This is a genomic window from Plantactinospora siamensis (assembly GCF_042434095.1).
In the GTDB taxonomy this organism is placed as follows: Bacteria; Actinomycetota; Actinomycetes; order Mycobacteriales; family Micromonosporaceae; genus KBS50.
The window spans coordinates 1-57,352 of the sequence record NZ_JBHLUE010000032.1 but is presented as its reverse complement, the minus strand read 5'-3'; the positions used below and the strand labels follow the sequence as shown (position 1 = coordinate 57,352).

General features: G+C 74.5%; 48 protein-coding genes (1 of these 48 cut by a window edge). 32 read left to right on the top strand and 16 right to left on the bottom strand.

The window, feature by feature from the left end; translation table 11 throughout:
• From ACFFHU_RS28750 to ACFFHU_RS28740, 3 genes are all read left to right on the top strand, one after another.
• On the top strand, positions 1-66 hold the 3' end of the coding sequence (locus ACFFHU_RS28750; RefSeq protein ID WP_377343574.1) for a TlpA family protein disulfide reductase. It extends 549 nt beyond the left edge of the window; 66 of the gene's 615 nt are visible here — the last part of the coding sequence; its start codon lies off the left edge, out of view; it ends in the stop codon at positions 64-66.
• Positions 63-773 carry an NUDIX hydrolase gene (locus ACFFHU_RS28745; RefSeq protein WP_377343573.1) on the top strand — a complete coding sequence of 237 codons (711 nt, stop codon included), beginning with the start codon at positions 63-65 and terminating at the stop codon, positions 771-773. The genes ACFFHU_RS28750 and ACFFHU_RS28745 overlap by 4 nt, the downstream gene beginning before the upstream one ends.
• Before the next feature lie 181 nt (positions 774-954).
• A complete protein-coding gene (locus tag ACFFHU_RS28740) occupies positions 955-2,133 on the top strand; it encodes a MarP family serine protease (RefSeq protein WP_377343572.1) in 1,179 nt (392 codons plus the stop codon).
• Between the two features lie 44 nt (positions 2,134-2,177).
• On the opposite strand, the gene mycP is transcribed toward ACFFHU_RS28740, so the two are convergent.
• Both mycP and eccCa read right to left on the bottom strand, forming a co-directional pair.
• Entirely contained in the window at positions 2,178-3,521 is a 1,344-nt protein-coding gene (gene mycP, locus ACFFHU_RS28735) for a type VII secretion-associated serine protease mycosin (protein WP_377343654.1), read from the bottom strand.
• A gap of 73 nt (positions 3,522-3,594) precedes the next feature.
• Positions 3,595-7,557, bottom strand: coding sequence for a type VII secretion protein EccCa (eccCa, locus tag ACFFHU_RS28730; protein WP_377343571.1), 3,963 nt, complete (start codon positions 7,555-7,557; stop codon positions 3,595-3,597).
• 144 nt (positions 7,558-7,701) lie between these two features.
• Between eccCa and eccD the strand changes: the two genes are divergently transcribed.
• Positions 7,702-9,159, top strand: coding sequence for a type VII secretion integral membrane protein EccD (gene eccD / locus ACFFHU_RS28725; RefSeq protein WP_377343570.1), 1,458 nt, complete (start codon positions 7,702-7,704; stop codon positions 9,157-9,159).
• 128 nt (positions 9,160-9,287) lie between these two features.
• Here eccD and ACFFHU_RS28720 read toward each other — a convergent pair whose 3' ends face one another.
• A complete protein-coding gene (locus tag ACFFHU_RS28720) occupies positions 9,288-9,812 on the bottom strand; it encodes an inorganic diphosphatase (RefSeq protein WP_377343569.1) in 525 nt (174 codons plus the stop codon).
• Positions 9,813-10,664: 852 nt separating this feature from the next.
• Here ACFFHU_RS28720 and dacB point away from each other — a divergent pair.
• The 7 genes from dacB (at position 10,665) to folE (ending at position 19,990) form a co-directional block, all read left to right on the top strand.
• Positions 10,665-12,245, top strand: a complete 1,581-nt coding sequence (gene dacB, locus ACFFHU_RS28715; RefSeq protein WP_377343653.1) for a D-alanyl-D-alanine carboxypeptidase/D-alanyl-D-alanine endopeptidase — start codon at positions 10,665-10,667, stop codon at positions 12,243-12,245.
• 131 nt (positions 12,246-12,376) lie between these two features.
• Complete coding sequence (locus ACFFHU_RS28710) at positions 12,377-13,441, top strand: Rv3626c family coenzyme F420 biosynthesis-associated protein (RefSeq protein ID WP_377343568.1); 1,065 nt, start codon at positions 12,377-12,379, stop codon at positions 13,439-13,441.
• A 14-nt stretch (positions 13,442-13,455) separates the two neighbouring features.
• Positions 13,456-14,457, top strand: a complete 1,002-nt coding sequence (gene tilS / locus ACFFHU_RS28705) for a tRNA lysidine(34) synthetase TilS (RefSeq protein WP_377343567.1) — start codon at positions 13,456-13,458, stop codon at positions 14,455-14,457.
• A gap of 54 nt (positions 14,458-14,511) precedes the next feature.
• Positions 14,512-16,152, top strand: coding sequence for a gamma-glutamyltransferase family protein (locus ACFFHU_RS28700; RefSeq protein ID WP_377343566.1), 1,641 nt, complete (start codon positions 14,512-14,514; stop codon positions 16,150-16,152).
• Positions 16,153-16,330: 178 nt separating this feature from the next.
• Positions 16,331-16,906 (top strand): hypoxanthine phosphoribosyltransferase, encoded by a 576-nt coding sequence (gene hpt, locus ACFFHU_RS28695; RefSeq protein ID WP_377343565.1) that lies wholly within the window; start codon positions 16,331-16,333, stop codon positions 16,904-16,906.
• Between the two features lie 361 nt (positions 16,907-17,267).
• Positions 17,268-19,283 carry an ATP-dependent zinc metalloprotease FtsH gene (gene ftsH / locus ACFFHU_RS28690; RefSeq protein ID WP_377343564.1) on the top strand — a complete coding sequence of 672 codons (2,016 nt, stop codon included), beginning with the start codon at positions 17,268-17,270 and terminating at the stop codon, positions 19,281-19,283.
• An 80-nt stretch (positions 19,284-19,363) separates the two neighbouring features.
• Positions 19,364-19,990: a GTP cyclohydrolase I FolE gene (gene folE, locus ACFFHU_RS28685; protein WP_377343562.1), complete on the top strand. Its 627-nt coding sequence runs from the start codon at positions 19,364-19,366 to the stop codon at positions 19,988-19,990.
• Between the two features lie 104 nt (positions 19,991-20,094).
• On the opposite strand, the gene ACFFHU_RS28680 is transcribed toward folE, so the two are convergent.
• Positions 20,095-20,544, bottom strand: coding sequence for a hypothetical protein (locus ACFFHU_RS28680; protein ID WP_377343561.1), 450 nt, complete (start codon positions 20,542-20,544; stop codon positions 20,095-20,097).
• Positions 20,541-23,723, bottom strand: coding sequence for an FtsK/SpoIIIE domain-containing protein (locus tag ACFFHU_RS28675; RefSeq protein ID WP_377343560.1), 3,183 nt, complete (start codon positions 23,721-23,723; stop codon positions 20,541-20,543). The genes ACFFHU_RS28680 and ACFFHU_RS28675 overlap by 4 nt, the downstream gene beginning before the upstream one ends.
• Positions 23,724-24,271: 548 nt before the next feature.
• On the opposite strand from ACFFHU_RS28675, the gene ACFFHU_RS28670 reads away from it, so the two are divergent.
• Complete coding sequence (locus ACFFHU_RS28670) at positions 24,272-25,186, top strand: hypothetical protein (RefSeq protein WP_377343558.1); 915 nt, start codon at positions 24,272-24,274, stop codon at positions 25,184-25,186.
• A 1-nt stretch (position 25,187) separates the two neighbouring features.
• Here the strand turns inward: ACFFHU_RS28670 and ACFFHU_RS28665 are convergent, their stop codons facing one another.
• From ACFFHU_RS28665 to ACFFHU_RS28635, 7 genes are all read right to left on the bottom strand, one after another.
• Positions 25,188-25,793: a hypothetical protein gene (locus ACFFHU_RS28665; protein ID WP_377343652.1), complete on the bottom strand. Its 606-nt coding sequence runs from the start codon at positions 25,791-25,793 to the stop codon at positions 25,188-25,190.
• Positions 25,794-25,809: 16 nt separating this feature from the next.
• Complete coding sequence (locus ACFFHU_RS28660) at positions 25,810-26,958, bottom strand: M23 family metallopeptidase (protein ID WP_446686808.1); 1,149 nt, start codon at positions 26,956-26,958, stop codon at positions 25,810-25,812.
• The gene (locus tag ACFFHU_RS28655) at positions 26,958-27,509 is read right to left on the bottom strand and encodes a hypothetical protein (RefSeq protein ID WP_377343555.1); all 552 of its coding nucleotides are present in this window, start codon (positions 27,507-27,509) and stop codon (positions 26,958-26,960) included. Before ACFFHU_RS28655 ends, ACFFHU_RS28660 begins: the two co-directional genes overlap by 1 nt.
• A gap of 6 nt (positions 27,510-27,515) precedes the next feature.
• A complete protein-coding gene (locus ACFFHU_RS28650) occupies positions 27,516-29,450 on the bottom strand; it encodes an MFS transporter (protein WP_377343554.1) in 1,935 nt (644 codons plus the stop codon).
• A gap of 1 nt (position 29,451) precedes the next feature.
• Complete coding sequence (locus tag ACFFHU_RS28645) at positions 29,452-32,907, bottom strand: ATP-binding protein (RefSeq protein WP_446686807.1); 3,456 nt, start codon at positions 32,905-32,907, stop codon at positions 29,452-29,454.
• A 130-nt stretch (positions 32,908-33,037) separates the two neighbouring features.
• Complete coding sequence (locus tag ACFFHU_RS28640; protein WP_377343552.1) at positions 33,038-33,400, bottom strand: hypothetical protein; 363 nt, start codon at positions 33,398-33,400, stop codon at positions 33,038-33,040.
• Between the two features lie 13 nt (positions 33,401-33,413).
• Positions 33,414-33,737 (bottom strand): hypothetical protein, encoded by a 324-nt coding sequence (locus ACFFHU_RS28635; RefSeq protein WP_377343551.1) that lies wholly within the window; start codon positions 33,735-33,737, stop codon positions 33,414-33,416.
• Between the two features lie 375 nt (positions 33,738-34,112).
• Between ACFFHU_RS28635 and folP the strand changes: the two genes are divergently transcribed.
• The 7 genes from folP to ACFFHU_RS28600 all read left to right on the top strand — a co-directional run bounded on the left by folP (position 34,113) and on the right by ACFFHU_RS28600 (position 38,753).
• Entirely contained in the window at positions 34,113-34,937 is an 825-nt protein-coding gene (gene folP, locus ACFFHU_RS28630; RefSeq protein WP_377343650.1) for a dihydropteroate synthase, read from the top strand.
• Positions 34,934-35,305: a dihydroneopterin aldolase gene (folB, locus tag ACFFHU_RS28625; RefSeq protein ID WP_377343550.1), complete on the top strand. Its 372-nt coding sequence runs from the start codon at positions 34,934-34,936 to the stop codon at positions 35,303-35,305. Before folP ends, folB begins: the two co-directional genes overlap by 4 nt.
• Positions 35,302-35,847, top strand: a complete 546-nt coding sequence (folK, locus tag ACFFHU_RS28620; protein ID WP_377343549.1) for a 2-amino-4-hydroxy-6-hydroxymethyldihydropteridine diphosphokinase — start codon at positions 35,302-35,304, stop codon at positions 35,845-35,847. The genes folB and folK overlap by 4 nt, the downstream gene beginning before the upstream one ends.
• A 112-nt stretch (positions 35,848-35,959) precedes the next feature.
• Complete coding sequence (locus tag ACFFHU_RS28615; RefSeq protein WP_377343548.1) at positions 35,960-36,472, top strand: DUF3180 domain-containing protein; 513 nt, start codon at positions 35,960-35,962, stop codon at positions 36,470-36,472.
• A 141-nt stretch (positions 36,473-36,613) separates the two neighbouring features.
• Entirely contained in the window at positions 36,614-37,840 is a 1,227-nt protein-coding gene (locus tag ACFFHU_RS28610; protein ID WP_377343547.1) for an ABC transporter permease, read from the top strand.
• 26 nt (positions 37,841-37,866) lie between these two features.
• Entirely contained in the window at positions 37,867-38,172 is a 306-nt protein-coding gene (locus tag ACFFHU_RS28605; RefSeq protein ID WP_377343546.1) for a hypothetical protein, read from the top strand.
• Between the two features lie 89 nt (positions 38,173-38,261).
• Positions 38,262-38,753 carry a hypothetical protein gene (locus ACFFHU_RS28600; protein WP_377343545.1) on the top strand — a complete coding sequence of 164 codons (492 nt, stop codon included), beginning with the start codon at positions 38,262-38,264 and terminating at the stop codon, positions 38,751-38,753.
• Positions 38,754-38,984: 231 nt separating this feature from the next.
• On the opposite strand, the gene ACFFHU_RS28595 is transcribed toward ACFFHU_RS28600, so the two are convergent.
• Complete coding sequence (locus tag ACFFHU_RS28595; protein WP_377343544.1) at positions 38,985-40,013, bottom strand: ABC transporter ATP-binding protein; 1,029 nt, start codon at positions 40,011-40,013, stop codon at positions 38,985-38,987.
• 2 nt (positions 40,014-40,015) lie between these two features.
• Between ACFFHU_RS28595 and ACFFHU_RS28590 the strand changes: the two genes are divergently transcribed.
• From ACFFHU_RS28590 to ACFFHU_RS28580, 3 genes are all read left to right on the top strand, one after another.
• Positions 40,016-40,705: an ABC transporter permease gene (locus ACFFHU_RS28590; protein ID WP_377343543.1), complete on the top strand. Its 690-nt coding sequence runs from the start codon at positions 40,016-40,018 to the stop codon at positions 40,703-40,705.
• Positions 40,678-41,430 carry an ABC transporter permease gene (locus ACFFHU_RS28585; protein WP_377343541.1) on the top strand — a complete coding sequence of 251 codons (753 nt, stop codon included), beginning with the start codon at positions 40,678-40,680 and terminating at the stop codon, positions 41,428-41,430. Before ACFFHU_RS28590 ends, ACFFHU_RS28585 begins: the two co-directional genes overlap by 28 nt.
• A 246-nt stretch (positions 41,431-41,676) precedes the next feature.
• Entirely contained in the window at positions 41,677-42,681 is a 1,005-nt protein-coding gene (locus ACFFHU_RS28580) for a glycine betaine ABC transporter substrate-binding protein (protein WP_377343539.1), read from the top strand.
• Positions 42,682-42,745: 64 nt separating this feature from the next.
• Here the strand turns inward: ACFFHU_RS28580 and ACFFHU_RS28575 are convergent, their stop codons facing one another.
• Positions 42,746-43,939 (bottom strand): NADH-quinone oxidoreductase subunit D, encoded by a 1,194-nt coding sequence (locus ACFFHU_RS28575; RefSeq protein ID WP_377343537.1) that lies wholly within the window; start codon positions 43,937-43,939, stop codon positions 42,746-42,748.
• A gap of 125 nt (positions 43,940-44,064) precedes the next feature.
• Positions 44,065-45,033, bottom strand: coding sequence for an SAM-dependent methyltransferase (locus ACFFHU_RS28570; protein WP_377343535.1), 969 nt, complete (start codon positions 45,031-45,033; stop codon positions 44,065-44,067).
• A gap of 201 nt (positions 45,034-45,234) precedes the next feature.
• Between ACFFHU_RS28570 and ACFFHU_RS28565 the strand changes: the two genes are divergently transcribed.
• From ACFFHU_RS28565 to ACFFHU_RS28535, 7 genes are all read left to right on the top strand, one after another.
• Positions 45,235-46,197, top strand: coding sequence for a Rossmann-like and DUF2520 domain-containing protein (locus ACFFHU_RS28565; RefSeq protein ID WP_377343534.1), 963 nt, complete (start codon positions 45,235-45,237; stop codon positions 46,195-46,197).
• Entirely contained in the window at positions 46,194-47,057 is an 864-nt protein-coding gene (panC, locus tag ACFFHU_RS28560; RefSeq protein ID WP_377343533.1) for a pantoate--beta-alanine ligase, read from the top strand. The genes ACFFHU_RS28565 and panC overlap by 4 nt, the downstream gene beginning before the upstream one ends.
• A gap of 17 nt (positions 47,058-47,074) precedes the next feature.
• Positions 47,075-47,506, top strand: a complete 432-nt coding sequence (panD, locus tag ACFFHU_RS28555; RefSeq protein ID WP_377343532.1) for an aspartate 1-decarboxylase — start codon at positions 47,075-47,077, stop codon at positions 47,504-47,506.
• 202 nt (positions 47,507-47,708) lie between these two features.
• Complete coding sequence (locus tag ACFFHU_RS28550; RefSeq protein WP_377343530.1) at positions 47,709-48,614, top strand: septum formation family protein; 906 nt, start codon at positions 47,709-47,711, stop codon at positions 48,612-48,614.
• A 69-nt stretch (positions 48,615-48,683) separates the two neighbouring features.
• A complete protein-coding gene (locus ACFFHU_RS28545) occupies positions 48,684-50,342 on the top strand; it encodes an L-aspartate oxidase (RefSeq protein ID WP_377343529.1) in 1,659 nt (552 codons plus the stop codon).
• 146 nt (positions 50,343-50,488) lie between these two features.
• Positions 50,489-51,397, top strand: coding sequence for a carboxylating nicotinate-nucleotide diphosphorylase (gene nadC, locus ACFFHU_RS28540; RefSeq protein WP_377343527.1), 909 nt, complete (start codon positions 50,489-50,491; stop codon positions 51,395-51,397).
• A 4-nt stretch (positions 51,398-51,401) separates the two neighbouring features.
• Positions 51,402-52,160 (top strand): type III pantothenate kinase, encoded by a 759-nt coding sequence (locus ACFFHU_RS28535; protein WP_377343525.1) that lies wholly within the window; start codon positions 51,402-51,404, stop codon positions 52,158-52,160.
• A gap of 59 nt (positions 52,161-52,219) precedes the next feature.
• Here the strand turns inward: ACFFHU_RS28535 and ACFFHU_RS28530 are convergent, their stop codons facing one another.
• The gene (locus ACFFHU_RS28530; protein WP_377343524.1) at positions 52,220-52,945 is read right to left on the bottom strand and encodes a class I SAM-dependent methyltransferase; all 726 of its coding nucleotides are present in this window, start codon (positions 52,943-52,945) and stop codon (positions 52,220-52,222) included.
• Between the two features lie 146 nt (positions 52,946-53,091).
• On the opposite strand from ACFFHU_RS28530, the gene lysS reads away from it, so the two are divergent.
• The 3 genes from lysS to ACFFHU_RS28515 form a co-directional block, all read left to right on the top strand.
• The gene (gene lysS, locus ACFFHU_RS28525; RefSeq protein WP_377343648.1) at positions 53,092-54,546 is read left to right on the top strand and encodes a lysine--tRNA ligase; all 1,455 of its coding nucleotides are present in this window, start codon (positions 53,092-53,094) and stop codon (positions 54,544-54,546) included.
• Positions 54,547-54,656: 110 nt separating this feature from the next.
• Positions 54,657-55,007 (top strand): histone-like nucleoid-structuring protein Lsr2, encoded by a 351-nt coding sequence (locus tag ACFFHU_RS28520; RefSeq protein WP_377343523.1) that lies wholly within the window; start codon positions 54,657-54,659, stop codon positions 55,005-55,007.
• A gap of 511 nt (positions 55,008-55,518) precedes the next feature.
• Positions 55,519-57,352 (top strand): ATP-dependent Clp protease ATP-binding subunit (locus ACFFHU_RS28515; RefSeq protein ID WP_377343647.1); only part of this gene is annotated, 1,834 nt, incomplete at its 3' end.

Here is a 57,352-nt window from a genome sequence, read left to right as displayed (position 1 = left end):
GCCCTCGACGACGCGACGCTGGCCGAGCTGGTGCGACAGCATCTGGGCGTCCGGGTGCCGTCGTGACCGGGTCTGCCGAGGCGTCCGTCCCGCAACCGCCGGACTGGGCCCGGGGCCTGGCCGAACGGGCCCGCGCGGCCCGCGCCGAGGACTTCACCCGGCTGCGTACGCCGAAGAAGGGCGGCCGGGAGAGCGCCGTGCTCGTGCTGTTCGGCGAGGCGCCCGGCGCGGGGCCGGACGTGCTCCTCATGCAGCGGGCCGCGACGCTGCGCAACCACGCGGGCCAGCCGGCGTTCCCGGGCGGCGCGGCCGACCCGGGCGACGCCGACCCGTCGGCGACGGCCCTGCGGGAGGCGCGCGAGGAGGTGGGGCTGGACCCGGCCACCGTGACCGTGCTGGCGCAGCTGCCCCGGCTCTGGATCCCGGTGAGCGACTTCGTGGTCACCCCGGTGCTCGCCTGGTGGCACCGGCCCCACCCGGTGCACCCGCGCGAGCCGGCCGAGGTGGCGCACGTCGCCCGGCTGCCGGTGGCCGAGCTGGTGGATCCGGACAACCGACTGCGGCTGCGACACCCCAGCGGTTGGATCGGGCCGGCCTTCCAGGTGCGCGGCATGCTGGTCTGGGGATTCACCGCGGGCGTGCTGGCCAGCCTGCTCGAGATGGGCGGCTGGGCCCGGCCGTGGCCGCTCGACCGGATCGGCGAGCTGCCGCCGCCGCCCGCGCCGGCCGCCGGCCCCCAGGCCGGAGAGGGCGTCGCCGGGCCGCTGCCCTGACCATCCGCCCGGACCAGCCGGGCCGGGCGCTGCACCCGGCCGGGCGCTCTGCCCGGTTGAACCCGGCCGGACGCTGCGCCCGGATCAACCCGGCCGGGCGCTGCGCCCGCTTCAACCGGGCCGGGCGCGTCGCTCGCGAGGGCCTGCGCCCGTCGCGGCGGCGCACCCGTACATTGGACGGGTGTCCGCGGTGGATGTGGTGCTGCTCGTGCTCATGCTGGCCTTCGCGATCAGCGGTTACCGGCAGGGATTCGTCATCGGCGTGCTCTCGTTCACCGGTTTCTTCCTCGGCGCGCTGATCGGGCTGCAGCTCGGGCCGATGCTGGCCCGGCAGTTCGAGAGCCCGTCCATGCGGGTGATCGTCTCGCTGGTGACCATCTTCGGCCTCGCGGTGATCGGCCAGGCGGGCGCCGGCTGGGTCGGCTCGCACCTGCGCCACGCCATCACCAACCGGGTGGCCCGCCGGGTCGACGACGTCGGTGGCGCCTTCGTGTCGATCTTCGCGGTGCTGCTGGTGGCCTGGCTGGTGGCCGTACCGCTGGGGTCGTCGTCGCTGCCCGGCCTGGCCAGCTCGGTCCGCAACAGCGCGCTGCTCGGCGTGGTGGACCGGGTGCTGCCGCAACAGGCGCAGGCCTTGTCGAACGCGTTGCGCGACACGGTCGACACCAACGGCTTTCCGGACGTGTTCAACGGGCTCACCCCCACCCGGGCCCGGGAGGTCGCCCCGCCCGACCCCACCCTGCGGAACTCCCGGGTGGTGGCCAGCAGCCAGCGGTCGGTGGTGAAGGTCCTCGGTACGGCGCCGAGCTGCTCGCGGCGGATCGAGGGCTCGGGCTTCGTGTACGCCACCAACCGGGTGATGACGAACGCCCACGTGGTGGCCGGCACCCGCAGCGTGTCGGTGGAGGTGGACGGGGAGCGCCACTCCGGGCGGGTGGTGGTCTACGACCCCGAGCGCGACCTCGCGGTGATCTACGCGCCGGGGATCGGGGCGCCGGTCCTGCGTTTCGCGCCCCGGCCGGCCAACACGAACGCCGACGCCATCGTGCTGGGCTACCCGCTGGACGGCCCGTACGACGCCCGCCCGGCCCGGGTCCGGGACGTCGGCCGGATCACCGGCCCGGACATCTACTCGACCGGGGACGTGACCCGGGAGATCTACACGATCCGCGCGCTGGTCCGGAGCGGCAACTCCGGCGGCCCCCTGGTGTCGGCGACCGGTCAGGTGCTCGGCGTGATCTTCGCGGCCGCCGCCGACGACCGCAACACCGGCTTCGCGGTCACCGCGGCCGAGGCGGCACCGGTGGCCACGGCGGGCGCCGACAACACCCGGGCCACCGGAACCGGCGACTGCACCTGAGTCCGGATGCAACCCGCCGGCACGGGCGGCCGGCGGCGCGGCGGTCAGCGGGTACGGCGGCGGCGGATCAGCTCCACGGTCCCCGCGCCCCCCAGCACCACGACCAGCAGCAACCAGCCCCAGCCCGGATGGGCGTCCTGCTCGGCCGGCTGACCCGCGGCCCGGGCCGCCCAGCGCGGCCGCTCGGACGGCCCGATCTCCAGCTGCCGGGCCGGCGGCTCGGTCGCCGGGATGGTGCCGGGCGCCGGACCGAAGCCGGCGGTGCCGGGCGACACGTGGTCGTCCAGGGGGTTCGAGGTCACCCGCGGCACCGGTGCGGTGAGCGCGGCGACCGGATCCACCCGGCCGAAGCCGAACTGGGGGTCCCGGCCCGGAGGGCCGAGGTCGCGGGCCGTCGAGATGAGCCGGTTGACCACGTCGGCGGCGGACATGGCCGGCCAGCGGGACCGCAGCAGGGCGGCCGTGGCCGAGACCATCGGCGCCGCGAAGCTGGTGCCCTGGACCGGCCAGTAGCCGCCGGGCCGCGCCCCGACCAGGCCGCTGGCCGGGGCGCTCAGCGCCGTCTCCGGCCCGTCGATCGACCCCGACCAGAGGCCGTTGGTGTCCCGCTCCAGGCCGGAGACCGCGAGCACGCCCGGCTCGCGGGCCGGATACCAGACCCGGTCCACCGGTGAGCTGGGCGCCAGGTTGCCGGTGCAGGCCACCACGACCACGTCCTTGGCGAAGGCGTAGTCGATCGCCGCGGCCAGCGCCGGGCTGTCGCCGTTGCCGCCGAGCGACATGTTGATCACCTTGGCGCCGTTGTCCACCGCCCAGCGCACGCCGCGGGCCACGATGAGCGCGTCGTCGTACCGGTTTTCCTCGTCGAGGACCCGGACCGGCAGGATCCGGGCGTCCGGCGCCAGCCCCACCACGCCCCGGTCGTCGTCCCGGCGGCCGGCGATCAGGCCGGCGACCGTGGTGCCGTGCCCGACCGGGTCGGTCTGGCCGTCGCCCGCGCCGCGCACCAGGTCGGTGCCGGGGAGCACCTGGCCGGTGAGGTCCGGGTGCCGTCCGTCCACACCGGAGTCGACGACCGCCACCGTGACGCCCTTGCCGGTGGACAGCTGCCACGCGCGCTGGGCGTTCATCTCCTTGAGCTGCCACTGGTCCTGCCGGACCGGGTCGCCGAGCAGCGGCAACGCCGGCTGCCGGCGACCCGCCGGCAGGGAACTCACCAGGGTGGTCGACGCACGCGCTCCGGAGGTCAGCGCAGCGGTCGGCGCGGGGGCCGCCCCGGCCGGTCCGGCGACGAGCGTGACCGCGGTCAGGGTCGGCAGCGCCGCGGCGGCCATCCGCCAGACGGCGTGCACTCGACCACGCCACCGCCCAGTCACATCGTTGCCAATCCATCCAACGGACACGTGCTGAGGGGAGGTTAGCGTGTTTCCGGCCGGGTGCGGGCCGAACCGCAGTACTTCCTCAGGGCGGGGGCAGATATGCCAGCTGAATGAGCCGTACCCCTGCCTTCCGGGTGACCAACCAACCACGGCCCGGCGGCAGCGTGGCCGGCCGGACCGGGCCGAGCAGCGGCCCCTCGTCCGGATCCCCGGACAGCACCACCCCGGGCGCGGAGAGTTCCCGCAACCGCTGGATGACCGGGTCGTACAGCGCTCGGGCGGCGCCGCCGGTGCGCCGGGTGAGCACCAGGTGCAGGCCGACGTCCCGGGCCTGCGGCAGGAACTCCTCGATCGTCCGCAACGGGTTGGTCGGCCCGGCGGCCACCAGGTCGTAGTCGTCCACCAGCACGAACAGCTCCGGGCCGGTCCACCAGGACCGGTCCCGCAGCTGCGGTGCCGTGACGTCCGCGCCGGGCAGCCGGCGTCGCAGGTATCCGGCCGCCGACTCGAGCAGCTCGGTGCTGGCCGCCGCGGCCGTGCCGTACCCGATGAGGTGCTCGGTCTCGACGGCGCCCAGCAGGCTGCGCCGGTAGTCCACCAGGATCAACCGGGCCTGCTCGGGGGCGAACCGGCGCACCACCGAGGCGGCCAGGGCGCGCAGGAACGAGGACTTGCCCGACTCGGCGTCCCCGAACAGCAGGAAGTGCGGTTCGGCGGCGAAGTCCAGGGCCACCGTCCGCAGGTCGGCCTCGGCCAGCCCGATCGGCAACCGCAGGCCGGTCGCGTCCGCCTGGTCGAGTTCGGCGTACGGCAGCACCGGCGGCAGCAGCCGGACCGGTGGCGCCGGCGGCCCCGCCCAGCTGGCCCGGACCGCCGAGACCAGCTCGGCCGGGTCGGCGCCGGCGGCCAGCGCGGGGAGCGCGCCGAGCAGGTGCAGCCCGTCCGGCGTGATGCCCCGGCCGGGCGACTTCTCCGGCACGTTCGCGGCGGCCTGCCGGGACACCAGCGAGTCGGTCGGGTCGCCGAGGCGCAGCTCCAGCCGGGCGCCGAACAGGTCGCGGATGGCCGGCCGGAAGTCCAGCCAGCGCGGCGCGCTGGCCACCACGTGCACGCCGTAGGAGAGGCCCCGGGTCGCGAGATCGGTGATCATCGGTTCCAGGTCGTCGTACTCGCCGCGCAGCGTCGGCCAGCCGTCCACCACCAGGAAGACGTCGCCGAACCGGTCACCGCCGACCGCCGGGTCCGCGGAAGCGTCCGGTCCGGTCGCGGTACGCCGGGCGCGGTACGCGGTCATCGACTCGATCCCGGCCGCCGCGAAGGACCGCTCCCGCTCGGCGAGCACGGCCGCCACCTCACCCACGGTACGGCGCACGGCGGGCGCCTCCAGCCGGCCGGCCACCCCGCCCACGTGCGGCAGGTCGCGCAGCCCGGCCAGCGAGCCGCCGCCGAAGTCCAGGCAGTAGACCTGCGCCTCGGCCGGCGTGTGGGTGAGCGCCAGCGCGCAGACGAGCGTGCGCAGCAGCTGGGACTTGCCGCTCTGCGGGCCGCCGACCACCGCCACGTGCCCGGCCGCGCCGTGCAGCGCCAGCCACAGCGGCTCGCGACGCTGCTCGTACGGCCTGTCTACCACCGCCACCGGCACCTCCAGCCGGCCCCGCAGCTCCGGGTTGGCCACGGTGAGCCCGCGGTCCGGCTCGGCGGTGACCCGCCCGAGCAGCTCACCCAGCGCGGGCGCGGCGGCGAGCGGCGGCAGCCAGACCCGGTGCGCCGGTGGCCCCTGCCCGGCCATCCGGGCCACCAGCAGCTCCAGCAGGCTTTCCCCGGGCTCGGCCGGCGGTTGCTCCGGCGCCGGCGCCGAGGGGGCCACGAAGTGGGTCGAGTAGCGCTGTATCCGCGGCGGGGCCGCCGGCCCGGCCAGCGGCCGGGGCCGGGGTCGGGGCCGGGGACCCGAGACGTACGCGGCGGTGAACCGCACCAGCGGCTCGGTGCCGTACCGCAGGAAGCCGTGGCCGGGCGCGCGGGGCAGTTCGTACGCGTCGGGCACGCCGAGCACGGCCCGCGAGTCCAGGGCCGAGAAGGTGCGCAGGCCGATCCGGTACGACAGGTGCGTTTCCAGGCCGCGCAGCCGGCCCTCCTCCAGCCGCTGCGAGGCGAGCAGCAGGTGCACCCCGAGCGACCGGCCCACCCGTCCGATCTGGACGAACAGCTCGATGAAGTCCGGCTTGGCGTCCAGCAGCTCTGAGAACTCGTCGCAGACGATCAGCAGGGTGGGCAGCGGGGCCAGCGCCGCGCCGCCGGCCCGGGCCCGGTCGTGGTCGCGCAGGCTGGCCAGGCCGGCCCGGCGCAGCACCTCCTGCCGGCGGACCAGCTCGCCGTTGATGGCGTCGACCATGCGGTCCACCAGGGGCAGCTCCTGGCGCAGGTTCGTGATCATCGCGGCCGTGTGCGGCAGGCGGTCCAGCGAGGCGAACGTGGCGCCGCCCTTGAAGTCGACCAGGACGAGGTTCAGCTCCTCCGACGAGTGCGTGACGGCCAGCCCCAGCACGATGGTGCGAAGCAGTTCCGACTTGCCGGACCCGGTGGCGCCGATGAGCAGGCCGTGCGGGCCCATGCCGTCCTGAGCGGACTCCTTGAGATCCAGCTCGACGGCGCCGCCGTCGGCGCCGATCCCGATCGGGACCCGCAGCCGGTCCCGCTCGGGACGGCGCGTCCAGGAGCGGGCCAGCGGGTACGACTCCGGGTCGCCGACGCCGAGCAGCTCGGCCAGGCCCGGGTCGGGGCGGGCCGGACCCGAGCGCCCGGGGGCGGCGGCCAGCCGCAGCGGGGCGAGCCGGCGGGCCACCGCCTCGGCCTCGACCACGCCGAGCCGGTCCGGCGTACCGACCTCCACGGGCCCGTCCGCGGTGAGCGTGCACAGCCGGTCGCCGCGCAGCTCCAGCGCGAGCGTGCCGGGATCCGGCCGCGGCGCCGGCGCGTCCAGGTCGAGCACGGTCACCGCGTCGATGCCGCCCTCGCCGGTCAGCGCGGTCGCTCCGGTCATGTCCGCGCCGTCCAGCAGGACCAGCAGCTGCGGGCCGTTGGTGGCCGGGCCGAGCGGGCTGAACCGGGAGCGGCTGCCGAGCACGTCCTCCAGCAGCCCCTCAAGCTCGGCCAGCGAGCTGGTGACCAGCCGGACCGGCCCGAGCGCGTCGACCCGGGTGGGGTGCAGGACGTGTGGCAGCCACTTCAGCCACTCCCAGGCGGCGCGCCGCTCGGGCCCGGCGCACAGCGCGATCATCAGCTCGTCCGGGGCGTGGAAGACCGCGAGCTGCACCAGCAGGGCCCGGACCAGCGACCGGCCGCCGGTGTCGGCCATCGCCCGGACGTCCGTCGCCGTGGCAGCGGCCGGATCCCGGACGACGATCCGGGCGAAGGCCCGGAGCGACACCGCCACCGGCAGGTCCGGCACCACCGAGTAGGTGTCGAGGAACCGGCGCAGCGCCCCGGCGGTGAGCGGCTCCAGCTCGTCCAGCGGCCGGGTGGCCGGGGGCAGCAGCGGGGTGGCGAGCGACTGCGGGCCGGTGGCGACGCGGACCACGCCGAAGTCCGGGTCGCCCGCGCGCCGCTCCCAGATCCGCTGGCTGGCCGCCGTCGACCAGAGCTGGCCCGGGTCCGGATGGCGGTAGAACAGGGCCGCGCGCTGCCGCTCGATGGTGTCCCGCGCCTGCCGGCGCAGCCCGGCCAGGTGTCGCAGGTAGTCCCGGCGCGCGGCGATGAGCTCGGCGCGCCGCGGGGCGCCGGCCGAGCTGCCCCACGAGGTGACCAGCATGGCCAGCGAGCTGACCCCGAACATGGCGCCCACCAGGTAGGAGTAGGCCCCGCCGCCGCGGCCGAACATCATGGCCATCGCCACCGAGCCGCCGACCATGGGCAGCACCATCATCGCCTGCTGCCACCGCCCGCCGGCCACCTCGGGAATCTCCGGCGGCGCCGCCACGGCCAGCTCCCCGGTGGGCAGCTCCGGACCGGGCTGGCGCGGCGGTCGGCGTACCACGATGGTGCTCACGCTGACGCGGACCTCCCGCACCGGTGGGCGGCGCGTCCACCGGGCGGCCCGGCGGACGTCCCGGCGTGTTCGCTGGGTAACCCGAACCCGACCGATAGTAGGTAAAGTGCGGGCGTCGCGCAGCCATCGGATGGAGGAATACCGATGAGTACGGGACTCGCCCGGGTCACCATCAACGCGCCGCGCCGGCGGTTGGACGTGGCGCTGCCGGATCAGCTGCCCGTGGCCGAGCTGCTGCCCGAGCTGTTGCGGCACGCCGGGATCGGGCTGGCCGACGCGGGCGAGCGGCACGGCGGCTGGGTGCTCCGGCGTACCGGCGGCGGCGCGCTGTCCGGCGGGCGGCCGCTGGCGCCGCAGGGCGTACGCGACGGGGACGTGCTGCACCTGGTCCCGGCCCGTACGGGCTGGCCCGAGCCCGAGTACGACGACGTGGCCGAGGCCATCGCGGACGGCGCCCGGCGCCGCGGGGGTGGCTGGGACGGCGCGGCCACCCGTACCGCCGCGCTGGCCGGTGCGGCGGCGCCGGCCTTGGTCGGCCTGCTCGCGGTCCTCGGCGGTGGCCCGGGTTGGTCGGCCGGCGCTCCGCTGGCGTTGGGCGCGGCCACCGGGCTGCTGGTGGCCGCGGTGGCCGCGGCCCGCGGGCTGGGCGCGGGGGCGGCCGGTACGACCCTGGCCGGCTACGCCCTGCCGTACGCCTTCGCCGGCGGTGCGCTCCTGGTGGCCACCGGCGACCGGGTCGGCCCGCTCGGCGCGGTCAGCTGGCTGGGCGCCCCGGAGCTGCTCGCCGGCTCGGCGGCGCTGCTGCTGGCGGCGGTGTTGGCCGCGGTCGGCGTGGCGGCCGGGCTGCGCGTGTTCGCGGCCGGCGCCACGACCGGGCTGCTCGGCTCGGCGGCCGCGGTGGCCGGGTTCGGGCTACCCACGGCCGGGGTGGCCGCGGTGCTGCTGGCGGCCCTGGTCTGTGGCGTCGGGGCCACGCCGCTGCTGGCCATCCGGCTGGGCCGGCTACCGCTGCCGCCGATCGTGCCGCCCGCCGGGCCGGCGGGCACGACGGCCGCCCCTCCGGAGCGGCCGGCACGGCCCCCGGGCGAGCCGGCCGGGCCGGCGGACCCGATCGTCGGGGCCGTGCCGCGCCGGGTCCGGGTCGCAGCGGCGGTGGCCCGGACCGAGGAGCTGCTGACCGGCATGTTGCTCGGGGTGGCCTCCGTCGCGTCGACCGCGATCGTGTTGCTGGTGCTGCGGGGCGGGCCGGCCGGTGAGTTGCTCGCCGCGATCGGCTCGGCCGTGTTGCTGCTGCGCAGCCGGCTGTTCGCGAGCCGGCGTCACCGGGTGCCCCTGCTGGCGGCCGGCATGGCCGGCGCGGTGGCCGTGGGTGCGGCCCTGGCCGGAGCCACCGCCGGCGCCGGCCGTCCGGTCCTGGTGGCCGGTGCGGCGCTGGGCACCCTGCTGGTGGTGGCGGCCGGCGCGACGTACGCCCGGCGGCCGCCCACGCCGTACCTGGCCCGGGCGGCCGACCTGACCGACACGGCGCTGGTGGTCTCGGTGGTGCCGGTGGCCTGCGCGGTGCTCGGGCTCTATGGCCGGGCCCGCGGGCTGCTCGGTTGACCGGCGGCTGCTTGATCGGCCGCCACGACCGGCAACGTGCCGCGCCGCCGGCCGGTGTCGGCCGGGATGGCAGCGTGCCGCGCCGCTGGCCGGCGTCGGCCGGCCGGCGTCGGCCGGCCGGGGTGGCGTCAGTGCGCCGCGTCGCTGCCGCCGGCGGTGCGCCGGGACGCCTCGGCGTCGGCGGCGCGCTGGTAGGACACCCGGATCTCGGCCTCGGCCTCCACCCGGCCCACCCAGGTGGCCCCCTCGACCGACTTGCCGGGCTCGAGGTCCTTGTAGACCTCGAAGAAGTGCTGGATCTCCAGCCGGTCGAACTCGCCGAGGTGGTGGATGTCGCGCAGGTGCTCCTGGCGAGGGTCCTCGAACGGGACGCAGAGGACCTTGTCGTCGCCGCCCTTCTCGTCCGTCATCCGGAACATGCCGATGGCGCGGCAGCGGATCAGGCACCCTGGAAACGTGGGTTCGGGCACCAGCACCAGCGCGTCCAGCGGGTCGCCGTCCTCGCCGAGGGTGCCCTCGATGAAGCCGTAGTCGGCGGGGTACTGGGTAGAAGTGAAGAGCGTTCGGTCCAGCCGGATCCGGCCGGTCTCGTGGTCCACCTCGTACTTGTTGCGGTGACCCTTCGGGATCTCAACCGTGACGTCGAAATCCATCTCACGCTCCTCGTCTGCCCACGCTGGCTTTCGGACCCTGCGGCGGCCGCGGCGCGGCAATCGCCGCAGCGGACCTGCTCCGGACACCGCAGCGGGTTCGGACGCAAGTAGTGTCACCCAAGCGGGTTCGGGGCGCGGGAGGAGGGGCCGGTGGGGAGGGAAGACTCACACCGACCGTCGGGCGGCGCTGAGCCGGCCGGCGGTGGAACGACGGAACCGGTCCGCCGGGATCCGCGAGCCGGCGGGCCGGGTGCGGGCCAATCATACCCTTCGTCCCAGATGTCCGGCGCGCGCGGCCGGGCCAGCGTACCCGGTCCGGAGCGTCCGCCGGGGGACACCGGCCGTACGCCGATCTCGTGGGCCGACCCGCCCGGTCCCGGCGGCTTCCGGCCCAGCATGCCCGGTCGACCCGGCTCGGGGCCGCCCGGCGAGTACGGCCGCGGCAGCGGCCCGGGCGGTTCCGCCGGGGATCCGGCGCGCCGGCCGGGCAACCCACCCGGCGCCCCGGCCGGCCGGGCGTCGGTGCCGCCCGGTCCGTCCGGTCCTTCCGGTCGGTCCGCTCCTTCCGCTCCTTCCGGTCCTTCCGGTCGGTCCGCTCCGGCCGCCGACCGCGGCCCGGCCGCCGACCGCGGCCCGGCCGCCGACCGCGGCCCGGCCGCCGACCGCGGCCCGGCCGCCGACCGCGGCCCGGCCGGCGGACCACCGGCGCGGAGCGCGCCGGACCGGCGCTCCGCCCCGCCCCGGGCCGCCGAGGGTCAGGGCGCGGCCGCCGGCCGGGTCGCCGTGCCCGGCGCGGGCCCCGCCGCGAACCGTCCCGGCGGCCCCGGGCCGGCCGCCGGCTGGGCGCCGCCCATGGACGCCTCCGCCGGCCGCTCGGCGGTCCCGCGCCATCCCGTCGGTCGGGCGGGGGCGTCGCCGGCCGGGCCGTCCGGGGGCGGCCCACCGGCCACCGGCGGCGGTCCCGCGACCGCCTCCCGGCCGCCCGGCGGACCCGGTCCGGCGGCCGGCCGGCCCCGGCGGCGGGTACGCCGCACCGCGGCGCTGGCGGTGCTGCTCGCCGCGATCCTGGTGGTCGGCGGCGTCGCGGTGGTCCGCTGGCGCGCCGCGGATCGGGCCGGAACCGCGGCCGGCGAGGCCGCCGAGCCGACGCCGCCGCCGGTCCTCGCCGCGCTCGGCGCCGGCGCGCCCGAGCCCACCCCCGACGGGGTCCGGTCCGCCATTGACGGCCTGGTCACCGGTGCGGCCCTGGGCGGCCGGTTGAACGTGGCCGTGCTCGACCCGGTGACCGGCCAGACCCTGTACGACCACGGCGGCGACCTGGCCACCGTGCCCGCCTCGACCACGAAGATCATCACTGCCGTGACGGTGCTGGCCAGCCGCGGCCCTGCGTACCGGATCCCCACCCGGGTGGTGGCCGGCGCGACGCCCGGCGAGGTGGTGCTGGTCGGCGGCGGCGACCCGACGCTCGCGATCAACGGCACCGGGTACTACCCCGGGGCGGGCCGGCTCGACCGGCTCGCCGACCAGGTGCGCAAGGCGCTCGGCGGGGCGACACCCAGCAAGGTGGTGCTGGACGGCTCGCTGTACTCCGGTCCGGTCCTCGGGCCCGGCTGGGACGGCGACGTGGCGACCGCCGGTTACGGCGCCGCGGCCACCGCGCTGATGACCGACGGCGCGCGGGTGGACCCGAAGGCGCCGCCCGGCATGACGCCCCGGGTCTCGGCGCCCGACCTGGCCGCCGGCCGGTCCTTCGCGGGGCTGTTCGGGCTGCCCGCCGAGGCGGTCAGCCAGGGCCAAGCGCCGGCCGCCCCCGGCGGGTCCGCCGCCGCGTCGCCCGGCGCCGGCTCGCCGGCGCCCGGCGCCGAACTGGGCCGGGTCGAGTCGCCGCCGATGGTCCGGCTGGTCGACTTCATGCTCTCGGAGAGCGACAACGTGGTGGCCGAGGCGCTCGCCCGGCAGGTGGCCCTGGCCCGTAACCAGCCGGCCTCGTTCGCCGGCGCGGCGACCGCCGTCCGGGCGGCCCTGACGGACCTCGGCCTGCCGGCCGACCAGAGCAGCCTGGCCGACGGCAGCGGGCTGTCCCGGAACAACCGGCTCAGCCCCGACCTGCTGGCCCAGACCCTCGCGCTCGCCGGCAGCGGCAAGCGGCCCGAACTGACCAGCCTGGTCACCGGCCTGCCGGTGGCGGGTTGGTCGGGCACGCTCGGCGAGCGCTTCACGGCCCGCTCCGGCACGGCCGCGGGCGCCGGGGTGGTGCGGGCCAAGACCGGCACCCTGACCGGGGTGAACGCGATCGCCGGCGTGCTGACCACCGTCGACGGCCGGCTGCTCTCGTTCGCGGCGCTGGCCGACGGCGTGACCGCCGGCTCGCCGGCCGCCGAGGCGAGGCTCGACCGCATCGCCGTCACCCTGGCCGGGTGCGGCTGCCGCTAGCCGTTCCGGCCGGGGCCGGGGCCCGGCCGCCGGCGGCGGCCGGCTGCGGGCGCGGGTGGGGGCCTTCCGTGACCGGTTGGTCGCCCTCCGCGTCGCCGGGCGGGGTGTCGCGGCCCGGGTACGGTAAGGACATGGCGCAGTTCGTGGACTGGGATCTGGCCGCCGCCACCGCCGGGGCCCTCAGCAAGTCGGGACCGAAGGTGTCGTACGAGGAGGCCACCGCCGTCGTGGCCGACCTCCGGCGGCTGACCGACGAGGCGGCCGGGCACGTGATGGACTACACCGGACTGCGTTCCCAGGTGGCGCACCCACCGGTGCGCGTGGTGGACCGCCGGGACTGGGCGGCCACCAACATCGCCGGGCTGCGCGAGGTGATCACCCCGCTGGTGTCCCGGCTGGCCGCCGACAAGCGGCCCGGCCCGGTGACCGAGGCCGTCGGCTCCCGGCTCACCGGGGTGCAGGCGGGCACGGTGCTGGCGTACCTGTCCGGCCGGGTGCTCGGCCAGTACGAGGTCTTCTCCAGCGAGCCGGGTCAGCTCCTGCTGGTGGCGCCCAACATCGTCGAGGTGGAGCGCAAGCTGGGCGCTGACCCCCGCGACTTCCGGCTCTGGGTCTGCCTGCACGAGGTGACCCACCGGACCCAGTTCACCGCCGTGCCCTGGATGCGGGGCCACTTCCTGGGCGAGGTGCAGGCGTTCGTGGACGCCGCCCAGACCGGCGGCGAGAACCTGCTGGACCGGCTGCGCCGCGGGGTGGCCACGCTGGCCGACTCGGTACGCGAACCGGACAGCCGGGCCAGCGTGCTGGACATCGTGCAGACGCCCGGCCAGCGCGCCGTGCTGGACCGGCTCACCGCCATGATGACGCTGCTCGAGGGGCACGCCGAGTTCGTGATGGACGGGGTCGGCCCGCAGGTCATCCCCAGCGTGGACCGGATCCGGGCCGCGTTCAACCAGCGCCGGGAGTCCGGCAACCCGCTGGAGAAGGCGATCCGCAAGCTGCTCGGGATCGACGTGAAGATGCGCCAGTACGCCGAGGGCCGCAAGTTCGTGCACGGCGTGGTGGAGCGGGTCGGGATGGCGGGCTTCAACAAGGTGTTCAGCTCGCCGCTGACCATGCCGAAGCTCAGCGAGCTGTCCGATCCGGACGCCTGGGTGGCGCGGGTGCACAGCGGCCCGCTGCTCGCCGGCGACTGACCGGACCGGTCGGGATGGCCCCGCTGGCGCCGCCGGTGGCCGCGGTGCGCGCCGCGGTCCGCGCCGCGCTGGCCGCGTTGCCCGAGCCGGGGCCGGTGCTGGTGGCCTGCTCGGGCGGGGCCGACTCGCTGGCGCTGGCCGAGGCGACCGCCTTCGTGGCGCCCCGGCTGGGCCGGTCGGCCGGGCTGGTGACGGTCGACCACGGGCTGCAACCCGGCTCGGCCGAGCGGGCCGACGCCGTGGCGCGCTGGGGCCGGAACGCGGGCCTGGCACCCGCCGAGGCGGTGCCGGTCCGGGTGGCCGGCCGGCCCGGCGGGCCGGAGGCGGCCGCCCGGGACGCCCGGTACGCCGCGCTCACCGCGGCCGCCCGCCGGCGCGGCGCGGTGGCCGTGCTGCTCGGCCACACCCGGGACGACCAGGCCGAGACCGTGCTGCTGGCGCTGGCCCGGGGGGCCGGGCCGCGGGGCCTGGCCGGCATGCCGCCGGTCCGGCGCCTCGACGGGGTACGCCTGGTCCGGCCGCTGCTCGCGGTCACCCGGGAGCAGACCCGCAAGGCGTGTGCGGCCCTCGGGCTGTCGCCGTGGGAGGACCCGCACAACACCGACCCGTCGTACGCCCGGGCCCGGGTGCGCGCCGAGGCGCTGCCGGCGCTGACCGCCGCGCTCGGGCCGGCCGTCCTGGACAATCTGGCCCGTACCGCCGAACTGCTGGCGGCCGACACCGCGACGCTGGACGAGCTGGCGGCCCGGGCCCTGGCGGCCGCGCGGACGCCGCCCGGGGACGGCCCGGCGGGGCTGTCGGTGGCCGCCCTGGCCGGGCTGCCGGTGGCGGTCCGGGGCCGGGTGCTGCACGCCTGGTGCCGCGAGCTGGGCGCCGCGGGCGCGGCGCTGTCGCACCGGCACGTCCGGGCGCTGGACGCGCTGGTGACCGGCTGGCGCGGGCAGGGGCCCACGCACCTGCCGGGGGCGATCCGGGTGGCCCGGCGCGCCGGCCGGCTGGTGCCGGTGACCGACTGAGCACGGCCGGTGGGCGGGGTGGCCCGGGCCGGGTTGATCGGCTAGACAGAGCGGATGTCCCAGCCGCGACCGCCGCTGTACGCACCCAACGGGGTGGTGGCCACCAGCCAGCCGCTCGCGGCCGCCGCCGGCCTCGCGGCGCTGCGCCGCGGCGGCACCGCGGTGGACGCGGCGCTGGCGGCCGCCATCACGCTCACCGTGGTGCAGCCCGGCTCCAACGACATCGGCGGCGACCTGTTCGCCCTGGTCTGGGACGGCGACCGGCTGCACGGGCTGAACGGCTCCGGCCGCTCACCCGCGGCGCTGGACCGGGCCGCGGTGCTGGCCGCCGCCGGGGCCGGGACCGAACCGGTGGCCGCGCTCGGCGGTGGGCAGGCCAGCGGCCCGGCCATGCCGGCCCGGGGCTGGCTGCCGGTGACCGTGCCCGGCGCCCCCGCCGGCTGGCACGACCTGCACGAGCGGTTCGGCCGGCTGCCGTTCGCCGAGCTGTTCGCCGACGCCATCGGGTACGCGGAGCACGGCTACCCGGTGTCGCCGTACGTGGCCCGGGCCTGGGACCTGGCCGTACGCGTGCACGCCGGGCTGGCCGGCCCGGAGTTCGCCGAGTGGCCCCGGGTGTTCACCGTCGACGGCGGGCGGGCGCCCCGGGTGGGCGAGCGGTGGCGCAACCCGGGCGCCGCCGAGGCGCTGCGGCGGATCGCCGGCAGCGGGGCCGAGGACTTCTACCGGGGCCGGATCGCCGCGGCGCTGCACGCGTACTCGGTCCGCACCGGCGGCCTGCTCAGCGGCGACGACCTGGCCGCGCACCGGTCGAGTTGGGTGGCACCGCTCCGGGTCGGCTACCGCGACCACGAGGTGTGGGAGCTGCCACCCAACGGGCAGGGCGTGGCGGCGCTGCTCGCCCTGGCCATCCTCGACGGGGTGGACCCGGCGGGCATGCCGCCGGCGGAGTGGGCGCACTGGCAGATCGAGGCCGTGAAGCTGGGCTTCGCCGACACGCACGCCTACGTCACCGATCCGGACCTGATGCGGGTGTCCGGCGCGGACCTGCTGGACCCGGCGTACGTGGCCGGCCGGCGGGCGCTGGTCGGCGCGCGGGCCGCCCTGCCGGTGCCGGGCGAGCCGGGCCGGGGCGGCACCGTCTATCTGTGCGCGGCCGACGGCGCCGGGATGATGGTGAGCCTGATCCAGTCGACCTACCTGAGCTTCGGCTCGCACGTGGTGCTGCCCGGGTACGGCTTCGGGCTGCAGGACCGGGGGCTGGCGTTCCGGCTCGACCCGGCGCACCCGGACGCGGTGGGCCCGGCGAAGCGCCCGTTCCACACGATCATTCCGGGCTTCCTGACCCGGGGCGGCGAGCCGGTCGGCCCGTTCGGGGTGATGGGTGGGCACATGCAGCCGCAGGGCCACGTGCAGTTGATCAGCGCCACCGTCGACCGGGGGCTCGATCCGCAGGCGGCGCTCGACCTTCCCCGGTGGTACTGGCACGCCGGCCGGGCCGTACAGGTCGAGTCGGCCATGGTCGACGGGCCCGGCGGCCGTGACCTGGTGGCCGGGCTGCGCGGGCGGGGGCACGAGGTCACCGTGCCGCCCGACGCGGCCGTCTTCGGGCACGGCCAGGCCATCTGGCGCGGCCCGGGCGGCTACGTGGCCGGGTCCGAGCCGCGCACCGACGGGACCGCGGTGGGCCACTGACGGTCCCGAGGCGGGCCGCTGTCGGCCGCGTGGCGGGCCGCTGCCGGCCGCGTGGCGGGCCGCTGCCGGACCCGTGGCGGGCCGCGGCCGGACGCGGACGGGCGGATCGGGCGTGGCGGGCGAAACAAAAGGTGTGCCCCGGCGGCGCGGCGGCGCGGCCGTACGGCAGGCTAGGAGCATGGCTGACGGCTCCTGGTACGACGCCGACATCGACCACGTGATCATCTCCGAGACCCAGATCCGCGACAAGACGGCCGAGCTGGCCAAGCAGGTCTCCGCCGACCATGCCGACGTGCCGGACGGCCTGCTGCTGGTGTGCATCCTCAAGGGCGCGGCCATGTTCATGGCCGACTTCGCCCGGGCCATCGGCCGGCACGGCCCGCCGGTCGAGCTGGACTTCATGGCGATCTCCTCGTACGGGCAGGGGACCACCTCCTCCGGCGTGGTGCGGATCCTCAAGGATCTGGACCGGGACATCGCCGGCCGGCACGTGATCGTGGTGGAGGACATCGTCGACTCCGGTCTGACCCTGTCCTGGCTGCTGCGATACCTGGAATCGCGCTCGGCCGCCAGCGTCGAGGTGGTGGCGCTGTTCCGCAAGCCGGAGGCGGTGAAGGTCCCGGTGCCGGTGAAGTACGTCGGTTTCGACATCCCGACCGAGTTCGTCGTGGGCTACGGCCTGGACTTCGCCGAGCGCTACCGCGAGGTGCCGTACGTCGGGGTGCTCAAGCCCGAGGTCTATGCCCGATCCTGATTACCGCCGGAGGCGTACAGCGCACTTTCAGGAATCCCCGTTACCGTATGGATTGGTGGCGCGGATGCTGTCCGCGCCCGGGGTTTTCGTCCCGGGTTGACCGACCGGGACGGGCGCGTCGGGCGTCAATTCGTGGCCACGCCGGCCAGACGGGCGGGTGAACGCGGTAGGGGTGGGGCTCGCGGGCTCGCTCCGCGTACACAGGGTGTACCGTCGAATGACTGCGGCGCGGTTGATTTTGCGCCGGGTGTCGGGGTCGGTCCGCCGCGAGCGGCCTCGGCCGTCGCTCCGGCGGCGACATTCAACCAGACGGTCAGGACGTCGATCAGGAGGGTCCGGGCGCACGGCGCTCGACAACAGTATGGAACGTACGCGTTTCTTCCGCCGGCCGCTGGTCTGGATCATCCTGGTGATCATCGGCGCGGTCGCGCTCACCCAGTTGTTCACCGGTGGTCCGAGCTACCACAAGGTCGACACGTCGATCGCGCTCGACCAGCTGAACACTGCCAAGATCGACAAGGTCGTCTTCCAGGACAAGGAACAGACCCTCAAGATCGATCTGGCTCAGCCGGCCAAGTTCGACGGCACGGAGACTGACAAGATCCAGACGCAGTTCCCCTACTCGGTCGGCAGCCAGATCTGGGACCAGATCAAGGACGCCAAGGCCAACAACCGGATCACCGGTCCGGTGGACACCGAGGTCACCGGGGACAACGTCTTCGTCAGCCTGCTGATCAACCTGGTGCCGATCGCCATCCTGGTGATCCTGCTGCTGTTCTTCATGTCGCAGATGCAGGGCGGCGGCTCCCGGGTGCTCAACTTCGGCAAGTCCAAGGCCAAGATGATCACCAAGGACACGCCGAAGACCACCTTCGCCGACGTGGCCGGCGCGGACGAGGCCGTCGAGGAACTGCACGAGATCAAGGACTTCCTGCAGAACCCGGCCAAATACCAGGCCCTCGGCGCCAAGATCCCCAAGGGCGTCCTGCTGTTCGGCCCGCCCGGCACCGGTAAGACCCTGCTGGCCCGGGCGGTCGCGGGCGAGGCCGGCGTGCCGTTCTATTCGATCTCCGGTTCGGACTTCGTCGAGATGTTCGTGGGTGTCGGCGCCAGCCGGGTCCGCGACCTGTTCGAGCAGGCCAAGTCGAACGCCCCGGCCATCGTCTTCGTCGACGAGATCGACGCGGTCGGCCGGCACCGCGGCGCCGGCATGGGCGGCGGGCACGACGAGCGCGAGCAGACCCTCAACCAGCTGCTGGTCGAGATGGACGGCTTCGACACCAAGGGTGGCGTCATCCTCATCGCCGCCACCAACCGGCCCGACATCCTCGACCCGGCGCTGCTGCGGCCCGGCCGGTTCGACCGGCAGATCCCGGTGGACGCGCCCGACATGGAGGGGCGCAAGGCGATCCTCCGGGTGCACGCCAAGGGCAAGCCGTTCACCCCGGACGTGGACCTCGACTCGGTGGCCCGGCGCACCCCCGGCTTCAGCGGCGCCGACCTGGCCAACGTGATCAACGAGGCGGCCCTGCTGACCGCTCGGGTGGAGAAGCGGGCGATCTCCAACGAGGCGCTCGAGGAGTCCATCGACCGGGTCATCGCCGGCCCGCAGCGGCGGACCCGGGTGATGAGCGACCACGAGAAGAAGATCACCGCGTACCACGAGGGCGGCCACGCGCTGGTCGCCTGGGCGCTGCCGCACTCGGCGCCGGTGCACAAGGTGACGATCCTGTCCCGCGGCCGGTCCCTCGGGCACACGCTCACGCTGCCCACCGAGGACAAGTACACGCAGACCCGGGCCGAGATGATCGACACCCTGGCGTACGCGCTGGGCGGCCGGGCCGCGGAGGAGCTGGTCTTCCACGAGCCGACGACCGGGGCCGGCAACGACATCGAGAAGGCCACTCAGCTGGCCCGGGCGATGATCACGCAGTACGGCATGAGCTCCAAGCTCGGCGCGATCAAGTACGGCACCGCGGGTGACGAGCCGTTCCTCGGCCGCAACATGGGCCACGAGCGGGACTACTCGGACGCGGTGGCCGCCGAGATCGACGGTGAGATGCGGGCGCTGATCGAACTGGCCCACGACGAGGCCTGGGAGATCCTGGTGGAATACCGGGACGTCCTCGACAGCCTCGTGCTGGAGCTGATGGAGAAGGAGACCCTCTCCACCACCGACATGGCCCGGATCTGCTCCCGGGTGGTGAAGCGGCCGCCGATGGCCCCTTACAACGGCTTCGGCAAGCGGCAGCCGTCCACCGAGCCGCCCGTGCTCACCCCGAGCGAGCGGGACAAGCTGAAGGCGCAGGCGCAGGCCGACGGCGCCGAGGCCACGGTCGGTGGGGGAACCCCGCAGAACCCGGACGGGTCCCGCTGAGTGCCGCGGCTGACGAGGCCGCGGGAAACGAACCGGTCTCGCCGTCCGGCTCCGCCACGGAGCCGGACGGCGACGACTCGTTGGACTTCCTCGCGGCCCGACTGATCAACGGCCGGCTCACCGGCCAGCCGGTCGAGCAGGTCGTCGACCTGGCCCGGATCGAGAAGGCCGTCCGGGAGATCCTGCTGGGGATCGGCGAGGATCCGGACCGGGACGGCCTGCGGGAGACCCCGGCGCGGGTGGCCCGGGCGTACGCCGAGCTGTTCGCCGGGCTGCGGGTCGATCCGGCGCAGGTGCTCAGCACCACCTTCGAGGCCAACCACGAGGAGCTCGTGGTGGTCCGGGACATCGACGTGATGAGCTTCTGCGAGCATCACCTGCTGCCGTTCCACGGGGTGGCGCACATCGGCTACATCCCCGGGCCGGACGGCCGGATCACCGGGCTGTCGAAGCTGGCCCGGCTCGTCGAGGTGCTGGCCCGCCGCCCCCAGGTCCAGGAGCGGCTCACCACCCAGATCGCCGACCTGCTGATGGCCAAGCTGGCGCCGCGCGGCGTGGTGGCGGTGCTCGAATGCGAGCACATGTGCATGGCCATGCGCGGCATCCAGAAGTCCGGCGCCCGGACCATCACCTCGGCCGTACGCGGCGTGCTGCAACGCGACGCGAAGTCCCGGGCCGAGGCGCTCAGCCTGATCCGGCACGGCTGACTGCCGGGCTGCTGACGGCCGCGGCGGGGATTGCTGGCGACCCGGCCGGGCTGCTGGCGGCCGCGGCCCGCGGGCTGGCGCGGCGCTCGGGAGACCCGAACCCCTCAGCCGAGCAGCTGCACCAGCAGACCCACCGTGGCCGCCACGGCGACCAGCAGCGCCGCCAGCACCGCGCCGAGCCGGCGCGGGCTGATCCGGCCCAACCACGCGGGCAGCCGACCGGCGCCCCAGGCAGGGCCGCCGAGCAGGGCATCGGCGCTGTCCGCGCTGGCGCCGGCCTGGCGCAGCGCCGCCGACCAGTCGCCCGGATCCCGGCCCGCCGCCCGCGCGGCCACCGCGGCCTCCGGCGGGGACGGCACAAGATCGACCTCCGGTACGCCGAGCGCCCGCAGCCGGGACCGCTGTGGCGCCAGCCGTTCCCGCACCTCCGCCAGCCGGTCCCGGGTCGTGCCCAGCGTCCGAGACCGCTCGTCGGCCACCGCGGCCGTCCCGCGTCGCACCGCGGCCAGACGCTGAGCCGCCGCCACGTACCGCTGCCAGGCATCGTCGGTCATCGCACGCCCCCACCGAACGGAACGATCAGCCGTACATCGCCGGTGCTCCGGTCGGCGAGCGTGGCGCGACCGGGCCGGGGCCTCCAGTCGGCCTCCCGCCCCAGCAGGTACTCGGCCTCGATGGGAGGCAGGTCCAACAGCAGGATCCCGGCGACGTACTCGGCCAGCGACCCGTCACCGGCCAGCTCCACCAGCCGGCGGGTCCGCCGCCACCAGGACAGCAGGTGCATCCCGCGGGCCGGACCGGCCCGCAGCGCGGTCCGGGTCACCTCGGGCGGCAGGTCGGCCGGGCCGGCCGCGTCCATCCCGAAGACCACCAGGTAGCCGGGCCGGCCGTCGGCGAGCGCCGCGGCCAGGCCCGGCGCGTCCGTCGGCAGCACCTCGTGCCGGGGCCGCAGCGCCGCCACCAGCTCGGCGGCCGGCGTCTCGGCCTCGGGTACGAGGGCCGCCACGACGAACCGGGCCTCGCCCGGCGGGTGGGCCGCGGACACGCTCCGGGCGGCCGCGGCGAGCACCTCGGCGCCCGCCGCCGACCGGCCCACCACCGCCAGATGCCGTCCGGGCGCGTCGTCGAGGGCGAACGTGGCGGTCCCTGTGGTGGCATCCACGGCCCGGCCCAGCAGCGCGACCGGCGGACCCGAGCCCGCCGTGAGCACGGCCCGGTAGGTCGGGTCCGCGTCGAGGGTCATCGCGGCCGCGCCGTCGAAGACCAGCGGCGGCTCCGGCACCGGGCGAGCCAGCCAGAGCCGGTTCCGCAGCTCGTTCCGGTCCGCCTCGTCGGCGGCCGGGTCCGGAAACCCTACGGTCCGCTCGTGCCCGCGGGTCGCGCCGCGCGGTCCGCCGAGGCCGCCGGCGGTGTTCACCACGGCCGTGCCCACCGGAAGGCCGGCGGCCGAGTCGTTCGTCGGCTGCAGCACGTCACCACCGCCGGGCAGGGCCACCCGGACCGGGAACTGGCCCCGCAGCGCGTCCGGGTACGCCCCGACGCCGAGTTCCGTGGACCGGCCCACCAGCACGAGGTGAACCCCGTACGCCCGTCCGCGCCGCGCGACGGACTCGAGCAGCCGGAGCGTCTCCCGGCCCATCCGGTCCGGCTCAGCCAGCAGCACCGGCGCGCCCTCGATGACGCACAGGACCCGCGGCGGCCGGTCCGGCTCCGGCATCCCGGCCAGCCGCGTCGCCCCGGCCCGCTCGAACGCCACCGCCCGCCGGTCCAGCTCGGCGTCCAGTTCGCGCAGCAACGTCAGCGCGTACTCCCGGTCCGCGGCCACGCCCGCCGTGCGGACGTGCGGCAGCCAGGAGCGGTCCTGTCCGGTGGGCAGGAACTCGCCGAACGCCGGACCGGGGCGTACCGAGAGCAGGTGGATGGCCAGGGACTCCGGCCGGTAGCGGGCGCAGAGCCCGTGCAGCACGTTGGCCAGGAACGCGCTGCTGCCCGCACCCGGCCGGCCGGCGATCAGCCAGTGCGGGGTCAGCTCCGCGAACCGGAGCGTGACCGGCGTGTCGCCGTCGTAGCCCACCACGGTGGTGAGCCCGTCGCCGGCATCCTCGGTCCAGTACTCCCGGCCGTCCGGCAGCAGGTCGGCAAGCCGGGGCCGGCAGCCCACCGCGAACCGCCGGGCCAGCTCCCGGCACACCCGGTCGACGAGCTCCGCGGGCGGGTCCGGGTCGAGCAGCACCGGGGCATTCAGTCCGCTCGAGGAGGGCAGCGGCCCGCGACCGCCGAACGAGGCCCCGGGTGGGTCGCCCACCAGCGCGTACGTCTCGCGTACCTCGATCATCGTGGCCTCGGCCAGGCCCGAGCCGGCGGTGGTCGACCGGGACGCGGGCCCGGTCGCCGGTCCGGCCGGGACCACCGGGGCCGGCATGCCGGGCGGGGCCAGCCGGCCCCGCGCGCCGCGAGCCCTGCCGTTCTCCGCAGCGGTGTCCCGGCCGTCCCCGGCTGGCTGCTCCCCGGCCATGCCGTTCCGGGCTGCCGCGGGCGGCGCGGCCTGGTCCCGGGCCGCGTCCTCGCGCGCGGGCCCGGCGGTGCGGGACAGCGGAAACGGAGCCAGCACGCCGGCCCGGGCCGCCGGTTCGGTCGCCAGCCGCACGGCCGTGTCGCTCGCCGGCGTCCGCCCGGACCGGTCGACGCGAACGGCCGGCACGGCCGGTCCGACCCGTGCCACCGGCACCACCGGTTCGACTCGGCCGACGGGCCCGGCCACGGTTCGGCGCTCGGCCACAACGGCCCGGTCCATCCGGTCGGCTGCCCGGTCCATCCGGTCGGCTGCCCGGTCCGTCCGGTCGGCTGCTGCGGCCGGCGCGGGTAGCCCCGGCGCCGATGCCGCCGCCGGCGTCGGCGCGAGGGGCGACGTCGGCGCTGTCGCCGGCGTCGGTGTGGCGGCCGGCGTCGGTGTATCGGCCGGCGCCGATGCTGCGCGATCGGATGCGGCGGCCGGGTTGGCCGGTTCGGTTGGCCAGCCGGCGACGATCAGGTGCAGCCCGGCCGCGACGCCACCCTCGGCCAGGGCGCGGAGCCGGGCCAGATCTTCCGGCTCGACCGGCTCGGGCAGGCCGGCCACCACCACCAGCAGGACGCGTTCCCGCCGCCGATCACGGCCGCCCGGGCGGTCCGGGCGTACCCAGCGCTCCGCCTCGGCCAGCACGGTGAGCGCCCCGGCCCGGTCGGTGGCCGGCGGTGGCAGCAGACCCGCGTCGGCCAGCGGGGCGAACGGCGCGAACACCTCGGCGGCGCCTTCGCCGGCGATGCCGCGTACCAGCAGGGAGCCCGCGGGCGCGGCCGCGAGCAGCCGGAGCAGCAGCGCCCGTAGCAGGGCCGCCACCCGCGGATCCCGGGCATCGCGGTCGAGCACCAGGTGCCCGGCGCCGAGCAGCGGCACGACGGCCGGGAAGCACACGCCGGCGAGCGGTTCGGCCGTGCCGATCCGGACGTACCGCGGCGGTTGGTCGCCGTCCGGAAGCGGGTGCGTGGAATTGGCCGTGAGCGGGGCGCCGAGCCAGCCCGGCACCAGCGCGGCGGCCGCCGCGGTCAGCAGGTCGGCCAGGTCGCGCTGCTCGCGGTCGTCGGGCGGGGGCGACGGGGCGGCGTCCAGCGCCGTACCGACCGCGTCCGCCGTGGCGGCGGCCTGCCGGTGCAGTGCGGCCGCCCGACTGGTACGCGCCTTCAAGCTGGCCAACCGAATCCGCCTTTCCCGATGGGCCGACTGGGCGGACCTCATCCCGGGACCCCGACGGTAACCCAGGTCGGGACCACTTTCCGGGAGATACGTTGCCGTCCGCGCGGCGGGTCCGGCCGCGATCACCCTGAGCGATCACGATGCTCCGGCGGTCCACCTTGGGTGATGCGCCAGTGGCGTTCCCGTGACGGTCGGGCTGCTGCACTGCGCCGAGCGCCAGCGGCGTCCCGGCGTCCGTCGCGGCGTCCCCGGGGTTGGTACGGCGTCCCCGGGGTGCATACGGCGTCCCCGGGGTTCGTCGCGGCGTCCCCGGGGTTCGTAGGGTGTCTCCGGCGTTCGTACGGCGTCCCCGGGGTTCGTGCGGCGTTCCTGGCGTTCGTCGCGGTGTGCCGGGGTTCGTAGAGCGTCCCCGGCGTTCGTCGCGGTGTCCGTCCCGCGCGTGGCGGCGCGCCCGGCGCGGGCGCTGCGTCACCCTCCGTTCACGACAGGTGATGGAACCGAGATCTGCGGCTATTGGGCCGCCGCATCCGGGCCGATAGCCTCAGGAGGTGGAATCAGTGCAGCCACCCGCCGATTCCCGGACCTCTCGCGTACCGGCCCAGCGCGGCCGTCCCGAGCCGGAGGCGCCGGAGCCCGCCGAGGCCGTCGAGCCCGGGGTCGAGGTCCGCCCGCCGGCCGCGGCTCCGGCCTCGGATGTTCTCGCCGGTCCGGACCTCCCGGCGCGCGCCGCCGGGTCGGCGCCCCCGGCGAACCTGGCCGGATCGGCGCCCCGGGCGGATCTGGCCGGATCGGCGCCGCCGGCGGATCTGGCCGGATCGGCGCCCTCGGCGGGGGTTGCCGGGGTGGCGCCCCCGACGGTCCCGCCGGTCGGGCCGGTGGCGCCGCCCGCCGGGCCCGGCGTGGTGGGGCCGCCACCGCCGCCGGCCGGCTTCGGCGCGCTTGGACCGGTCGCACCCGGCACCGCTCCGCACGGTCCACAGCAGACGGTACGGCCGGCCAGGCCGCGCCGGCCGGTGCGGCGGCTGCTCTGGGTGCTGGTCGGGGCGCTGCTCGCGCTGCTGCTGGCCGGCAGCGGCGCCTTCTTCGTCTGGTACGACCGCGCCACGACCATCGATCGCAGCGAACCCGACGTCACCGTCGACAACTACTTGCGAGCGTTCCTGGTGGACCGGAACGACGCACGCGCGCAGGAGTTTCAATGTTCGACCGGGAAGACCCTCGGTCCAATCGAGTCCTTAAGAGCCGAAATGGAGAAGCGTGAGGCACAATTTCATGTTGTCGTCCACGCATCCTGGGGCGCGCTAAGTGTATCGCGTAGCGCATCTAGGGCCGCTGTTCAGGCCACATTAACGATCGCCAGCTTCGCTAATGGGGAACCACGGAGCCGAAGAACCGAAGAGTGGAAGTTCGCCATGATGAGAGAGGACGGCTGGCGGGTCTGTGGAGCCGAGCGGGTGGGCTGAGCTACTCGAGCCAGAGCAGGTGCACCGGCACCTCCTGGGTCTTCGGCGACTGCCCGCTCCAGGCCCAGCGATACCAGTCGACCTCGGTGCTGACCCGGACGCAGATGTCGCCCTCGGCGCTGGTGTGCAGCTCGGTGACCGCCCGCAGATCGCGGCGTTCCACCCCATCCACCACCTGGACCACCCGGCGGCCGGTGACGGCATCGGCCTCCACCACCGGCAGCGGCCCGGGATGCGCGGGCGCGTCCAGCGAGACGAGCCGGGCCAGCACGTCGGCGCGGGCCGGCGCCGGCTGCCCGCGCTCGCCGAGCAGCTCGACCCAGACCCGTTCGGCCGGCACCAGCGGGGCGAAGACCTCGGTCTGTTCGGCCTCGGCCCGGTACCACTCGTGCTCGGGGATGACCGGCACGTAGGTGCGGCTGCCCTGCACTACCCGGTCGTCGGCGCGCAGGTCGGCCCGCCAGCCGAGGCCGGGCAGGCCCACCCGGATCCGCCGGCCGCGCAGGTCGAGCCGCTCGGTGGCCGGTGCCAGCAGGATGGGCCGGGGCGGCAGCGGGGCCCAGTCCGGCTCGCCCGCGAACGGGTCGGGCAGCGGCTCCCGGCTCATCGCGCCGCGCGCCGGATCATGCCGCGCCACCGAGCGGCACGCCGCGGTCGCGCATGAAGGGCACCGGGTCGATCCCGCCGGCCCAGGCCCGGATGCCGTTCAGATGCACCTCGAAGTGCAGATGCGGGCCGGACGAGTTGCCGCTCGTACCGACCTTGCCGATCACGTCGCCGGCCCGGACCAGCTGGCCGGGCCGGACGAACGGCGCCTGCACCATGTGGCAGTACCGGGTGATCACCCCGCCGGCGTGCAGGATGTCGACGAACCAGCCGCAGCCGCCCTTGCCCGGATATCCGTCCACGTCGCAGTTGCGCCGGCCCTGGTGGTCGGGATCGCAGCGGGCCACCAGCACCCGGCCGGAGGCGGCCGCGTGGATCTCGGTGAACCGGTCCACGATGAGGTCCACCCCATTGTGTGTCGGCCGGTCGGCCGTGCGGAAACCCGAGCCGACCTTGGCATGCACCGGGAGGGTCCAGCCGGAGGCGGTGATCTCGGTGGCCGTGGCGCACCGGGGGTTGACGGCCGCTCCGATGGCCCGGGCCGCGCCGTTGGCCAGCCGGTTCACGATGTCGGTGGCCGCCGGCTCGTGCTTGGCGTAGGCGTTCGGGAAGGCGCTGCGCTGCACCCGCTGCGCCGCGTCGGTGAGGGGGAGACTCTCCCAGCCCTTGACCCGGACCAGCCGCTCGTAGAACTTGCGGGCCGCGTAGGCCGGATCCCGCACCTGGGCGGGCGTTCCCCAGCCCTGACTGGGTCGCTGCTGGAACAGCCCGAGCGAGTCGTGGTCGTTGCCCGCGCCCAGATAGGGCAGGTTGGACAGCCGGGACTCCTGGATGGCCGTGGCCACCGCGATCACCCAGCCGCGCGGCGGCACCCGCAGCTGCCGGCCGACCGCGATGATCACGGCCGCGTTCCGCAGCTGGCTTGGGCCGAAGGTTTCCATCCGCGGCATGGCCGCGGCGTCGGGCGCCAGCGGCGCCCCCTGCCCGCACGCGTCGCCGGCCAGGGTCATGGTCGGGTCCTTCGCGCCGCCCAGCGAGGTCAGCATGAACGCCGCAGCGCCGCCCACGCAGCACAACAGGGCAAGCGCCACGGTGACCGAGACGGTCAGCGGCACGAGCCGGAGCCGGCCGCGGCGCCGGCGCGCCGGCGCGGGGTCCGGGCCGATCACGACCGCTCCCAGTCGACCTCGGCCACCCGCCACTCGCCGTGCCCGCTCACCAGCTGTAGCCGCAGCGTCCCGGTGTCCACCGGCAGGGTCACCTCGGTCAGGTCGGCCGTCCGGGTGGTCAGCACCGGATCACCGGTGAGCCGCCGCGCCGGCACGCCGGCCGGGTCCACCCCGGACAGCCGCTCGGCGAGGTCCGGAGTGGCGCGGGGCGTGAGGGCCGCGAGCCACCGCTGGGCCGGCTGGTTCCGGTCGAGCCAGGCGGTGGCGAAGGCTCGGGCCACCGCCTCGGGCCGCTCCGCGCCCGGGCTGGTGCGCGGGGTGGGCGACGGGTCGTCGACCGTCAGCCCATCGTCGGCCTCGGTGGCACTGGGGGTGTCGATGGGCCGCTGCGGCTGCGTCACCACGGCCGGCCGGGAATCCGGGCCGGTCACCAGCCGGGCCGCTCCCACGATGCCGAGCACCACCACGGCCAGCGCCACGGCCGCGCCGAGCCGGGACCGCAGCACCCCGCCGACCAGGAGGGCAATGACCCGCTGCACCGCGCGCATCCCGGCTCACCTCGCCTCGGAGCGGATTCGCGGCCGCTTCTCCGGCTCCCGTTCCGGCTCGGTCGAGCCGGGCCGGTAGACCGAGTACGACGGGACCGCATCGGGCACGTCCGGCTCGGTCCACTCGGCCGGCTGCCGACGCCGCGGCACCGGCGCCCGGTGACCCGGCGCTGGCGCCCCGACGGCCGGGGCCACCGGCCCGGCCGGCTCCAGGCTGCTGCTCTCCCGGACCGCCCGGGAGGGCGTCGTCCCGGTCGGATCCTCCAGCCGGGCCTCGGGGCGCAGGTTGGGCTGCTGAGGCAGCGCCCGGCGGGCCCGCTCGAGCGGCGTCGGGCGATCGTCCGGCTCGCCATGCGGTCGGGCCGCATCCCGCAGGTCGCGCATGAAGCGCTGGTGCCAGCGTTCCCGGATGACCACCTCGGTGCGGTCCTTGCCGCCGAGCTGGGTGATCCGCTGGAACGGTCGGAGCAGCAGCCAGCCCACCACCCCGGAGAGCGCGACCAGCACCACCTGCAGCCAGCCCGGCAGCGTGGGCGTGCTCATCACCAGGTCGACCGCGAACAGGTAGATGGCCGCGCCGGTGCCGAAGATGGCGATGTTGAACAGCGCCGCCACCACGGCGTTGCCCAGCCGGCGCAGTCCGGCGCTGGCCGGCCGGAGCAGGCCCACGGTGCCCAGGACCGGCGCGGCGATCACCGCCCAGCGGAAGATCAGGAAGCCGAGCAGCACCAGGATCGAGGCGGTCAGGTCGAACAGCGCGAACAGCACCGCGGCCAGCAGCGCGATGAAGCCGGCGCCGATCCGCTCCATGTCCTTGGTGCCCTGGAGGTACTCGTACGCCTCCGGGTCCTCCTTCTGGATCTGCGCGGCTACCTTCATCCACTCGAGCTGCTTGGCGTCGATGGTCGCCTTCCGGGTGTCCGGATTGCTCCGTAGTTTTTCCGCTTCCTCCCAGGACAGCGATCTGGCGTCGTAGAGCGCCCGGCCGTACTTTTGGGCGGTCTCGCTGTCGGCCGAGCCCAGCACACCGCGCAGCCAGTTGCGGTAGAGCATGGTCTCGGTGGCCGTGTCGCTGGCCCGCACAGCGGGCGGCCGGTGATCGTTGCAAGCACCGGGGGTCGGGTCATCGCACTGGCCGGGCGGGACGTTCTGCGGGCGCGGTCCCACGGCATCGTGTACGGCCCCGAGCGCGGTCACCAGCGTGCCGTCGGCCAGGTTGGCCGAGCGCACCGGCCAAGCCGCAAGCGCGGTGACGGCCACCATCACCAGCAGCGCCCAGCCGGCCGTGGTCATCGCGTTGCTCATGTCGGACTGCCGGGACCGCCACATCAGGTAGAGGCCCACCACGCAGAGCGTGATGATGCCGAAGACGCTGAACACCTTCTGGTAGACCGCCTTGGTGGCCTGCTCGACCAGCGGGTCGGCCCAGCCCCACATCTCCTTGGGCTCCCAGGCCCGCTCGCGGAGCGCGTTGGAGGCGCCGATGACCGACGTGGCCATCATGAATTCGCCGTTGGCCACGGTGGTGGTGAACCGGTAGTCCGGATGGATCAGCGAGGAGGCGCAGCCGCCGTCCACGTCGTACGTGCTGTAGCCGTAGCCCGCGTACCCGTAGGTGCTGTAGAGGCCCTGCGGGCCGGGCTCCTTGGCCGAGTCGGGACGGCTGACGAACCAGCCGGCCAGCCCGGAGTCGGGCGCGCTCGGCACCGGCGGGTCCGCGCACTCGACCGTCTTCTTGCCCGTGTCGGTGAGCTTCTTCACGCAACTCTGGAAGTCGGCCTGCCACTCCTTCGTGGTCTTGCACAGGTCGGCGGGCGCGCGGGCGGCCAACCCCGTGCTGGCGGCCGCGGCCGCGGGACGGGCGCCGGGCAGCGACCAGGCGAGCGAGCCCAGCGCCAGTACGCCGATGGCGAGGATCATCGCGACGGCCCGCCGAGCCATGTCACGCCTCCGGATCGCTGATGCTGGCCGGCAGTTCGGCCACGGGGGATGCCGGCGCGGCGGCCGGGGTGGTGTCGAGGTGTTGCAGCAGCCCGGGAACGTACGACACGTCGACCCGGACCTTCTGGACCCGCCCGTCCACGTCCCGCATGACGAACTCGCGGAAGCCGAGCCGGTCGGCCGAGGAACTGTCCACGGCGGACAGCGAGGCCAGGGTGGCCTCGTACCCGTCGTTCACCGGCACCCGCAGTAGTCGCAGCGCCTCCGAGGCAATCTCCTCGTCCTCGGCGATCCGCCCCACGAAGACGGTGGAGACCAGGTTTTGCACGTCGAGCCCGAGGATGTCCTTCGGGTTCTGCGAGGAGACCAGGGCCGCGAGGTTCCACTTGCGGGAGTCCCGGGCGAGCCGGACCAGGAACGACCGGCCGGAGCGCCAGCCCTCCATGAAGTGGGCCTCGTCCAGCCCCACCAGCTTCCGCGACGACATCGAGCCGCCATAGCAGCGGCGTACGGCGAGCCGGTGCGCGGTGTGCAGCATCGGCAGCGCGAGGGCCTCCTCGGCCGACCAGTACTCGCGTTCGATCTTGAGGTCGGGCAGCCGCAGCCCGGCCATGGTGATCACGGTGAGCGCGGCGTCGGCCCCGAGCAGGCCCTCCGGCGGCCGGCCGAAGAACAGCAGCGCCAGCGGCATCTCGGCGGTGTCCAGGAGCAGGTTGGCCAGCTCCTTGCCGTCGTGGTCGTCCAGCCCGGCCAGGCAGGCCACCACGTCGTCGAGCCGGGACGTCTCCTCGGCCGGCACCTGCCGGACCGCGTGCCGCAGCAGCGTGGCGGTGGACGCCTCGCGGGCCACCTGGGGCGGCACCAGCATCATGCAGATGTCCTGCACCAGCATCCGGCGCTCGGCCCGGGCGTTGGAGATGGCGATGTCGAACTCGCGGTCGCCGGCCGGCCCGGTGGGGAATTCGGTCCGCAGCGGCGTCGGGATCAGCGAGTACGGCGCCAGCGTCCCCTGCTCGGAGCCGGTGAGGTTGAGCACCCGCGCGTACGGCCGCAGCTCCGGCATCGAGCAGAGCCGGGCCAGCGGACCCGACGGGTCGAGCAGGGTCACCTGGACGCCGCGCCGGGCCGCGAGATAACCCAGGGCGCCGAGCAGGGTGGACTTGCCGCCGCCCGGCTCGGCCACGAAGACGGCCAGGCCGGACCGCTCGCGTACCTCCATCGGGAAGTGCAGATCGAGGAAGACCGGGCGGCGGCAGGTGCCGGCCGTCCGGCCGATCAGGTCGCCGCGCCGGTCACCCACGGTGGACGCGGCCTGCGGGAGCGCCGCGGCCAGGAGCTTGACCGGCATCCTGCGGACGTACCCGGTGTTGGCTACCGGCTCGCCCGGGATGAACTCGCGGGCGAGCCAGTCCTGGTTCTTGGGGTGCTGCAACGAGATCCGGAGTTCCCGCGAGTAGAGCTGGATCAGCCGGCGGGCCCGCTCCAGGCACTCCTCCCGGTTGCGCCCGCCGACCGCGATCCGGTGCCAGCCGTGCGCCCGGGCCGACTCGACCGGCAGCCCGGTGGTCATCTCGTCGCCGATCACCAGCGCCCGCTTGGCGAGCCGCTCCAGCTCCGGTGGGGCGTCCATGCCGTGCTGCGCGTAGTCGAGCTGCTGGGAGCGGATCATCCGGAGCCGGTGCTCCAGGTTGCGGAACGAGTCACCCGGGCCCAGCAGGTCGATTCGGCTGGACAGCTCCATGGGCCACGGCAGCCGCTCGTGGAAGTGCAGCCATGGCTCGTGCCGCTCGGGAATCTCCAGCGGCTCCATCCGGCCGACGGCCAGCACGGCCACATGCCGCTCCTCGCCGGACATCCGGTTGACCAGCTTGACCGTCGACCCGTACGGGGTGCGGTAGCGCTCCACCTGCTCGGTAAGGGCCAGCAGGTCGCCGCGTTCCCAACGGCCACCGGAGACCGGGGACAGGGACGTCGGCGGCGCCATGCAGAGCGCGACCGATCGGTAGAGCAACCACTCCAGCTCACCGGCCGACACCCGGCGGCCGCGCATGCCGAACGCGCCGAGCACCTCGTCGAACTGTTCGACCGTACGGCTCAGCCGGCGCCGCTCGGTGTCCGCGACGCCGCGGCCGAACGCGCGCAGCAGCCGCTCCGCCATGTTGTCGCCCATCGAGCGGCGGGCGAAGGTCACCCCGAGGTACGTCTGCCCCTCCGCGTGGTTGACCGAGAGCAGGTGCCGCTGGGCGGCCACCAGATGGTCGGCCCAGCTGGTGCCGCCGGCCACTGTGGGCAGCGGGTGGGCGGTGTGGGCGTCGAGCGTGCGCGCCCATTCGTCGGCCGGGAACGGGCGGGTGGTGCGGCGCAGGTGCAGGCGGAAGCCGGCGAGGCCCGCGTACTGCTCGGAGATGGCGGCCAGCAGCGCCTCGCGCTCGGCGTCCGGCCGGAACGCCCAGCGGACCTCCGGCAGCCAGTACCAGGCGGTGACGGTGTTCGGGGTGAAGGTGAGGTGGCCGGCGATCTCGGTGATGGCCAGCTCCACCGAGGGGTCGCGGTCGCCGAACTTCACCTTCGGCGGCCGCACGGTCACCGGCTTGCTGGTCCGTTGCCGCCTGGGCTGCCGCTGCCGGGCCGCGCGCGCCGGTTCCGGCTCGTCCGCGGCGGCATGCTGCGCCCGGGCCGGCGCCGAGGCCGGCGTTGGTGTCGGTGCCGGCCGCTGCGTCGGCGCCGGGCGCGCCGCCGCGGCGCGTGGCGCCGCGGCAGCTCCCGAGTCGGGCGCCGGGCGCGGCGCGGCGGCCGCCGGCGGTCTCGAAGCCGTGGCGGCTGCGGGGTTGGATGTGCCGGTCCCAGCGCCCGTCCCGGTCCCGGTCCCGGTCGCGGGCCGGGCCGGGGTGGCGGGCCGGGCCGGGGTGGCGGGGGGTACGGCGGGGGCGGCCGCCCCGTTCGTGGGTGGCCGGGTCGGCGCGGCGGGGCGCGGCGCGGCGGCCGGGCGTGGCGCGGCGGGGCGCGGGGCGGCGGTCGGGCGGGTCCCCTCCGCCGGCACCTCGCTGACGTACGCGGGCACCCGTGGAGCGTTGGCGGGCGCGGCGGGCGTGGCCGTGGTGGCGGCCCGGCTCGGCTCGGCCGGTGGGCTCTCCGGGCTGCCGGGTTGCGGGGAGGGCGCGGGCCGCCGGACGGGGGAAACTCCGGACGACGGCTCGGCGGGCTCGGCAGGGCGCTGCCGCGGCGCGCCGGCCTGGCCGCCGCGCCGGGTCGGCCCGCCCGCGCCGAACAGGTCCAGGAACGGGGAGTCGATGTCGGGATGCTCGGACGTGCCGTGCCCGTTGCCCGGCTGGGCCGGTCGGCGACGCACCGGTCGGGGCGGCTGGAAGCGCGCCACGGTGCCGTTCCCGGAGCCGTTCACCAGGGCGGGGTCCAGGGACTCCTCGTCGATACCCCCGTCGTAGTCGATTGGTCGCACACCGTTACCTTCTGGATCGGCCGGCGATGCCGCCGGACGGTGGAAGCCCGGCGAAGATGAGGGAGTCATTCCGTCGCCTCGCCCGGGTAGGTGGTTGCGGTCAATCGGGGGGAACACGCCCGGCGGAGCCTCATACCAGCTCCTCCCGAATCCGGACGCGAGTGGCGATCAGCCGCGGATCGCGTAGCTCGGTGGCCGGTTCGCGGGTCCGCCGCCAGTCGGTCAGCGCGGTCCGGATGACCGTCCGGGCCGGCCGGTCCGGGTCGACGTACCGGAACACGAACGACGTGCTGACGATGGCGAGGGCGATCTCCCACGCGGGAAAGAGTTCCACCTTGAGCGTGAATAGCCAGTGAATGAACATGTACAGCGGCACGAGCAGCATGAACAGCCCGTACTGCGCGTAGGGCAGGTGGACCGGCAGGGTGTAGCCGGGCGGCCCGAGGTAGACCAGGCGGGCCCGGTAGATGTCGTCGTCGGTGCGCAGCCGCATGTCGAGCTCGCGCCTACTTGATGATGAGCAGGTTGACCAGGTAATCGCCGACGAAGAACAGTGTGGCCGCGCCGGCGATGAACGCGAGTCCCACGATCGCGATGGCCGAGCTTGTCAGCACCTTGGAGATCTCACCGCGGCTGGCCCGCCCGATGAAAATCACTCCCAGCACGGCCAGCAGGATCGGCGCGATCTTGGTGGCGAAGAACTTGACGACATTGTCGGTGTTGATCGTGCCCTTCGGACCGGGCTCCGCCGCGATGACGGCGTTGGTGACTGTGTGCAACGCGTGCCCGCCCGCGTTCCACACCATCTCCACGAGTTCCGTGGCGATCATCGGATACCTCCCCAAGGCGCGGCCGGCGAAGCCGCAGTGCGGATGTGTCTGACCAGGTGGAGGGACGAGAATCTGCCCACCCTGGTAGACCCCGCGTCCCGGTCTCGCCACCGGTGGTGACGAGTTTTGGGCGTTTTTGGAGTGGTTTGGCCCATCCCCTTCAACTTCGCCGTCTGGATGCCTCGCAACTGCACAGCGTACGGCCCACCCCTGTCTCTAACAAGGCGCGGCCGGTGTCCCGACCGGACCCGAATGACCGGTTAATCGTACACCTGTTCTAGAGGGCCGAGGCGACGTGCGGTGACCTGGGGTCGGTACCGTCAGACCGTGACCGAACTGCTCCCTCCGGGCCGATCGCCGGACCAACCGGTGGTGATGGGCGTCCTCAACGTCACGCCCGACTCGTTCTCCGACGGCGGCCGGTACACGGACCTCGGCGCCGCCGTCGAGCACGGGCGCCGGATGTTCGCCGTCGGCGCCGGGCTGGTCGACATCGGCGGCGAGTCGACCCGCCCGGGCGCCGACCGGGTGGACGCGGCCACCGAGCTCGACCGGGTGCTGCCGGTGATCCGCGAGCTGGCGGCGGCCGGCGTACCGCTGAGCATCGACACCACCCGGGCCGCCGTGGCGGCCGCGGCGCTCGCGGCCGGCGTCACGGTGGTGAACGACGTGTCCGGCGGCCTCGCCGATCCCGACATGGCCCGGGTGGTGGCCGACGCCGGCTGCCCCTGGGTGCTCATGCACTGGCGCGGACACTCGCGCCGGATGGCCGAGCTGGCCCACTACGCCGACGTGGTGACGGACGTGAAGGCCGAGCTGGGCCGGCGGATCGACGCGGCGGTCGCGGCGGGGGTGGCGCCCGGGCGCATCATCGTGGACCCGGGGCTCGGCTTTGCCAAGGGCGCGGCCGACAACTGGGCCCTCACCACCCGGCTGCCCGAGCTGGTGGCGCTGGGGTTCCCGGTGCTGTTCGGGGCCAGCCGGAAGTCCTATCTGGGCCGGCTGCTGGCCGCGCCGGACGGAACGCCGCGGCCCGCCGCGGAGCGCGTGGCGGCAACGGTCGCCACCAGCCTGCTGGCCGTCGCGGCGGGCGCCTGGGGGGTGCGGGTGCACGACGTACGCGACACCGCGGACGCGCTGGCCGTGTGGGCCGCGAGCGGCCGCCCGCGGCTGGCCGCGGCCACCGGCGGCGTCCGGTGACGCCCCGGGACGCCATCGTGCTGACCGGCCTGCGGGTCCGGGGCCGGCACGGGGTGTACGCCTTCGAGCGCGAGCAGGGCCAGGACTTCGTCATCGACGTACGGCTCGAGCTGGACCTCGGGCCGGCGGCCCGCTCGGACGACGTGGCCGACACCGTTCACTACGGCGAGTTGGCGGAGCGGCTGGTGGCCATCGTGGCCGGGGCGCCGGTGAACCTCATCGAGACCCTGGCCGAGCGGCTCGCCGACGCCTGTCTGGGCGACGAGCGGGTGGCCGTGTCCACCGTGGTGGTGCACAAGCCGCAGGCGCCGATCCCGCACGAGTTCGCCGACGTGGCCGTGTCGGTCACCCGGGCCCGGCCGGCATGAGCCGGGCCGTGCTGTCCCTGGGCAGCAACCTGGGCGACCGGCTCGCCCACCTGCGCGGCGCGGCGCGCGGTCTGCGGGACGTCCTGCTGGCGACCTCGGGCGTCTACGAAACGCCGCCGTGGGGCGACGCCGAGCAGCCGGCGTACCTGAACGCCGTGCTGCTGGTGGCCGACCCGGCTGCCGGGCCGCGGGACTGGCTGGACCGGGCCCGGCGGTTGGAGACGGCGGCCGGGCGGCGTCGCGACCCGGACCGCCGGTACGGGCCGCGCACCCTCGACGTCGACGTCATCGCGGTGTGGGGGCCGGACGGCGCGCCTGTGATCAGCGACGAGGGCGAGTTGACCCTGCCGCATCCCCGGGCCGGGTTGCGGGCCTTCGTGCTGCGGCCCTGGCTGGACGTCGAGCCGTCCGGCGAGCTGCCCGGGCAGGGGCGGCTGGCCGACCTGCTGGACCGCGAGCCGCTGGCGGCGCAGACGCGGGACCTGTGTCCGAGACCGGACCTGCGGATAGCACCCGACATGCCGATAGAGTCGGACCGGTGAGCGAGCGAATCAGGCTCTGTGCGGAGCGCCGGTTGGGGCGTGGCGGGCGGGGAACCATCCAGCTCAGGGCGGAAGGGCCTCATGCCGGGCCTGAGCGAAGCGAGGGGCCGGCATGAGCGATAGGTCTTCCCCGCCCCGGCCGCCGGCGCCGAACCCGACCATGGGCCCCACCCGGCCGGCGAGCCTGGTGGTGGCCGGCCTGGCCTCGGCAGCCCTGGCCTGGCTGCTGGTCAGCTCCTTCTACGCCGACCTCCCGGCGCTGCCCTGGCTGCCGGCCGTGACGCTGGCCGGCCTGGCCGTGCTGGAGGCGTACGCCGCGCTCACCACCCGGGCGAGGATCGACCGCCGACCGGGGCGGGAACCGGTCGAGCCGCTCACCGTCGCCCGGTACGCCGTGCTGGCCAAGGCCTCGTCGCTGGTGGGCGCCATCTTCGGCGGCTTCTGGGCCGGCCTGGTGCTGTGGCTGGTGGTGGAGCGCACCAAGGCCGCCTCCGACGATCTGCCGGCCGCCGTGGCCGGCTTGGTGGCGTCGCTGTGCCTCATCGCCGCGGCGCTGTGGCTGGAGCGGGCCTGCCGGGTGCCGGAGCGCCCCGACGACGACGAGGACGACGAGCTGGGGCGCTGACCGGGGGGTTTCCTGCGACCGGGTGGCCAGGTACGGTGCCTGGCGTCCGGTCAGGTCCGCGACCGGACCGAACGGCCACCCGCCGGTCCGCGGCATTGGCCGTGACCCGTCGCCGGGCGGACGATCCGGGAGGCGCACCGCATGACGTACGACGAGCCCGCCTATCGGCGTCGGGACTTCGGCGACACCGAGGCGTACGGCGACACCGACGGGGGAATCACGCGGACCCAGCGCGTGTCGGCCGCGGCCCTGGACGACGTCTTCGACGACCCGGCGCACGGCGAGCCGGGCCGGGACCGGCTTGCCGTGCACGTCCTGTGGGAGATCCTGCTGCTGGTCGCGGTGGTGGCGCTCGGCTTCCTGCTCTACCGCACCCAGGCGTCGGCGCTGCGCGGTCAGGCCCTGAAGACCCTGCTGGTCTCGGCGGCCGCGCTCGGCCTGCTCACGCTCGGCGCCGGGGTGACGCTGCGGGCCGCCGTACCCAATCTGGCGCTCGGCCCGGTCGCGGTGGCCGCCGGCCTGCACTTCGCCGAGAACGGTGACCGGGGCGTCGTTCCGGCCATGACCCCGGCGGTGCTGGCGGCCGCCGGCCTGGGGCTGGCGGTCACGCTGCTCGTGGTCGGGTTCCACGTGCCGAGCTGGGCGGCGAGCCTGGCCGCCGCCCTCGGCGTCATCGTCTTCATCCAGCAGCGCACCGCCCCGGTCCGGGTGCAGGGCGAGTACGACCCCAGGGGCACCGCCCTCTACCTGTTCGGCGGCTTCGCGGCGCTGGCCGTGCTGGGTGGTCTGTTCGGCATGATCAAGCCGATCCGCCGGATGGTGGGCCGGTTCCGTCCGGTGGCCGACCCGGCGCGTCGCCGGGGCGCCGGCGGCGGGGTGGTGGCCGGGGCCGCGATGGTCGCCTCCATGGTGCTGGCCACCGGCGCCGGGCTGCTGATGGCGGCCAACGGGTCCGGCCCGGTACGCCCGGTCACCGGGCTGGAGTGGACCGGCCTGGCCATCGGCGCGGCCCTGGTCGGCGGGACCAGCGCGTACGGCCGGCGCGGCGGGATCTTTGGCACGCTGCTGTCGGTGCTGCTGGTGACCCTCTTCCTGCGCTACTCCGACCTCAAGAACTGGGACATTGCCCTGGGCGCCACGGCGGCCGTCGTCCTGGCCGGTGGCCTGGTGGTCACCCGGCTGGTGGAGACGTTCGGGCGGCCGCGGGTGGTGGCGCCGGTGGACGGCGACTGGGCGGCCGAGACGGACAACGACTGGTCGGACCCGGCGGAGCGGTCGGATTCGTGGTCGGCCACCCTGCCGGCACAGCCCGGCAAGCCCCGGCCCGATCCGTGGGACGCCGACCGGTGGGGCTCCGCGGACCGTTGAGGCAGCTGGACGCTAGTCTCCTGGGCATGACGGAATCGCCATCGGGCCGGTCGACGGCCGACTTCGAGCAGCTCGACGCGCTGTCCACCGAGGAGCTGCGTGAGCGGGCGTTCGCCGTCGCCCGGGAGCATCGGGACATCCGGTTCTTCTGGTCGGTGCTGCGGCACCTGCCGAACGCCGACGAGGCGGAGGCGCTGGACGGCTCGCCGAACTCGGTGGGCCCGACCGTGGACGAGGCCGTCGCCCTGTGGCGGGAGCTCACCGGGCACGGGTACGAGGAGTCGGCGCCGCTACTGCGGGCCGCCTTCATCGACTACCTGATGAAGCACTGACCGGGCTCGACCGGGGCCCGAGCATTCCCATTTGTGAACGTCACTGAGCCAGGTTTGCTGGCGGGATCACGCTGGGAAATATGCCGGCCATGGCTCTCACCAACCGGTACAAGTCTGCGCCGGGCGCGGGCACGATAGCCGCGCTCATCCTGGTCCTGGTCTTCGGCAGCCCCTGGTACGCCGACTGGGCCCGCGACCACACCAACCCCCGCACCGCAGGCGGCTGGTTCCTTCAGCTGCTGGCCTGGCCGGCCTGGCGGTTCGACTCCTCCGACTCCATCCAGGACGTCATTGCCGCCGACCTCAAGGCCATCCTGCTGGTCGCGCTGACCGCCCTCTTCCTGTTCCTGCTGCCGGGTTCGCAGCTGGCCCGGGCGCGCGGCACGCTCAGCCAGTTCTTCGCGGGCTGGGGCGCGTACATCTTCGCGGGCGCCTTCGCGGCGCTGTTCACCGCGCTGATCAGGTCGAACCCGTCGCTGCTCGGCGCCCTCCAGGCGGCCGGTGACGGCGCCCGGTACGGCCTGTTCACCGGCTGGATCATCGGCATCGCCACCCTCGGTGGCTACCGCGGCCGGCGCTGAGGCGCCGACCGATCCGCACGGCCGGCGCTGCGGCGCCGACCGATCCGCACGGCCGGCGCTGCGGCGCCGACCGATCCGCACGGCCGGCGCTGCGGCGCCGACCGATCCGCACGGCCGGCGCTGCGGCGCCGACCCATCCGCACGGCCGGCGCTGCGGCGCCGACCGGTCCGCGCGGCCGGCTTCCGGGCAGGAAGCCGGCCGCGCGGCACGTCCGGATCGTCGCCGACCGGTCAGGCGCGGTCGGTCTCGGCGGGGTAGTCGATGCTGAGCACCCGATGCCGGCTGAGCAGGCCGACCGACTGTCCGTCGTGGAGCACCCGGGCGTGGTCGGCGTTCGTCACGAGCATGGCCGCCAGCGCGTCGTAGAGCGAGGAGCCGACCGTCACGGTGGGCAGCTTCTCGGCGTCCACGCCCTCGACCGGGTCCAGCAGCTCCCGGCTGACCGGCGTGACGGCGAGCCGCCGGATTCCGCGGTCGGCGCCAACGAACTCGCGCACGAACTTCGACGCCGGCTCACCGAGCAGCTTGGCGGGGGTGTCGTACTGCTCCAGCTTGCCGCCCTGGGACAGCACGGCGATCCGGTCGCCCAGCCGGACGGCCTCGTCCAGGTCGTGGGTGACCAGCACGATCGTCTTGCGTACCTCGGCCTGCAGGCGCAGGAACTCCTCCTGAAGGCGGGTTCGGGCGATCGGGTCGACCGCGGAGAACGGCTCGTCCATGAGCAGCACCACGGGGTCGGCGGCCAGCGCCCGGGCCACCCCCACCCGCTGCCGCTGCCCGCCGGACAGCTCGTGCGGGTAGCGCCGGCCGAACGTGCCGGGGTCCAGCCCGACCAGTTCGAGCAGCTCGTCCGCCCGGCTGCGGATGCGGGCGGAGGACCAGCCGAGCAGCCTCGGCACGGTCCCGACATTCGTCCGGATCGTCTGGTGCGGGAAGAGCCCGACGTTCTGGATGACGTAGCCCATCCGCCGGCGGAGCTGGACCGGATCGACGGCGGTCACGTCCTCGTCGTCGAGCAGGATCCGTCCGGAGGTCGGCTCGATGAGCCGGTTGATCATCCGGAGCACCGTCGACTTGCCGCAGCCGGAGGGGCCGATCAGCACCACCAGCTCGCCGGCCCGGATCGGGAGGCTCAGCTCGGTGACCGCGACGGTGCCGTCCGGATACTGCTTGCGGATGCGCTCGAGGGTGATCGGCGCGGCGGCCGGGGACGGGGTGCCGCGGTCGGCGGCGGCACCGGCATCCGGGGTAACGTCCACGTATGTCCTTCCACTTGAGCTATCAGGAAGCTCCGGGCAATCCGTGGTTCTCCTGGCAGTACGTGCGGGACAACTCGGAGACCATACTCGCCGCGCTGCGCGAGCACGCGTCGCTCACCGGACAGGCGGTGCTGATCGCCGCCCTGGTGGCCGTCCCGCTCGCCGTCGCGGCGTACTGGTTCCGATCCCTCACCGGGCCGATTCTCGCACTCTCCGGGCTGCTCTACACCATCCCGTCCCTGGCCCTGTTCGCGTTCGTGGCGCCTTACCTGGGTACCGGCACCGCCACGGTGCTGCTCGGTCTGGTGATCTACGCCCTGCTGCTGATCATCCGGAACACGCTGGCCGGGCTCAACCAGGTGCCCACCGATGTGCGCGACGCGGCCCAGGGGATGGGCTACGGACGCTTCGCCCGGCTGGTACGGATCGACCTTCCGCTGGCCCTGCCCGGCATCATCACCGGGCTCCGCCTCGCCACGGTGTCCACGGTGGCGCTGGTCACCGTCGGCGTCCTGGTCGGGCACGGCGGCCTCGGCCAGCTGATCATCGGCGGCTTCCGGAACAACTTCTACCGGGCCGAGATCCTCACCGGGACGATCCTCTGCGTGGGGCTGGCCCTCGTCCTCGACCTGCTGCTGGCCGGCGTCGGCCGGCTTCTCACCCCGTGGCTGACCCGGCGGAGCGCGCGATGAACCCGATCCAGCAGGCGGTGACCTGGCTCAACGACCCGCTCAACTGGACCAACCCCAACGGCATCCTCGACCGGCTGGGGGAGCACCTCTACCTCTCCGGCGCCGCGGTGGCGATCGGTTGCCTGGTGGCCTGGCCCATCGGGCTGTGGCTGGGGCACACCGGGCGGGGCGGCGGGGTGGTGGTGCTGCTGTCGAACGTGACGCTGGCGATCCCGACCATCGCGCTGCTGACCCTGCTGCCGCTGACCTTCCTGGGGTTCGGCGAGCCGCCAGTGATCATCGCGCTGGCGGTCTTCGCGGTGCCGCCGCTGCTCGCGAACGCCTACACCGGGGTGCGGGAGGTGGACCCGGAGGCCCGGGACGCGGCCCGGGGCATGGGGCTGTCCGGCGGCCAGTTGCTGCGCCGGGTGGAGCTGCCGCTGGCGGTGCCCTATCTGGCGGCCGGCTTCCGGACCGCCGCCGTACAGGTGGTGGCCACCGCGGCCCTGGCGTCGTTCGTCAACGGCGGCGGCCTGGGCCAGATCATCAGCGCCGGCTTCGGGCTGAGCATCGCGGTGGGCGGCGGGCAGATCCTGGCCGGCGGCCTGCTGGTGGCGCTGCTGGCCCTGCTGGTGGAACTGCTGCTGGGGGTGGTCGAGCGGCTGGTCACGCCGCCGCCGCTGCGCAAGGCCCGGCGCCGGGCGGACCGCCGCGCGCAGTCCGCCACCGCCGGCGCCGGCGCCTGACCCCCGCTGAAGGCGGCAGTATCGAGCGACGCCCGGGTGGGCATATGAGCCGCCCGTCGCTTTATGTCCCTGCTTGACCGGTTAGCGGTGCCGTACATGACGATCCGGTGACAACATCGGCCCGCAATTTGTCGGCGCAACGTGAAAGATGTTGGGTTGGAGGTCGCGGGCGGCCAGCCAGGGATCGCCCGTCGGACACGCGGCCGGCCCGGATGGGGCCGCGCCGGGACACGGAAGGCGGGCGTCATGCGCTCACGTAACCGAATCGCCCTGGGCGCCGCGGGGGCTCTCGCCGCAGCCGGCCTGCTGACCGGCTGCGGCGGCGCCGGGTCCTCGGGCACCCAGGCGCCGCAGGGCGGCGCCTCCGGCGCCGGTTGTGCGCCGGTTGCCGGCAACCAGCTCGTCGTGCTCACCGACGACAAGAAGCTGCAGAACACCGACAACGTCATCCCGGCCATCAACGCCAAGGCCGCCACCCCGCAGCTGATCGCGGCGCTGGACAAGGTCTCCGACGCGCTCACCACCGACAAGCTGATCCAGCTGAACAAGGCGGTGGATGTCGACCGCAAGACGCCGAAGGTGGCGGCCGAGGAGTTCGCCGCGGCCAACAACCTGACCGCCGGCCTGGAGAAGGGCCCCGGCGGCTCGATCACGGTGGGCGCCGCCAACTTCAGCGAGAACCAGATCCTCGGCGAGCTGTACCGGATCGCCCTCACCGGCGCCGGTTACAACGCCAAGGTCCAGCAGATCGGCAACCGCGAGCTCTACGAGCCGGCGCTGGAGAAGGGCCAGATCCAGGTCGTCCCGGAGTACGCGGCCACCCTGGCCGACTTCCTCGGCGGCAAGGCCGGCGGGCCGAGCGCCCCGGCCATCTCGTCCACCGATCTCGACCAGACGGTGAGCGGTCTCACCGGCGCCGGCAAGAAGGTCGGCCTGGTGTTCGGCAAGCCGTCCCAGGCCCAGGACCAGAACGCCTTCGCGGTGACCAAGGAGTTCTCCGACAAGTACGGCGTCAAGACCCTCTCCGAGCTGGCCAGCAAGTGCTCCGGCTCGGCCACGGTGCTGGCCGGCCCGCCGGAGTGCCCGCAGCGGCCGAAGTGCCAGGCCGGCCTGGTGCAGGTCTACAGCTTCAAGGCCGGGTCGTTCAGCTCGCTGGACGCCGGCGGTCCGCAGACCAAGTCCGCGCTGAAGACCGGTGCCGCAGGCGTCGGCCTGGTCTTCTCCTCCGACAGCTCGCTCGCGGCCGGCTGAGCTGGACGGGGGTCCCGCCCGGCCCGCCGGGCGGGACCCCCGTCGTCCGCGCTCCGTCGGCCGGCTACTTGTCGATGTCGCCGACGACGAAGAACATCGAGCCGAGGATGGCGATGAGGTCCGGCACGAGGCAGCCGGGCAGCAGCGTCGACAGCGCCTGCACGTTGGCGTACGAGGCGGTGCGCAGCTTCAACCGCCACGGCGTCTTCTCGCCCCGGGACACCAGGTAGTACCCGTTGATCCCGAGCGGGTTCTCGGTCCAGGCGTAGGTGTGCCCCTCGGGCGCCCGCACCACCTTCGGCAGCCGTACGTTCACCGGCCCGGTGCGCCGGTCCACCTCGTGCAGGCAGCGCTCGGCGAGGTCCAGCGAGGCGTACACCTGATCCAGCAGGACCTCGAACCGGGCGTGGCAGTCGCCGGCCGTCCGGGTCACCACCGGCACGTCCAGCTCCCCGTACGCGAGATAGGGCTCGTCGCGGCGCAGGTCCAGGTCGAGGCCGGAGGCCCGGGCCACCGGCCCGGACGCGCCGAACGCGGCGGCCGCCGCGGCCGGCAGCACGCCCACCCCGACGGTACGGGACAGGAAGATCTCGTTCCGCCGGATCAGCCGGTCCAGGTCGGGCATCCGGCGGCGTACCTGGTCGATGGCCGCGCGGGCCCGGCCGGTCCAGCCGGCCGGCACCTCCTCCTTGAGCCCGCCGACCCGGTTGAACATGTAGTGGATCCGGCCGCCGGCGACCTCCTCCATGACCGCCTGCAGCGTCTCCCGCTCCCGGAAGGCGTAGAAGACCGGCGTGATGGCGCCGATCTCCAGCGGGTACGACCCGAGGAACATCAGGTGGTTGAGCACCCGGTTCAGCTCGGCCAGCGCGGTGCGCAGCCACACCGCCCGCTCCGGCACCTCGATGCCCATCATCCGCTCCACGGCCAGCACCACGCCCAGCTCGTTGGAGAAGGCGGACAGCCAGTCGTGCCGGTTGGCCAGCATGATGATCTGGCGGTAGTCCCGCACCTCGAACAGCTTCTCGGCGCCCCGGTGCATGTAGCCGATCACCGGTTCGCAGGAGATCACCCGCTCGCCGTCGAGGACCAGCTTCAACCGGAGCACGCCGTGCGTGGATGGGTGCTGCGGGCCGATGTTGAGCACCATGTCGGCGCCGAGCTGCCGGCCGTCGCCGGAGGTGCCGGGGAGCAGGCCCGCCCCCGTGCCGACGGTCAACTCGCGTCTCGGCCCGGCCTCGGAGGTCATGACGGCCATCGTGCCATGCCGGCCGGACGGGGTCAGCCGTCGCCGAGGCCGCCGGGACTGCCGCGGATGCCGGCCGGACGGGGTCAGCCGTCGCCGAGGCCGCCGGGATCGCCGCGGATGCCGGCCGGACGGGCTCAGTCGAGGCCGGCCAGCAGGGGGATCGGCTCGAGCCCGACCGGTTGCAGCAGCCAGCGGTGGCCGCCCAGCCCGTCCGGATCGGTCAGCTCGGCCGCCGTGCTCGCGGCGGCCAGCGAACGCAGGTAGCCGGCGGGGTCGGTGGAGGCCAGGCCGAGCGGTGGGCGCCGGCCGTCCGTACCGAGCGCCCGCAGCGCCTCCCGCTGCCGGACCAGCAGGTACGGCCGGCGCGCGGCCGCCGAACCGGCCGCGCCGACCGAATCCAGCGCCACATGGGCGGTCAGGTCGCAGGACCCGTCCGGCACCGGCACGACCTGGCGGCCGTGCCGGTACCCGGTGAGCGTCCCGGCGGGCGGCCGGTCCGACCGCAGGTGCCCGTAGTCGACGGCCAGCGCCAACCCCCGGCCGACCCGCCGGACGGCCGCCGCCCAGGCGTCGTCGCGGGTCCGGCCGATCTCGACCCGGGCGGTGGCCCGCTCGGCCGGCCACCAGCGCGCCAGCCAGGACCGGTCGGCGTCGCCGACCGGATCGCCGACCGACTCCGCGCCGGAGGCCGGGTCGACGAGCAGGTACCGCCACCCGCCGCCGTCCGGCACGGCCAGCTCGAGCGGTACGTTGTCCAGCCACTCGGTGCCGAGCAGGAGCCCGGTGATCCCCGCCGGGATCTCGTCCCGCCATTCGACGGCGGCCGGGAGGTCGGCGGGCCGGGGCGCCCGTTCGACGGCCATCAGCCGGACCCGGTCGGGGGTCCGCAGCTCGGCGGCGAGGGCCCGGAGCAGCTCGCCCCGCCCGGCGCCCACGTCCACCACCTCGAGCGGGGCCGGGTGACCGAGCTCGGCGTCGAGCCGGGACAGCAGGGCGGCCAGCGCGGTGGCGAACGCCGGCAGCTGGGCGCTGGTGCGGAAGTGTCCGGCCGGCCCGGGATCGGTCACGAAGAACCCGTCCGGGCCATACAGGGCGTTCTCCATGGCCGCACGCCAGCGCAGGCCCGCGGGGGGAGGCGTTAACAAGGGGCCCTTCCTCTACGAAAAGCGATAACAGGGGGCCCTTCCTTGCGGTCCGGGAGGCCCGGTTCGTGAAGGTTTTCACATTTGCTGTGGCGGTTTCCGGCGGTCCGCGCATACTTGCGATCGACCGGTACCACATTTTACGAGGACTGGATCAGTGCCATGAGCGCATCGCCGCGCCCGCGCCCGGGCGCCTCTGCCAGCGGGTCCGGCGTCGCCGTACCCGCGCAGTCGCCGCAGCCGGCCCGCACGGTCGGGGTGATCGGCGCCGGCCGGGTCGGGGCCGTGCTCGGCGCGGCGCTCGCCGCCGCCGGCCACCGGGTGGTCGCCGCCGCCGGCGTTTCGGCCGCGGCCCGAGCGCGGATCGCGGAACTGCTGCCCGGCGCCGTCAACCGCCCCGCCGACGAGGTCGCGCGGCTGGCCGCCGACCTGCTCATCGTGGCGGTCCCCGACGACGCGCTGGCCGGCGTGCTCAACGGGCTGGCCGGCACCGGTGCGCTGCACCGCGGCCAGATCGTGGCGCACACCTCCGGCGCGCACGGGCTCGCCGTGCTGGCGCCGGCCACCGCCGTGGGGGCCCGGCCGCTGGCCCTGCACCCCGCGATGACCTTCACCGGCACCGCCGCGGACCTGTCCCGGCTGCCCGGCATCTCGTACGGGGTCACCGCTCCCGCGCCGCTGCGGCCGCTGGCCGCGCGGCTCGTGGCCGACCTCGGCGGCGTGCCGGAGTGGATCGCCGAGGACGACCGGCCGATGTACCACGCCGCCCTGGCGCACGGGGCCAACCACCTGGTGACGCTGGTGAACGAGGCGCTGGACCGGCTGCGCGACGCCGGCGTGACCGACCCGGCGCGGGTGCTCGGCCCGCTGCTGGACGCGGCGCTCGACAACGCTCTGCGGCTCGGCGACGCGGCGCTGACCGGCCCCGTGTCCCGAGGCGACGCCGGCACCGTGGCCCGGCATCTGGACCGGCTGGCCCGGACGGCCCCCGAGTCGCTGCCGGCGTACCTGGCGCTGGCCCGGCGGACCGCCGATCGGGCCATCGACGCCGGCCGGCTCCGGCCGGTGGACGCGGTGGCGCTGCTCGGCGTGCTGGCCGACCGGGAACGGGAGACGGTGGCGTGACCCGTACGGTGCACACCCGTGCCGACCTGGCGGCCGCGCGGGCGGAGCTGCCCGGCCGGGTGGCCGTGGTGATGACCATGGGCGCGCTGCACGCCGGCCACGAGGAGCTGCTGCGCACGGCCCGGTCGGCGGCCGAGCACGTCGTGGTGACGGTCTTCGTCAACCCGCTGCAGTTCGGCCCGAACGAGGACTTCGACCGGTACCCCCGGACCCTGGAGGCGGACCTGGAGGTGTGCCGGCGGGCCGGCGCCGACCTGGTCTTTGCGCCCAGCGTGGCCGAGATGTACCCGGGCGGCCAGCCGGCGGTACGGGTCAACCCGGGGCTGCTCGGGGAGGAGCTGGAGGGGTCCACCCGGCCCGGCTTCTTCCACGGGGTGCTGACCGTGGTGCTCAAGCTGCTCAACCTGGTCCGTCCGCAGCTGGCCTTCTTTGGTGAGAAGGACTACCAGCAGTTGACCATGGTCCGGCGGATGGTCCGCGACCTCGACGTGCCGGTCGAGATCGTCGGCGTCCCCACCGTGCGCGAGCCGGACGGGCTGGCGCTCTCCAGCCGGAACCGCTACCTGTCGCCGGCCGAACGGAAGACCGCGCTGGCGCTGTCTGCGGCGCTGCACGCGGGGGCCGAGGCGGCCGCGCGAGGGCTGGACAACGAGGCGGTGCTCGGCACCGCGCACCGGGTGTTCGCCGAGACCGGCCCGGTGGCCCGGCTCGACTACCTGGTGCTGACCGACCCGGATCTCGAACCCGGCCCGCCGCCCGGACCGGCCCGGCTGCTCGTGGCCGCCTGGGTGGGCCGGACCCGGCTCATCGACAACCTGCCGATCCACCTCGCCGCGCCCTCCGGGCCGGCCAACCCGTGATCCGAGAGGGAATCGCGATGTTCCGGACCATGCTCAAGTCCAAGATCCACCGGGCCACGGTGACCCAGGCCGACCTGCACTACGTCGGTTCGGTGACGGTGGACCAGGATCTGCTCGACGCCGCCGACCTGCTGCCCGGTGAGCAGGTGGCGATCGTGGACATCACCAACGGGGCCCGGCTGGAGACGTACGTCATCCCGGGCGAGCGGGGCAGCGGCGTGATCGGCATCAACGGCGCGGCGGCGCACCTCGTGCACCCGGGCGACCTGGTCATCCTCATCTCGTACGGGCAGATGGACGACGCCACCGCGCGCGGCTACCAGCCCCGGATCGTGCACGTCGACGCCGACAACCGGGTCATCCAGCTCGACGCCGACCCGGCCGGGGCGGCGCCCGGCATGGTGGGCGACCCGGTCCGCGGGGACCTCGTCGCCGGCGCGAGCCGCTAACCGGCACTGACCCCGCCCGGCCCGACCTCGCCCGGGCCCGGCCCGGCCTGGCCTGGCCCGGACCCGACGCCATCCGGATTCCGGAACGGCGTGCCGGGCCACCGGTCGTCGATGATCGACCGGTCGGGCGGTGTCAGCGGGTGCTTGAGCGGTTACCGTAGGGTCAATACCGCAGCATCCGCTCGGCCCCGGGGAGGACGCCATGCGTCGATGGATGGCTGGCGTGGCGGTCCTGCTCACCGGAGTGCTGCTGGCCGCCTGCGGGGCGCCGGCCGGCCTCGACGGCGACCTGGTGGACGACTGGCGGCCGATCGGCGGGCCCACGGCGTTCGTGCCGCCGGCCGGGGTGTGTTACCCGGACGACTTCGCCGAGACGGCCTACCTCTCCTCGTTCCACCCCGTCGACTGCGCGACCAGTCACCGCTTCGAGACCGTGTACGTGGGGAAGTTCGCCGGCACGGTGGCCGCGGCGGCCAAGCCCCCGGCGCAGGGCTCGGCCGACCTGCGGTCCGCGTTCACCGAGTGCGACCGCCAGGCCAGCGCGTACGTTGGCGACGAGTGGCGGTCGGGCCGGCTCTGGCTGGGCGTGGCAACGCCGTCCGCGCCGGCCTGGACCAGCGGCGCCCGCTGGTTCCGCTGCGACCTGGTGGAGGTCGCCCAGATCTCCGATCAGGAGGGCGAGCCGGCGACCCGGACGGGCAGCCTCAAGGGCGCCCTGCGGGCCGACTCGCCGCTCCGGCTGGGCTGCTTCGGCGTGCAGTTGAACGCCCAGGGCGGCGTTTTCGCGGTGAAGCCGACGGGCTGTACGGCGAAGCACAACGGCGAGTACGTCGGCGCCTGGTCCTCGCCGGCCGCCTCCTTCCCGTCCCGGGACCATGACTGGCTGCCCTTCTACGCCGGCTGCCGGACGGTGGTGGCCAGGTACGTGGGCGTACCGGCCGACAACATGCTGCCGTTCCGCACCGGCGTGCTCACCCTGCCGGCCCCGCGACCGGACTGGCAGGCGGGCAACCACGGCGTGCGGTGCTACCTGTGGATGAAGAACCGGGAGCTGACCAGGTCGCTGAAGGGCGCCGGCCCGGCTGGTCTGCCCATCCAGTACCGCTGAGGAGCGTTCTGGCCCACTTTCCCGGCCCCCGGCCGGCGGCCGACCGGGGCGGCGCGGTTGACTGTGAGGATGCGACTGGCCAGTCTCGGTATGCCGCAGTTGCCGACCCTGCTGACGGCGCCGGCGCCCGGCTGGGTCGAGACCACCGACGTGGTGGTCGTCGGGTCCGGCGTGGCCGGGCTGACCGCCGCGCTGCACCTGCGGGCCGCCGGACTGCACGTCACGGTGGTCACCAAGGTCAACATCGATGACGGCTCGACCCGGTGGGCGCAGGGCGGCATCGCCGCCGTGCTCGATCCGCTCGACACGCCGGCGGCGCACGCCGCGGACACCGAGGTGGCCGGGGTGGGGCTCTGCGACCCGGCGGCCGTGCGGGTGCTGGTCCAGGAGGGCCCCGGCCAGCTGCGGGAGCTGATCCGTACCGGGGCGCGGTTCGACCGCAACCCCGACGGCTCGCTGATGCTCGGCCGGGAGGGCGGGCACCACGCGGACCGGATCGTGCACGCCGGCGGCGATGCCACCGGGGCCGAGGTGCAGCGCGCGCTGCACGCGGCCGTGACCCGGGATCCGTGGATCCGGCTGGTGGAGCACGCGCTCGTGCTGGACCTGCTGACCGACGCCGCCGGCCGGGCCTGCGGGGTCACCCTGCACGTGCTCGGCGAGGGCGCCGAGGACGGCGTGGGCGCGGTGCTCGGCCGGGCCGTGGTGCTGGCCACCGGCGGGATGGGCCAGGTGTTCGCGGCCACCACCAACCCGGTGGTCTCCACCGGGGACGGCGTGGCGCTCGCGCTGCGCGCCGGCGCGGCCGTGACCGACCTGGAGTTCGTGCAGTTCCACCCCACCGCGCTGGTGGTCGGCGGGGCCACCGGGCTCGCGCAGCAGCCGCTGGTGTCCGAGGCGCTCCGCGGCGAGGGCGCGTACCTGGTGGACGGCGACGGCAAGCGGTTCATGGTCGGCCAGCACGAGCTCGCCGAGCTGGCGCCCCGGGACGTGGTGGCCAAGGGCATCCACCGGGTGCTGCTGGCCACCGGGGCCGACCACGTCTACCTGGACGCCCGGCATCTGGGCGGCGATTTCCTGGCCGCCCGGTTCCCCACCATCGTGGCCTCCTGCCTGGCGGCCGGGATCGATCCGGGCACCGAGCTGATCCCGGTCTCCCCGGCCGCCCACTACGCGTCCGGCGGCGTCCGCACCGACCTGCACGGCCGGACCTCGCTGCCCGGCCTGTACGCCTGCGGCGAGGTGGCCTGCACGGGCGTGCACGGCGCGAACCGGCTCGCCAGCAACTCGCTGCTGGAGGGGCTGGTCTTCGCCCGGCGGATCGCTGACGACATCGCCCGGGACCTGCCGCCGCGGAACGAGCCGGCGCCGGTGGGCGCGTGGCGCGGGGGCGCGGGCTGGGTGGTGGACGCCGCCGTGCGGCCCCGGCTGGCCCGGGCCATGAGCCGCGGCGTCGGCGTGCTGCGGTCCGCCGAGACGCTGCGGGGCGCCGGGACCGCGCTCACCGAGCTGGGCGCCACCCGCGGTACGCCCCGGACCGCGAGCTGGGAGGCCACGAACCTGCTCACCGTGGCCTGCGCGGTGGCCGGCGCCGCGTACGCCCGGCAGGAGACCCGGGGCTGCCACTGGCGCGAGGACCACCCGGTGGCCCTGGACGAGTGGCGTGGGCACCTGGTGGGCGCCATCACGGACGGCATTCTCGGGCACACCTGGGAGGGACTGGCATGAGCGAAGCGGCGTCGACGGAGTCGACCGGGCGGGCACCGTCGACGGAGTCGACCGGGCGGGCACCGTCGACGGAGTCGACCGGGCGGGCACCGTCGACGGAGTCGACCGGGCGGGCACCGTCGACGGAGTCGACCGGGCGGGCACCGTTGACCGAGCCGACCCTCCGGGCGCTGTCGGCGGCGGGGCTCGATCCGGCGGTGGTCGAGCGGATCGTCCGTACCGCCCTGGTGGAGGACCTGGGGCCGGACGGCCTGGACGTCACCAGCGCCGCCACCATCCCGGCCGATCTGGTCGGCACGGCCGAGGTGGTGGCCCGGGCCGCGGGAGTGGTGGCCGGCCTTCCGGTGGCGGCCGCGGTGTTCGACCTGGCGGCGCCGGCCGACCGGCCGGTGGAGCTGCGCCCCCGGGTCGCCGAGGGCGACCGGGTGGCCCGGGGCGACGTGCTGGCGTCGGTCACCGGGCCGGTGCGGTCGCTGCTCACGGCCGAGCGGACCGCGCTCAACCTGCTGTGCCGGATGTCGGGCGTGGCCACCCACACCCGGGCCTGGGCGGACGAGCTGGCCGGCAGCGACGCCACGGTGCTGGACACCCGCAAGACCACGCCGGGGCTGCGGATGCTGGAGAAGTACGCGGTACGGGTCGGCGGCGGCACCAACAAGCGGATGGGCCTGTACGACGTCGCCATGATCAAGGACAACCACAAGCTGGCGGCCGGTGGGGTGGCCGCGGCGTACCGGCGGGTCCGGGCGGCGTTCCCGGCGGTCCCGGTCCAGGTCGAGGTGACCACCACGGCGGAGGCCGTCGAGGCGGTGGAGGCCGGGGCCGACTTCCTGCTCTGCGACAACATGACCCCGGAGGAGCTGTCCGAGGTGGTGCTCGCGGTGGGCGGCCGGGCCGAGCTGGAGGCGACCGGCGGCCTCACCCTGGAGGTCGCGGCCAAGTACGCGGCCACCGGCGTGGACTACCTCTCGGTGGGCGCGCTCACCCACTCCTCGCCGATCCTGGACATCGCGCTGGACCTGCGCGTGCCGGCCGAGCCCGCCGTCCGGAGCTGACCCCATGCTGCTCTGCATCGACATCGGCAACACCAACACGGTGCTGGCCACCTTCGACGGCGAGAAGCTGGTGCACTCCTGGCGGATCAAGACCGACGCCCGGTCCACCGCCGACGAGCTGGGGTTGATGTTCCGCGGCCTGTTGGCCGGGGACAACGTGGAGATCACCGGGGTGGCGGCCTGCTCCACCGTCCCGGCGGCGCTGCGGTCGCTGCGTACCATGCTGGCCCGCTACTACGCCGACATCCCGCACGTGGTGGTCGAGCCGGGGGTGAAGACCGGCGTTCAGCTGGCGATCGACAACCCGAAGGAGGTGGGCTCGGACCGGGTGGTGAACACGCTGGCCGCGTACACCCTGTTCGGCGGTCCCTCGATCGTGGTCGACTTCGGCACCACCACGAACTTCGACGTGATCAGCGCGCGCGGGGAGTTCCTCGGCGGGGCGTTCGCGCCGGGCATCGAGATCTCGTTCGACGCGCTGGCCGCGCGCGCGGCCCAGCTGCGCAAGGTGGAGGCCACCCGGCCGCGCTCGGTGATCGGCAAGAACACCGTGGAGTGCCTGCAGTCCGGGATGTACTTCGGCTTCGCCGGCCAGGTGGACCGGATCGTGGAGCGGATGAGCGAGGAACTGGGTGGGGTCCGCGCGGTGATCGCCACGGGCGGGCTGGCGCCCCTCGTGATCAGCGAGTGCCGGACCATCACCCAGCACGAGCCGATGATCACCCTGATCGGGCTGCGGATGGTCTACGACCGCAACGTCTGACCGGTGGTCGCGCGCCGCCGTCGGCCCGGCGCGAGCGCCGCCCGCCGGCGCGGGGCGCGTCAGCGCCGCCGGGACCGGAAGACCAGGGTCCGGTACGGCAGCTCGACGGTCTCCTGCCCGGCGAGGGCCGGATGGGTGGCGAGCAGCTCCCGTAGGCCCTGGTCGACGCGGTCCTGATCGCGGCGGCTCGCGGTCAGGTAGTACGACCGGGTGTGGATCATGCCGATCAGCTCGTCCGGGGTGAGGGTCGTGTGGTGAGGGAATTCGCCCGGTTCGACCGCGCCGAAGGCCGGGCCGAAGTCGGTCAGCATCTCCTGGGCGCCCTCGCCCATGTGGGCGATCCGGCTCAGCTCCGCCACCCACTCGACCCGATCGTCCCGGATGTTCCAGATCGGGGCGAACGTCCCGCCCGGCCGCAGCACCCGGGCGACCTCCCGGTGCGCCCGCTCCTTGTCGAACCAGTGGTACGCCTGCCCGACCAGCACGGCGGCCACCGCGCCGTCGGCCAGCGGGATGGTCTCGGCACTGCCCGGCAACGCCGTCGTGCCGGGGGTGCCGGTCGCCAGCTGGGCCCGCATCAGCGGGTCGGGTTCGACCGGGATCACCCGGTGACCGAGGTCGAGCACCGCCCGGGTGAGAATGCCGGTTCCCGCGCCGAGGTCGACCACCGGGGACCCGGGGGCGCAGCCGTCCAGCGCCCACCGCACGGCGTCGGTCGGGTAGCGGGGGCGGAATCGGTCGTAGTCCGCGGCGGCCACGCCGAAGGAGAGAGCCTGTTCGGTCATGGCGGGAGGTTATCCAGGGGCGGGCTCGCGGCGCACCTGAGTACGCTCGGAGCCTGTCGTTGCCAATCCGCGAATTCCCGAGGAAGCCTGCCGTGACCGAGCACACCCCCGCCGCTGCCGAGCCAGCCGAAGACCTTCCGGAGCAGATGCGGGTCCGCCGGGAGAAGCGGGACCGAATGCTGGCCGAGGGCGTCGAGCCGTACCCGGTCGGATTCCCGCGTACCGCCACGCTCGCCGAGATTCGCGCGCAATACGCGGATCTGCCGATTGACACGGCGACCGGGGACATCGCGGGGGTGACCGGCCGGGTCATCTTCATCCGGAACACCGGAAAGCTCTGCTTCGCCACGTTGCGCGACGGCGACGGCACGGAACTGCAGGCAATGATCTCGTTGAACGGGGTGGGCCAGCAGCGGTTGGAGGATTGGAAGCGGCAGGTGGATCTCGGCGACCTGGTGGGGGTTACCGGTGAGGTGATCACCAGCCGTCGGGGCGAATTGTCGGTGCTCGCGCAATCCTGGACGCTCACCGCCAAGGCGTTGCGTCCGCTGCCGGTCGCACACAAGCCGATGAGCGAAGAGACGCGGGTCCGGCAGCGTTATGTGGACCTGATCGTCCGGCCGCAGGCAAGGGACACCGTACGGGCCCGGGCGGCGGCCGTCCGCAGCCTGCGCGATTCGCTGCACGAGCGCGGTTTCCTCGAGGTGGAAACGCCGATGCTGCAGTTGATCCAGGGCGGGGCGACGGCCCGGCCCTTTGTTACCCACAGCAATGCTTTGGATACGGATCTGTATCTCCGAATCGCGCCCGAGCTGTTTTTGAAGCGGTGCGTGGTGGGTGGCATCGAGCGGGTCTTCGAGATCAACCGCAACTTCCGCAACGAGGGCGTGGACTCCTCTCATTCCCCGGAGTTCGCGATGCTCGAGGCCTACCAGGCGTACGGCGACTACGACACCATGGCCACGCTGATCCGCGAGCTGGTGCAGGCCGCGGCCATGACGCTGAGCGGCTCGCACGTGGTCACGCACGCCGACGGGACCGAGTTCGACCTGGGCGGCCAGTGGCGGTCGGTCACGCTGTACGGCTCGCTCTCGGCCGCGCTGGGCGCCGAGGTGACGGTCCGCACCGACCGTTCTCAGCTGGTCCGGTACGCCGACAAGGTGGGCCTGGCCGTGGACCCGAAGTGGGGGCCCGGAAAGCTCGCCGAGGAGCTGTTCGAGGAACTGGTCGTGCCCACCCTCCGGGAGCCGACCTTCGTCCGCGACTATCCCGAGGAGACCAGTCCGCTGACCCGGGCGCACCGGTCCGAGCCGGGGCTGACCGAGAAATGGGACCTCTACGTGCTCGGATTCGAACTGGGCACGGCGTACTCCGAGTTGGTCGACCCGGTGGTGCAGCGCGAGCGGTTGGTGGCCCAGGCTCGCCTGGCGGCCGGTGGCGACGCCGAGGCAATGCGCTTGGACGAGGACTTCCTGCGGGCCTTGGAGTACGGAATGCCGCCGAGCGGCGGCATGGGATTTGGAATCGACCGGCTGCTGATGGCGCTCACCGGCCTGGGAATTCGGGAAACCATCCTGTTCCCCTTAGTGCGGCCCGAGTAGTCACCGGCCGCTTACCGGGCGGCGATTTCCGGGTCCTATTGACCGGACAAGGAGCGGTCGGGCTATTGTTTACGTGTTTGCATCAGCCCGCTCGAGAGGACTATGCCACCGTGGCTAAGCAGATCATTCACAAGCTGGTCGATGACCTGGACGGCGGAGACGCCGACGAGACCGTCAAGTTCTCGCTCGACGGTGTTCAGTACGAGATCGACCTCTCGAAGAAGAACGCCGGCAAATTGCGGGACATGTTCGCTCCGTACGTCGCTGCGGGCACCAAGGTGGGCCGGGGCGGAGTGGTGGTCGGCGGACGCGCCGCCCGTGGACGCGGCAGCGCCACGGCCGACCGCGAGCAGAACAAGGCGATCCGGGCATGGGCCAAGAAGGAAGGCCGCGAGATCTCGGACCGGGGCCGCATCCCCCAGGAGATCGTTGACGAGTACCACGCCAAGGCCGGCCGCTGAGGACTCCTCCGCGGGCGGGTGAGCCGGGCGGTCGTTGGAACGGCGCCGGTGCGGATCGGAATACCGGTCCGCACCGGCGCCGTTCTGGTTCAGGTGGCCCCGGCCGGCCGCGCGCGGGTCGCCGATCGTGTGACGACCGTCACCGCCATCTCCGGCGGGCGCGGCGGGGTCGAGGGAAGGAACCCGGGACGGCCCGCGTTGTCCCCAGCCGGTGGATGGTTTGTCCACAGCCTGTGGACAACGGTCCCCGGGCAACCCGCCGGGACCTACCGGACCGGGGTGGATTTCGCTATCCGCGTATCTGACCCGGTGGATAAGCCCCATGGCTGGCGGGGAACCACCATGAACACCGCAAATACCACCGGATCGGGCGACACACGACCTCAGCCGAGTCGGGTCGCGGCGATAGAGTAAGAGCACGGACGTCCGCCTTGGAGGTCCGGGCACCGGCGCCGCCACGATGCTTGACCATCAACATCGAGTGCGCACGGCACGTGAGGAGCACGAGGGCATGTTCGAGCGGTTCACCGACCGAGCGCGACGGGTTGTCGTCCTGGCCCAAGAAGAGGCCCGGATGCTCAACCACAACTACATCGGCACGGAGCACATCCTGCTGGGCCTGATCCATGAGGGTGAGGGCGTGGCGGCGAAGGCCCTGGAGAGCCTCGGCATCTCCCTGGAGGGCGTCCGCCAGCAGGTTGAGGAGATCATCGGCCAGGGCCAGCAGGCGCCGAGCGGGCACATCCCGTTCACGCCGCGGGCCAAGAAGGTGCTGGAGCTGTCGCTGCGCGAGGCGCTGCAGCTGGGGCACAACTACATCGGTACGGAGCACATCCTGCTCGGCCTGATCCGCGAGGGTGAGGGTGTCGCGGCCCAGGTGCTGGTGAAGCTGGGCGCCGACCTCAACCGGGTGCGCCAGCAGGTGATCCAGCTGCTCTCCGGTTATCAGCAGGGCAAGGAGCCGGCGGCCGCCGGTGCGGCGGCCGGCGAGGCCGCCCCGTCGACCAGCCTGGTGCTGGACCAGTTCGGTCGCAACCTGACCCAGGCTGCCCGGGAGGGCAAGCTGGACCCGGTGATCGGGCGGGAGAAGGAGATCGAGCGGGTCATGCAGGTGCTGTCCCGCCGCACCAAGAACAACCCGGTGCTGATCGGGGAGCCGGGCGTCGGCAAGACGGCCGTCGTCGAGGGGCTCTCCCAGAAGATCATCAAGGGCGAGGTGCCCGAGACGCTCAAGGACAAGCAGCTCTACACGCTTGACCTGGGCGCTCTGGTGGCCGGCTCGCGCTACCGCGGTGACTTCGAGGAGCGCCTCAAGAAGGTGCTCAAGGAGATCCGCACCCGGGGCGACATCATCCTGTTCATCGACGAGATCCACACCCTGGTGGGTGCGGGCGCGGCCGAGGGCGCGATCGACGCGGCGAGCATCCTGAAGCCGATGCTGGCCCGGGGTGAGCTGCAGACGATCGGCGCCACCACGCTCGACGAATACCGCAAGCACCTGGAGAAGGACGCCGCCCTCGAGCGGCGGTTCCAGCCGATCCAGGTCGGTGAGCCGTCCCTCGCGCACACCATCGAGATCCTCAAGGGCCTGCGCGACCGGTACGAGGCGCACCACCGGGTGAGCATCACCGACGGGGCGCTGGTGGCCGCGGCCACGCTGGCCGACCGCTACATCTCCGACCGCTTCCTCCCGGACAAGGCGATCGACCTGATCGACGAGGCGGGCGCGCGGATGCGGATCCGCCGGATGACCGCGCCGCCGGACCTGCGCGACTTCGACGAGCGGATCGCCCAGGTCCGCAAGGACAAGGAGTCCGCGATCGACGCGCAGGACTTCGAGCGGGCCGCCCAGCTGCGGGACAAGGAGAAGCAGCTCCTTGGCCAGAAGGCGCAGCGGGAGAAGGAGTGGAAGGCCGGTGACCTGGACGTCGTCAGCGAGGTCGACGACGAGCAGATCGCCGAGGTGCTCGGCAACTGGACCGGCATCCCGGTCTACAAGCTGACCGAGGAGGAGACCTCCCGGCTGCTGCGGATGGAGGACGAGCTGCACAAGCGGGTCGTCGGCCAGTCCGACGCGGTCAAGGCGGTGTCCAAGGCCATCCGCCGGACCCGGGCGGGTCTGAAGGACCCGAAGCGGCCGTCTGGCTCGTTCATCTTCGCCGGCCCGTCCGGGGTGGGTAAGACCGAGCTGTCCAAGGCCCTCGCGGAGTTCCTGTTCGGCAGCGAGGACGCGCTCATCCAGTTGGACATGTCGGAGTTCCACGACCGGTACACGGTGTCCCGTCTCGTCGGTGCGCCTCCCGGCTACGTGGGCTACGACGAGGGTGGCCAGTTGACCGAGAAGG

What these genes read in the sequence shown, in the direction of transcription:
- eccD (WP_377343570.1), top strand. Translation starts at nt 7,702, where the DNA reads ATGAGTACGGGACTCGCCCGGGTCACCATCAACGCGCCGCGCCGGCGG.
- ACFFHU_RS28720 (WP_377343569.1), bottom strand. Translation starts at nt 9,812, where the DNA reads ATGGATTTCGACGTCACGGTTGAGATCCCGAAGGGTCACCGCAACAAG.
- dacB (WP_377343653.1), top strand. Translation starts at nt 10,665, where the DNA reads ATGGACGCCTCCGCCGGCCGCTCGGCGGTCCCGCGCCATCCCGTCGGT.
- ACFFHU_RS28710 (WP_377343568.1), top strand. Translation starts at nt 12,377, where the DNA reads ATGGCGCAGTTCGTGGACTGGGATCTGGCCGCCGCCACCGCCGGGGCC.
- tilS (WP_377343567.1), top strand. Translation starts at nt 13,456, where the DNA reads ATGGCCCCGCTGGCGCCGCCGGTGGCCGCGGTGCGCGCCGCGGTCCGC.
- ACFFHU_RS28700 (WP_377343566.1), top strand. Translation starts at nt 14,512, where the DNA reads ATGTCCCAGCCGCGACCGCCGCTGTACGCACCCAACGGGGTGGTGGCC.
- hpt (WP_377343565.1), top strand. Translation starts at nt 16,331, where the DNA reads ATGGCTGACGGCTCCTGGTACGACGCCGACATCGACCACGTGATCATC.
- ftsH (WP_377343564.1), top strand. Translation starts at nt 17,268, where the DNA reads ATGGAACGTACGCGTTTCTTCCGCCGGCCGCTGGTCTGGATCATCCTG.
- ACFFHU_RS28680 (WP_377343561.1), bottom strand. Translation starts at nt 20,544, where the DNA reads ATGACCGACGATGCCTGGCAGCGGTACGTGGCGGCGGCTCAGCGTCTG.
- ACFFHU_RS28665 (WP_377343652.1), bottom strand. Translation starts at nt 25,793, where the DNA reads ATGAGCCGGGAGCCGCTGCCCGACCCGTTCGCGGGCGAGCCGGACTGG.
- ACFFHU_RS28655 (WP_377343555.1), bottom strand. Translation starts at nt 27,509, where the DNA reads ATGCGCGCGGTGCAGCGGGTCATTGCCCTCCTGGTCGGCGGGGTGCTG.
- ACFFHU_RS28650 (WP_377343554.1), bottom strand. Translation starts at nt 29,450, where the DNA reads ATGGCTCGGCGGGCCGTCGCGATGATCCTCGCCATCGGCGTACTGGCG.
- ACFFHU_RS28640 (WP_377343552.1), bottom strand. Translation starts at nt 33,400, where the DNA reads ATGCGGCTGCGCACCGACGACGACATCTACCGGGCCCGCCTGGTCTAC.
- ACFFHU_RS28635 (WP_377343551.1), bottom strand. Translation starts at nt 33,737, where the DNA reads ATGATCGCCACGGAACTCGTGGAGATGGTGTGGAACGCGGGCGGGCAC.
- folP (WP_377343650.1), top strand. Translation starts at nt 34,113, where the DNA reads ATGGGCGTCCTCAACGTCACGCCCGACTCGTTCTCCGACGGCGGCCGG.
- folK (WP_377343549.1), top strand. Translation starts at nt 35,302, where the DNA reads ATGAGCCGGGCCGTGCTGTCCCTGGGCAGCAACCTGGGCGACCGGCTC.
- ACFFHU_RS28615 (WP_377343548.1), top strand. Translation starts at nt 35,960, where the DNA reads ATGAGCGATAGGTCTTCCCCGCCCCGGCCGCCGGCGCCGAACCCGACC.
- ACFFHU_RS28610 (WP_377343547.1), top strand. Translation starts at nt 36,614, where the DNA reads ATGACGTACGACGAGCCCGCCTATCGGCGTCGGGACTTCGGCGACACC.
- ACFFHU_RS28605 (WP_377343546.1), top strand. Translation starts at nt 37,867, where the DNA reads ATGACGGAATCGCCATCGGGCCGGTCGACGGCCGACTTCGAGCAGCTC.
- ACFFHU_RS28600 (WP_377343545.1), top strand. Translation starts at nt 38,262, where the DNA reads ATGGCTCTCACCAACCGGTACAAGTCTGCGCCGGGCGCGGGCACGATA.
- ACFFHU_RS28590 (WP_377343543.1), top strand. Translation starts at nt 40,016, where the DNA reads ATGTCCTTCCACTTGAGCTATCAGGAAGCTCCGGGCAATCCGTGGTTC.
- ACFFHU_RS28580 (WP_377343539.1), top strand. Translation starts at nt 41,677, where the DNA reads ATGCGCTCACGTAACCGAATCGCCCTGGGCGCCGCGGGGGCTCTCGCC.
- ACFFHU_RS28575 (WP_377343537.1), bottom strand. Translation starts at nt 43,939, where the DNA reads ATGGCCGTCATGACCTCCGAGGCCGGGCCGAGACGCGAGTTGACCGTC.
- ACFFHU_RS28570 (WP_377343535.1), bottom strand. Translation starts at nt 45,033, where the DNA reads ATGGAGAACGCCCTGTATGGCCCGGACGGGTTCTTCGTGACCGATCCC.
- ACFFHU_RS28565 (WP_377343534.1), top strand. Translation starts at nt 45,235, where the DNA reads ATGAGCGCATCGCCGCGCCCGCGCCCGGGCGCCTCTGCCAGCGGGTCC.
- panD (WP_377343532.1), top strand. Translation starts at nt 47,075, where the DNA reads ATGTTCCGGACCATGCTCAAGTCCAAGATCCACCGGGCCACGGTGACC.
- ACFFHU_RS28550 (WP_377343530.1), top strand. Translation starts at nt 47,709, where the DNA reads ATGCGTCGATGGATGGCTGGCGTGGCGGTCCTGCTCACCGGAGTGCTG.
- ACFFHU_RS28545 (WP_377343529.1), top strand. Translation starts at nt 48,684, where the DNA reads ATGCGACTGGCCAGTCTCGGTATGCCGCAGTTGCCGACCCTGCTGACG.
- ACFFHU_RS28535 (WP_377343525.1), top strand. Translation starts at nt 51,402, where the DNA reads ATGCTGCTCTGCATCGACATCGGCAACACCAACACGGTGCTGGCCACC.
- ACFFHU_RS28530 (WP_377343524.1), bottom strand. Translation starts at nt 52,945, where the DNA reads ATGACCGAACAGGCTCTCTCCTTCGGCGTGGCCGCCGCGGACTACGAC.
- lysS (WP_377343648.1), top strand. Translation starts at nt 53,092, where the DNA reads ATGCGGGTCCGCCGGGAGAAGCGGGACCGAATGCTGGCCGAGGGCGTC.